Here is a 57,318-nt window from a genome sequence, read left to right as displayed (position 1 = left end):
AGGCATTACGCCATGCCGCAGACCTAGCAGAAAAGACGTTGAGACTTCAAAGCCAACTTGTTGAGGCCGTACCAAAAATTGACTTTGCTGATCGCGTTTCTGAAATCAGCAAGGGTATTTCCATTCCTAATTACGCTAAAGCGGTGGGGCTTGGCCCTATCAAGCTGTTTGAGTGGATGCGTAGCCAGGGGATTCTTATCACTGGTGGTCAGCGTCACAACTTACCAATGCAACGGTTTATAGACAGTGGATATTTCGCCGTTCGTCAAGGGACGTATGAAACCAATGGGGAGGTAAGGGCATCGTTTACAACGATGCTGACGGGCAAAGGAGAGCAGTGGTTAACGAAAAAACTGATCGCTGGTGGTGTATTGGGGGAGGTGCCAAATGCTGATGTTGAATAAAACAAAGGCAGCTCTGCAAAGCTGCCAATGTCAAAACACAAAACTGAAACACCCTCAGAATAGCACGCTGATCGATCAGGTCAACTCCGGATATACCCAGAGTTTCGTTACCCATTATTTGGGTATCGATGTGGAGAATCAATCGTCTGATTTTTCAGTACATCAGCCTTTTAACGCAGATGATCCAAAAATAAATTCGCATGGTGAAGGAAGGATGTCGCCATTAGTTTTTTCACATTGGACTAAAGATAACGAACGCATTACTAAGATAATCGCGAAACCTAAAACCAATAACACCAAGATAATTTTTTTCATTCTTTATCCTTTTGGCTCAAGGTCGCGCTGTTTCAGCTCTTTCCTGATGATGCGTTTTATCCAAGCCGCTAAGGATTCATCACCATCCTGCTGCTGCGCTGTTTCCATTAAGTCGCGTAACTCAGGGTCAAGGCGAAATTGGAATGGTGGATTGCCACGTCTTTCATTTTTGTGTGTTGACATGTTAAGTACACCGGATGTAGTGTGTTTATGTGTGATGACACATTACACGCACATGAATGAAAAGGCAACGCCTCGGAGTGCTGGAACACTACCGAGGCGTTTGAAGGGCGTCTCAATAATTACGACGACCAAGAGCTAGCGATGTATCGGGATACGTGCCACGACGCGGCCTTTGCTATCACTAGCGCTCTACGAGTTATAGGAAACCTCACACTGGAAGCCAGCGAAAGTGACGAGTACGACGATGCTGACGCAAAGCGGGATTTGTTGCTTATCGGCGCTGTATTACGTCATTTGCCGCGTATGGCTATGGCGCTTACATACAACGCTGATTACTCAGGGTTTGTAATGGATAAGCGCAAGGAGGCCACCAAATGATCAGCCAGGTAACGTTTAACTCATTGGTGAAGCGCGTAGAAGCGTTGGAGCTTGCCCTTACTGCGATACAGCAAAAAAGCAAAGTACCGGATGGTATGGCCCCGTTAACGACGCTGGCGGCTGAAATGGGGCTATCCACCAGCAAAGCGGAAGAGTTGGCTCGTAACAGTGGCGTGATGATTGTGAAGCAGGGCAACGGCCACATCGTGCATGAAGAAAAATTCCGTGAAGCGGCTCTGATCATTATCAAGGGGGCTAAACGTAAATACGGCAGTAAATACTGGTTCCATCCGCTGATCGGTAAGTTCCAGATGGTGGGGAGGCCACAGGCATGACGGCAGAGACAAAAGCACGAGAAGCCATGTCTGATGCGCTATTTTCCTGCCTGTATCGCTGGGTGAATGGTCATATTGTTGATCGGGATGATACGGCAATGGCCGCTATCCGCCACCCAGACGATGCAACCCGCTACGGGATGCTGGCGAAGACATTAAACCGGCTGGTGGATTCCAGCCAAACCACCTATGAGTGGCTATGTGATGAAGGACTGATAGCGACCGACACTAAAAAGCAGCGGGAAAACCGCATCAAGCTGGTGGGTGATGTGATTGGCCGTAATGAGCTGAAAAAACAGCTTTGTGATGATGCCCGGATAGCGCGAGTGTTTCCCGTTCCGTCAGATGATGAGGCTGTGTTATCTGCTGTGGATCGGTACGTGCTGGGGGATGGTACATCACTGCGTGATGAGGACGTGGAGAAGTTGGAAGCCCTCAACGACACCTATACGCACGTTCTGGCATTCGGCGATCACCACATAGCCAGTATGAGGGCCAACCCAGTGACGGGGGAAACTCATGCTTTCCAGACGCTGAACTCATTCAGAAATAACTTTCTTGATGTTCCCAGAGTGGCGGGGCGTCGTTTGGGGGAAGCGTGGTTACAGTGGCCCGGTCACTCTAAACGCTTGGCGGGGGTTGGGTTCTATCCTAATCCCAGTCTATGCCCTAAAAACGTCTATAACCTGTTCAGTGGGTTGGCTATCGAGCCTAAACCCGGTGACTGTATGCCATACCTTAACCATCTGCGTGATGTGATATGCGCAGGTAATGACGAGGCATATCGCTACCTGGTGGGATGGCTGGCGCACCTGTTCCAGAAACCGGAAGAAAAACCCTCGGTGGCCGTGGTGATGAAGTCGATTGAGGGAACGGGGAAAGGATCAATGGTACGCCCGATTATCGAAGCGTTGGGCATGTACGGTATTCAGGTAAACGGGCCGGGACAAATCGCGGGACGGTTTAACGGTACGATCGCCAATAAGCTGTTTATTTTCGTTGATGAGGCCGAGTTAACCGATTCACGAGCGGCGGACAGGCTTAAGGCGATAATCAGTGAGCCAACAATCAACTTGGAGCGTAAAGGCAAGGAACCCGAACCCATGCCTAACTATGCCCGTTTCATCTTTGCCAGTAATCATGATCGGGTTATCCGTGCTGGTATGCGGGAGCGACGTTATCTGGTGCTGGAGCCAGACGGCTCAAGGGCGCAGGACAGGGAGTATTTCAACCAGTTGTACCAGTGGATCAATAACGGCGGCGCAGGTCACTTGCTGGCGTATCTGCTGGGATATGACCTGTCTGTGTTTGATCCACGTCGCCCACCTGTAACGGCGGCGCTGGTGGATGAGAAGCTAGCCAGCCTTCCTCCTGCGTACCAGTATTTGTATCAGGAGTTGTGGGAGGGTAAGCCGTTTAACGATCAGGAGCGTATTTTTGCCCATGAGCTGGTGGGTAAATTTATGGTATGGGGTGAATCGCACGGCGAAGACCTGAAAGAAGCGGCTGCACGGTCAGCTATCGGCAAGGTAATGAACCGTATTGGTATGTCAGCGGTAGGACGTTCAGATCGCGGGCAGGGGAAATATTACGAAATACCGGCTGTCGAAGAGTTGCAGGAACGCTTTGCAGCGCTGATTGGCGAATCGGTTGAAATGGTTTTCCCTATATAACACATGCACGAGGAAATACCTGTACCACCTATACCAGTATGTCCAAATCCCGCACCAACAAAGGCTTTATAGGTGGTATAGGTTATTTACTGACCTGTACCAGACCTATACCACCTATACCAGTTAAGGGCGTAGAACGGTACAGGTTGGTTTAGGTGTGATTCTACGACCTGTACCAGCTACAAGCCGCGCCATTACTGGGTTTATCGCTAAGTGGTACAGGTGGTACAGCAAGACGCGCAAAATCTTAAATAGAAAACATATCCTAACGAGGATATTTTAATGAAAGACAGATTAGAAATCGTCTATTCTCAAGACAATATCCGTAAAATTTTGGAGCAAAGGGATGTTCGGTATCCCAGATGATGGACTGGGTTTGTAACTCATTCCATTAAATGCATTCAAGAGGTTGGTTGGGAGCTAAACAATCATAATGGTAATTTTCGGCATCAATTTTATGGTGGAGTAATGGCCGGCAGCAAAGAGGAACTAGATGTTTTTATTGAGGTATTGAAAAGGATAGTCGATTTTTTATGGCGAATTGATTTTGTTAAAAAATAAGGTGTGGTATGTTTAATGAAAAAGGATTAATTCTTATTTTGGAAGACGTAGACGCCAATATGGCAAAGAATAATATTCCTATTCGACATCGTTTACCTAGAGCACTTTTGGAGGTTAGTAAGAAACTAAATTTATCAATTTCGTTGTATCCAAATTTTTTATCAAATGGTTACGTGGATGAGCATAGTAAGTTTATTCATGAATGGTATAATAATAGATATGGCGATAGGCTGAAATATTCAGGGAGATTAGGCAGTTTTTATGTTTTATTAAAACATGATTTTTGGTTTTTTGATGTTCCTGTTTTTTTTGGTGAGTGTGCTTTTTATTTATGTCAAGACCTTTCTGACATAGGCGGTGGAAGTTCTTGCAACATATTGGCGACTTGTAAGGAAATGACGCAGTCATTTGCTGATTTGCTAACAGATGCGGAGATAAAATCGATACAGGATGTTTTCATTTTAGCGGTGAGTTTTCATATTTCGCTTGAAAGCATAAAATGTCGGGGCCTCATTATGGGGGATGCTGCTTTTGCTGATTTGAATGCAGCTAACGGGCATATAATTTCCCAAGTTGAGCATTATGGGCAAGCAAAATGGTCATACTCTCAGTTCATTGAGAAAATACTAAAGAGCCTCATTCACTTAAAAGGTGTTAATAATGTTAGGCGCTTTAATCATAGCTTATTAGAGTTGACACGTGAGTTTAACAAAGTTTATTCTGCTAACGTTCCTTTAGAACTTGTGGAGGAAATAAAAGCAAGCGCTAATGTTAGATATGATGAAGGTAAAGTTAAAAAAGAAGAAATATTTAGAATACAGAGCTGTGTTTTTCATTTTATTAATGAGGTTTCTGCCTCATTAAAATAGTCTTGTAAATTATTTTATCTAATGAAGTTTTTAGTGAGTAGAACTCATGTATAAATTGCCATTTAGTCGTTTAACCTAGTTGTGCGAAGTAGTCTGTGTGATGCAAAATATTTAGACGGATTAACACTTTTCATGCTGGTTTAACGCCCTGTTTAATACAGGTAAGGTGATCGTTGCTGTTTCAGAAAAGGTAAGCTTTGTGTCTTTTTTACTAAGTTTCTTCATATCGACGAAGTTATGTGCGAATGAGTGTTACATCTTGCTCTGTGTAAACTGGATAATTGAAAAATTGGGTGTATATTCTTTATATCATAGGAGCGTTACATGCCAAGCATGAACGGAGCAATAGGGAAAATTCGGTTTAACTAGCCTGCATGTGATGCATATGGATGGTTATCGTCGGGATCTTAAAGAAGAAGATTTTTTCTGGGATGATTTACATAGATTTATTATGCATACTCTGTCTGGCGAACAGCTTGTCACCAATCCTGAACAATGGTACTTCTTCCGACATATCTAGAGAGAGGCCGGCATTCCTTACCAAAACCTCCTTAGCCGATAATTTATAATATCATGATAAGTAAAGATAAATTTATAAAAACCAAAAGGTTACTTTTGACTGCCATTACAATTAATGTTTAGTCTACATCCTTGCGTTGCACCTTTTACACAAGATGTTAATTATTTGAAAAACAATGATTTTCATCGCTGGACTTATCACTATATTTTGATATTATTTGATTAATTCTTGGTACTGTATATAAGCACAGTCATTGCTTGTTTAATCATCTGACTAGGAGGCGCATTATGGGTTATTCTGCAATTGCGGTTGCCAATGCCTTCATTGAGAGGGCTAAACATTATGGTATCAATGATTTATCTCCAATGAAGCTTCAAAAACTGGTTTACTTTGCCCATGCTTGGCATCTCGCTTTAACTGGAAAGCCTTTGATTGATGAACCTGTTTGTGCTTGGCGTTATGGTCCAGTGGTACCATCTGTTTACAATGCGTTCAGAGGTTATGGTTCAGGCCATATTCCTACTCCGGCAGTTGCCTATGAATATAGTCAGGGTGTTCCATTCCCAATAATACCGACCGTTAATGATAAAGAAAGTGCTCATCTTATTGATGCTGTAATGAATACTTATGGTAATCAGAGCGCAATCTTTCTTTCTAACCTAACTCATCAGACTGGTTCTGCATGGGACGTAACCAAGGACGATCATAGGCAAGGGCAGATTAGTGGTTGTGTGATTCCAAATGAAGTCATCCGAAATACTACTCGTGTTCAGTTGGGAATGAATGTTGACAACTGATCCTCATTATAAAAAAATAAATTCTCAGCTTGAGCAAATGAAAATAAATGCTCAAGCTGATATTGATACTAAAAAAAATGATAAGACTTTTACTAAGGCTAATGATCTAACGTTAGAGGAAGAAACTGAACTTAAAGATAATGAAGATCCATCTACATACCTCAAGAAATATACCGAATATGCGGAAGCACTAGATAATATAAAAACAAGAAAAAGAAACGGTAAAATCCTTAAATGGAAAATTAAAAGTCAAAAGCAAGATGTTAAAATGAGACGTAAGTATGCTTCAAAAGCTTACAGTTTTGTATTTATGTGGTCTTGTTTTCTGTTTTTAGTGGTGTTTTTTGTTGGTTTTGGTGATGTTAAGATTGAAGCTAATGATTTTAAATTACATTCTAGTTTTAAAATTAGTGATACCACCCTTATTGCATTGATAAGCGGTGTTACAGTAAATATTGTCGCAGTTTTTGTTATCGTCATTCGCAATCTTTTTCCTATATCAAGAATTGATATAGACGAAATGGAAAAATTAGCCAAGAAAAATGTATCACCAGATGATAAAAGTGAGATAAGTAAATAATTTTTTTAGTTTTTATTAAAAATAATCTTTTTTAAGATGGTTATATTTCAAAATGACATTTCAATATATGTACATTTGCGATAGCCCCATAGAAGAGAGCTGCTCTCAACACAGAGATGTATTTTGTTAACTGCTTCCAAATCTGGAAGGCTAGCTTTAGCAGTGATAAAGCTAAACAGCTTTACCCGATGAAGGTGGAAACACGAATACCAGAACCGCTTTTACACCATCCTGAGATATACGCTTTAGAAGCATTATCAGTTCCATCAATCCCTCTTACTGCAAAGAAACATCTTCCCTGATTACCTTTTCCGTTCTGGCAAGTGCCGTAATCTGGCGTTCTACACAGGAACGATGAGCTCACTTTGTCCCTTAAATTGCAATATAAGTTTGTATTGTTGCATTTATTGCAATATATTTAACTGTATAAATAATCAGTTTAGGCCATCATATGAATCGTAAACCCAATACACAGGCTGTACTGCTTACACGGAAACAAGTGGAGGCACTACAACGTTTACGGGAGCAAGAGAGTAAGCGCTCTGAGCTTGGTATCACACCGTCAATCCATGAAGTTGCCCGCCGCCTGATGGACAAGGTGTTAAACAAAATAGTGGGGTAACGGCACAGCGCTTTTAGTTTGTTGGTTTTTTGGCAAATCGAGAGAGGCCATCAACGACCATCAACACGTTTCTACAGGAAAAGATATCCATGTTTAATTTTAAGCATCTTCTCGGTGGCTCCCAGGCAAATAGCTCAAACAGCAATGATGTTATTCAATCTGCTGATGAAAAAGAGCCGATTAAGGTTGCCCGTCCTAATCAACATAGCCGGGGGCATAACGTTGCGGTTTCTAATGAGGCTAAAGAAAACCCTATCCTTGCTATTCGTCTGCTGAAAGACACTGACCTGTCATCCAAGAAAATCAAGGCGAAGCTGGTATCTGCACCGCAGGGATTATCCGTATTTACCCAAAAATTTATGGAAGAGAACGATCCTAGCTGGGAATTTCAGGACGATGAGGAAAAGGCACGGACAGCGCTGACTTACTCTGTTCAGAACGGTGATAAAAACGGTTTTAGTTCGGCCCGTAACGCTGCCACAAAAGCGTTGAAGAAAATGGAAGAGCCCTTGACTGATGATGAGCTTCAGGCGCTGGCGGCACGCTCCACCCAAATGATAAATGACTCCGATCCTAACTCGATAGATAATCTGAATGCGCGCCGTAAGGCCGATGAAGAGTACAAAGAGACGCTGGCTCAAGCCGCCGCACGTCGCAATCAGCAATTCCGTGCAACGGGTGCAGTTTTGCCCGGAGACAGTCGGTTAGTCAGCGGTAAAGCCGCTAATCCAGTGAACGAAGCCGCAAAGATTAAATCTCAACTGGATGCAGGCTTACCGATCATTGATATGCCGCCTCGTTAATTGGGTGAATGCTTATGAGAACGTTCAGCCATTTAAATCTTGAGGTACAGAATAGCGACTTAGCCGCCAGAAGTGCATTAGGTCCCTATTCTCCGGTACGGCAGCGGAGTGGGGCTTTTGCTGGTGGTGAAGAGCCTCAAGCCGCTGAACAGGAGAGGCAACCGCAGCATTCCAACTCACATTGGATAGCGGTGAGTAAGGAAGCCAAGAGTAACCCCATATTCGCACTCAAGTTGATTAAACGGGGTAAGCCGTACCAGCAGGCTATCGATATTCTGTCAGTAAGCCATCGGCACCTCAGCCACTATACCAAACGTAAAATGATTACGGCTTATCCTGGCTGGGAATGCTTGGATACGGAAGATCGTAATATGGCGGCGTTTATTTACAGTTCACTGAATAACGATGCCAATGGATATCACGCTGGTTTTAACGCTGCGTTGGTGGCATTAGAGAAATACGTCGAGCCAGTCACCGTTGAAGATTTTATTTCAATAGCATCCCTGTAGTAGGTATCCAAATCTGCTCAACTGCTGGACTAAATATTTTTTTATATCGTAACCGGAATAAGGAACAGCCAAGAAGAACTGGTTTATCTACATGGGGCATTCGAATGCTATATGAGCAGGAGTGATAGTTAAGCAAGGAAAAAGTATATGCTCACCATATAATGTTCTGGTTGCTGCTTGCGTTCACTTAAATAGCGCATTACTGAGGCAATACTTCTATGTGCATTGACTTCCTCATCTACCTGTGTAGATTAACTTTGTGCATTGATGCCGAGCCAAGTACGCACAGGATGTCATTCCCCCGTAAGAGTAGAGCTATTTAGTACTCCATATGCTCGTTAGTATGAGGAACACGAAATGCCAAATTTATTAGAAAGTGATAAGTTGCTAAATGATTGGATTGACATTCTAAAAGATTACATCACCCATGTAATGGGTATAAATACATCAAAAATAAATCATGATGCTGACATGTGGTTGGCTAATAGGATGCACAGATTACCACGTATAAACCCTAGAAAAATATGGTTGTCAGATGTTTTCAAATGTCCTGAGGAACTAGAATTAGGTTGGTTGAATTTAAAAAATAAAATTGAAAGTGGAGACGATTTAGAACCCCATCTTAGTCGAGGGATAAACAGGTTAGATGACAAAGATGGGATGCTTTCTCATTGGGGGGTTAATCATTTTCATTTGGGAATAGAAAAGGACTTGAAACATCCAAACTTAGTTCAAGGAGGGAAGAGTATTTTATATGCTATTTTAGATGATGATAATTTTTACGCTATATCTATCTTGGGTCATGGTCATTGGGAAGATGTTAATTTATTGGATGTAACAAAAAGAAATTGGCCGAATATGATTTTTTTTAATCATTCTTTAAAAGAAATCTCTCCATCTTTTGATGATGATTTTTTGTTTAATTCTAGAAAAAATAACTTTAATACAGTAACTAGATTGAATGATGACTCTTTTTTTATTTCACATGGGGTTACTGTGGCTGGTACGAGTACTATGTCAGCATTTAAGGCTTGCCATGTCAGAAGAATATGGGGGGGTATTCAATTTCAGGTTGAAGAAATTTTATCGAAAGATAATTTATCTGAAAATAAACTAGATGCTTCTTTGATCCTAAATGAGGATAAATCTACTTTTAGTGTATATCTTCCTCAGCTAAATAGAAAAATTAATGTAGATGAAAAAATTACAATCCAAAATTTAATTAATAGTTTTAGATCTTGATAGGTGTGAGAACTCAAAAAATGAATGATGCTACAGAGACGAGGGTCAGTGGGTTTATTTTTATTAGTGAATTATTTGTGGTTGTGGTAATAAATAGAATAGTAGTTATTACGAATTATTCTTCCTTAGGTGGTTTTTTTACGATGATGTTGAATATGGCGAGTCTCAAGGTGTTACCAGCGAACTATAATGTGTTAAGAAACAAATTTCATTCGCTACCGCTCAGGCATTGACTAGTGTTACACGCAAAATTCAGGAAGCACAAAAAACTGTATTTCAACAGAATCTGGAGAACCCTACGCCTTTTACAATCAATTCTCTGGGGTCTGTAGGCGCTAGGAAAAATGATTTAAACGCCAGAGTATTTGTCCGCGATATCGCTGCTAGCTATTTAGAGCCATTTGAATTCGGTGGTGTTCATAAGCTGAATAGCCAAGCGTTGCTCAATCCCAAAAATATTAAGCTGAATAAACACGGTAACCTGACCCGTAACAAGATGTCGCAACTGAAAGCCAAGTCGGATGTGTTTATTGGTGATATCGGCGGCGTAAATGGTGTCTGGCAGCGCAGAAAGACGAAGAAGATAAAGAAAGGGAAAAAACGGCTGAAGCGATCACAAAATGGGTCTCGTCGTTCTCGACAGAAGATGCCAGCGCCAAAGTTGTTGATTCGTTTTGGTGACGCACTGCAAGTCAACCCAACACTAGGTTACATGGACAGGGCTGACACAATGGCAGCTGCATTGATGCCGGGCGAGTTGAGTCGAGCGATAGCAGAAGCGATGAGGACGGCGAAATGATGGCAACAAATGACAACGGTTATCATCTATAAAAAAATGGGTCCTTCCTGGCACTTTTGTAAAGCACGGGCATTGCGCGCCGTGTTCTTTCACTAGCTATCAACTTTTGAATTTGATTCACACTTTACACTTCACAGTTTTGTTGATGGATTGTTACAAGCCTTTGGTGGCAAGGCGTCGCGGGGAAGTGGAGCAGGATTTGATTTACAGTTTGATTCACACTTTTCATTAAAAAGTGTGAACCCTTCACAGTTTTTAGTGTGCACAAGTGTGAAGGGTTCACACTCTGCATGTCAGAGGGAATATTTTTATGTTGATGTCAGTAAGCCAGTACGCCGACCATGCCGGGATGAGTCGCCGGGCATTCTATAACTGGGAGAGCAAAGTGGGCTTTCCCCTGCGGGTTAGCGGTAAGGTTGATTCAGATGCCTGTGACGCTTATCTGTCTCGGTATCGTGACAGTCATGATCCGCGAGCACAGAACGCCAAGAGCAAACCTGTGCTGGCCAGAAAGAAAAAGGCAGGTAACGAGCTGGTGGAAATGAGCGTCGCTGAGATTAGGCAGCATCTGGCGAATTGTACTGGCCAGGCGGTTGGCATGGATGGGCATGAACGCGCTGCACTGTCTGCTAAGGCTGTAGGCCTCTATTTGAGTGAAGGGCCTGATAACCCGCCAATCACGTTTGGTGGCTACCGTCTGTCTATCGTCGAAACGCCAGCGTGTGAAATTGGGGAGATTATTGCTGGTGGAGCCTTTGGGCTATCTGATGCTGATGTGGTGTTTGAGTGCCGGGACTATACGCTGACGCTGATGAGTGATGAAACAGGGCCAATGGCGATACGTGAGGTAGTTCCTTCACTGCTTTATGTTCTGGCCGAAGATGCTTAGACAGGCATTAAGGTCTGCTTGCACCTTCGCTTTGCTGGCTATTCGTTATATCCAGTCATCAGAATTAAAAGCTATTATCTAGGATTAAAAGGATAAACAGCTATGATGAAACAAGAAAAAATTGAGGCAGTGATGGAAGAACTGGCTAAGCAGCAAGGGCATGGACTTAACGGGCAGGATCGTTTTGTTCTCCGCACTCGCATTGCGGCCACTTTGGCAGCTAAAGAGCGTCATCGCCAGCGGATGAACTCAGAGCCTTATGAGTGGAAGAGGCCATCTTCAAAACGCTGATAGTGTAAAATTCCAGCTATGCTGTTACTTGCTTTCTTTTCGATTGAGCCATGTGCTGATTAAAAACAGTGCCATTGAGCCAGCAAGATTAACAGCTAGTTCAGCATGCCGCGGCGAAGGCTTGACTGCCGCTCGACTTTTTCCATGGGCATCCCCTAGACGATTTCTCAATGTTCCTAAGCCATTTACCACAGCCGAGCATCCGCCTAAGATCTGCTTAAAAACACTCTCAGAATGTTGATCGCTTGATAGATTTAACTCATAAGATACCTGTTTATATAGCTCTGACATTTCGATATTTTTATTGTTATAAGGGACTTCCATTTCATCCAGTATATGTTTGCATACAGTCTCTAAAAGAGTTCTTGATGAGGTTATAGCCCCATCAGGATCTGTGTGTCGTCTTTCTAGTGCTTTCAGCCATACCGCATGAACACCATCCTCATTAAAGGATTTCAAAGCATCTGTGATGACTTCATCAGCCGGCACGCTATTTTTCCCTTCGAGATAATCTAGAAGGGGGCGGAATTCATCCCAAATATAGATGCGGCGTTCGGCATAGGTGGAGAATTTGAACTTAATGAACTGCCAGAATTGATCAAGGGATCTGCATTTTCGGACGAATTCTGGAACAAGTTGTTGATATTGTGGTTTCTCTAAAAAATATGAGCGTAAGACACCATAATCATCTGCTGGGGTACTGCCATTAGTTGCGGCATTCACCATAATCTTCTGAAGATATTCAGCTTTTTCGCTATCAGTGATCAAAGTATCGAGAATGGAGATCATGGAAACACCTTACTATATTAAAGAGTTGCCATATTACGGCGAGTCCGTTTATTCGTTCAATATTGTTCGGTAATGTTCACAGAGTGGTGTAGTCAATGGTGTAGTCAGTTTAAATAAAAAACGCCCGTCATTTCTGACGAGCGCCTTATAAAACAATGCGATACAAACTGTTATCAGTTCATGCCGTATTTTTTCAATTTCTTACGCAGAGTACCGCGGTTGATGCCCATCATCAGGGCAGCGCGGGTTTGATTACCGCGGGTGTATTGCATCACCATGTCCAACAGTGGCTGTTCAACTTCAGCCAGTACCAGCTCATAAAGGTCACTTACATCCTGACCGTTCAATTGAGCAAAATAGTTCTTCAGTGCCTGTTTAACCGAGTCGCGCAGGGGTTTTTGGGTTACCTGAGCCTGAGAGTTTACAGTGGAAACGGTCAGTACGTCAGAATTCACGCGTTGTTCGAACATAGTTCTGTCAGCTCTTTTTCTGTTTACGCAAGATTTTCAAAATATGCCTTCAACGCCTCCAGCTGCTCGCTGGCATCCTCAATGGCGTTGAATGTGCGCCTAAACTGGTCGTTTGGGGCATGCTCCTGGAGATACCAGGATACGTGCTTACGAGCGATACGAAATCCCTTGCCTGGACCATAAAAGTCGTGCAATTCCCGTATATGCTCGATCAACAAGCGCTTGACCTCTGCCAACGGCATTGGTGCCAGCAACTCCCCTGTGTCCAGATAATGCTGGATTTCCCGAAAGATCCAGGGTCTTCCCTGAGCGGCTCGTCCTATCATCAGGGCGTCAGCCCCGGTGTAGTCAAGAACCGCTCTGGCTTTATGCGGGTCTGTAATGTCGCCATTCGCAATAATAGGAATGGAAACGGCCTGCTTAACTGCCCGAATGCTGTCGTATTCCGCGGAACCATTGAACAGGCACGCACGGGTGCGTCCGTGAATGGTTAACGCCTGAATGCCACAGTCTTCAGCCAGTTTGGCAATTTCTACACAGTTACGATGCTCTGGTGCCCAACCGGTACGGATCTTCAGTGTCACCGGTACGTCTACCGCTTTCACCACCGAAGAGAGGATCTGTTTGACCAAATCCGGATACTGCAACAATGCAGATCCTGCCATCTTGCGGTTCACCTTCTTCGCCGGGCAGCCCATATTGATGTCAATGATTTGCGCGCCGGAATCAGCATTGATTCTCGCTGCCGCCGCCATCTCATCGGGGTCACAACCGGCAATCTGCACGGCTCTGATACCCGGTTCATCGCTATGGACCATTCGCAAACGCGACTTGTCTGAACGCCACACTTCCGGGTTGGAAGAAAGCATTTCAGACACGGTCATTCCAGCGCCCATCGCATGACAGAGTGCTCTAAATGGGCGATCGCTAATACCAGCCATTGGGGCTGCTATCAAGCGATTACTAAGCTGAAATTGTCCAATGTGCATAGACAAAAATTGACCATACTGTGCCTGCAAGGGCGCGTATATTACGCATTTTTTACGTCAGATGAAAGGCCAAACTTTGACCAATTTACGGCTATCGATCAATGAAAATGCAGTTCGTAGAAGCATATGAAAATATTATTCATATTTAACAGTATGTTATGTTTTTGTGCTGGTTTTTTGCTCGGTAAAATATTCATCTGCTTACAGAATTTTATCTGTAAGCGCGGTCATTTTGAGTGGAGATACCACAGCCTATCAAGGATTTATCAGTGAAATGCTTGGTTAATGCGGTAAAAAAGGGCGGTGATTGAGCAGAGGCTGGCCGACAGACGGTCAGACCAGCCTCGCTACGTGGCTTAATGGATGATGACGCGGCCATTAAGTGGCTGTATAGGGCGATTATTGGCGTGATGCATGACCGAGCGGAATTGGTTGATTTGTTCAGTAGAGGCGGTGACGGGGTGATCCAGCACCAGCCAGCGAATACCCTCTGAGCATGGCGGCGTGGTGAGCGACCCACTAAACCGATAGTAGTTTAATGACGTCGGTAACAGGCTCTGAATCGCGATTGGCGTGTGCACCTCCTCCGCCTGATTAACCTGAGCTGGAATCTGCTGCCATGTCATGGCTAACGGTAGATTGGCCTCTCCCTCCTGAAACATCAGCGCAATAACGGTAAGCGCGCCGCTTGCGTCTTTATAGACAAAATGGCTTTCCAGCGGAAACTGTTTACCGTCAATTTCATTCTCGCTCGGTGCGTGGAAGTGAAACTGCTGTAAGGAGAATGTCTCGTTATCCAACAGCAGTGTATTCCCCGGACCGACGTTAACCTGAACGGTATGTCCATTGTTGATGATTTGCTGTGTCCCTGGCAGGAAGGCTAGCTGTAAAGGATCGTGCTGGGCGTTCAGTGCCTGGCGGATATTGATGGGAGATTGGTTTTTACCGGTTTCACACAGCGAGAAGTCTGGGGACAGCTTTCCCCAATGCGCCGGATCGCCGTTGCCTTCGTAGCCCCAGTGCACCGGATCGGCCGCCAGTGCGGGAAAGCAGGCTGACAGCATCAATACGATAGAGAGTTTACCCTTCATTTTTCATCCCTTAAAAATAATGATACGGCATCGTTGAGCGCCGGGCGCAGGTGCGTCCGGTCACTTGCCGGCCAGAATAATACGCCAGCTTATCGGGAGAAATCATGAGGTATAACAAGAAGAAGCTCGCCCACCGTTGGTACACGGCGGGCGGAGCGGGGGAGAGATAACGTGATTAAGACGCGCGGCGTTGACCGGTAATGCGGCACCACTCTTCGCGTTCTGCCACCGGATCGAGCGTGAACTTGTCTGTGTAGGCTTCTGCGACGCCGTCGGCCTGCGTCGCCAGTACGCCGGACAGGCCGAGGTGGCCGCCCGCTTTAGGTAAATCGCTAATCAGCGGTGCCAGTTCGCGCAGCGGGCCAGCAAGGATGTTGGCGACAACGACATCGGCAGACAGGTCGGCAGGCTGGTCTTTCGGCAGATACAGTTCAAGACGCTCAGAAACGCCGTTACGCTGCGCATTGTCTCGGCTGGCCTGAATCGCCTGCGGGTCGATATCAATCCCGATGGCGCGTGCGGCACCCAGTTTCAGAGCGGCAATCGCCAGAATGCCGGAACCGCAGCCGAAATCGATGATGGTTTTCCCTTCCAGATCCAGTCCGTCGAGCCATTGCAGGCACAGCGCGGTCGTTGGGTGGGTACCGGTGCCAAACGCCAGACCGGGATCGAGCATGACGTTGACGGCGGTTGGGTCAGGAATGTCACGCCAGCTTGGGCAAATCCACAGACGTTTACCGAACTGCATCGGGTGGAAGTTATCCATCCATTCGCGTTCCCAGTCTTTGTCTTCCAGCTGTTCGATTTTGTGTTTAAAACCAACGCCTAGCAGCGGCTCTTGCTCCAGTATGGCGATAACGTCGTTCATGTCGGTTTCAGCATCGTACAGCGCAATCGCGTCGGTATCGCCCCACAGGCGGGTTTCGCCCGGCAGCGGTTCGAACACCGGGGTATCGTGGGTATCCTGAAACGTAACGGATACCGCACCGCTTTCTATCATGGCGTCACCCAGTTGTTCAGCAACATTTCCTGAGGTGTTTATTTTCAGTTGAATCCACGGCATAGCAGTCTCTATTACATTTAAAGTGAAGATGAAGCGGCAACTGGCGCTGGTGGATTATGACCAAAGCGGTTGCCAATAATAAACGCCATCAGGCTGAGTAACAGCGATGGCACAATCGGGTGATATCCGGCCAGTTGAAGATTGAAGCTGGCCAGTAAGGTATAGCAAATCGCCCCGCTGAACATAGCGCTAAGCGCACCTGCGGCATTCGCGCGTTCCCAGTACAGGCCCAGCACCAGCGGCCACAGGAACACAGCCTCCAGTCCGCCAAACGCCAGCAGGTTCAGCCAGATGATCATATCTGGCGGCCGTAAGGAAGCCAGTAGCACCAGCAGACCCAACAGTAGTGTGGTCATGCTGGACAGGATCTTGATGCGACGTTCGTTATGGATCTGCTGTGGACGTACGCTGAGATAGAGATCCTTGATGATCGTCGCGGAAGCCTGAAGCAGATGCGCATTAATGTTGGACATGATAGCGGCCATTGGCGCAGCGAGAAAGATCCCGGCGGCCAGTGGCGGTAGTACGGTGACCATCAGTGCCGGTAACACCTGATCGGGAATCGTCAGATTTGGCATCACGGCGCGGCCCAGCGCCCCAGCCAGATGCATGCCGAGCATCAGAATGCCAATGACGATGGTACCGATAATAATCCCGCGGTGTAGCGCTTTGCTGTCGCGATAAGAGATACAGCGAACGGCGGTGTTCGGCAGGCCAATAACACCGAAGCAGACCAGCACCCAGAATGAAGCCATAAACGGCATCGACAGAATACCGCCGCTGCCCTGCGGCGAGACCAGCATTGGGTCGATCTGTTGCAGTTTATCCACCGCGCTGTGTAAACCGCCAGCGGCATAGATTACGCCGACTAGCAGGATGACGGTGCCGATCAACATCACGATGCCCTGCATCGCATCATTCAGCACGCTGGCACGGAAACCGCCAAACGTGGTGTACAGCGCAATAGTAACGCCGAAAATCAGAAGGCCGATGTCGTAAGGGATGTTCGCTGCGGTTTCCAGCAGGCGTGCGCCGCCGATGAACTGGACAGCCATGGCACCGATAAACGCGACCAGCAGGCTGATGCTGGCGAACCACACCAACAGCGGGCTGTTATAGCGGGCGTATAGCATGTCATTCAGCGTGATGGCGTTGTAGCGCCGCGCCAGAATGGCGAATTTTTTCCCCAGAATGCCCAACGACAGCAGCATGGTAGGAAGCTGGATCATTGAAAGCAGTACCCAGCCCAGCCCGTATTTGTAGGCGGCACCCGGTCCGCCGATAAATGAGCTGGCGCTGACGTAAGTGCCGATCAGCGTCATTGCTAGCACAAACCCGCCCATTGAGCGGCCGCCGAGGAAATACTCGTTAAGAAAATTACCCGCCTGACGGCGACGGTACGCATAGACCGACAGCCCGAAAACCAGCAGCAGATAGCCAATCAGCGGCAATAAAATTTCAATTTGCATCGTCACTCTCCAGTGAGATATCGCGGAAAATGACGCGAACCATCAGCCAGCACAGCAGCGTAAACACGAGCGGCAGCAGCAGGCAGGCCATCTCAAACCAATGTGGAAGGCCGGTTATCCCTTGTATGTTGTCTGGCAAATAGGCGGCAAGCGCCCAGGCCACTAAATAAACCAGCGTCAGGCCAAAAGCCCAGCGGGCTTCTCTGTGCGCCTGAGGAAAGCGTGTATCCATGTTCTTCTCCACCGTAAATGGGAGGATTAGCCCGTCATTTTAGGGCATGAGTATTGTTATGATCGTCGTGATGACGAAAGCGGGAATTTTACGGCATGTGGGCCAATTGACTAGTAAGAATTACGCCATTGGCGTAAAAGCCCGCTATGGGGTACTCATCGTTTGGTGAAAAAACGGCTTTACCATTGGGGAATAAAAAGAGGGGGTTAGTGTGTCACTTTGCCGCTCTATTTCGGTCTGGTGAGCAACAGAGCAAGACGGAAATAAAATTTATCTCGCCACAAAATAATACTAAATGAGTATTTTTGCTTATTGATCTTGAGGTAATTAGCGAATGATGGACGTCACATCGCATAATTTTCTCAGGAGAAGGTTTACTATAGGGCTATTATTTATCACCTGCTATTCCTGAGCAGAATATTAGCGGTGCGCAAGGGAACATAATAATAACGCTAGCGTTATTGGCGCTGTTGTAGGTCGTGTTGCCGATGTTTTAGTGCTCAATATCTCAGTGTCTATGTTAAAGATGAACCAAAGGAGTCGTTATGTCAGTTTCAGCAAGAAATCAGCTTTCGGGTGTTGTGTCTTCCATTGTTGAGGGGGCGGTAAACAATGAAGTCGCATTGACTCTGGAAAGTGGAGATAAGTTAACGACGGTGATTACACGAGCCAGCTGTCAATCTATGGACCTAGCCGTTGGCAAGCCGGCGATTGCTCTGGTGAAAGCCCCCTGGGTTATTCTGGCATCCGCCGAATGTGGTTTGAATTTTTCTGCCCGCAATCAGTTTCACGGTAAGGTGAGTTCCGTTACGAAAGGCGCCGTCAACTCGACGGTACAACTGGTGACTGCGGGTGGATTGACGCTGACCTCAACCGTGACCAATGAGAGTCTGGAAGAGATGAACATTGATGTGGGCAACGAATTAATCGCGCTGGTTAAAGCGTCCAGTATTATTCTGGCTACCCGGAAATAATTGTCGGTTTCTGTCGCGAAATATAACGATCACTGCCGATAAACGACGGATATATACGGGTTTATCGGCCTATTTTTACCGCAGAATATTTTTTCCTTCGATGTGTCCCCGCGTAAAACGTATCTTATTTTTCGGGTTCAAATGACCACATCAGGTATCGCTGGAAATGTGATTGGGATGATTAATCCTCAATGGGATTATTTAAGAGATAGACATCGGCATAAATAACAAAGGCCAGCGTAAGCTGGCCTTTTGACTCGATTGCGAAGTGTTTACTGCAAGCCGAGTTTCTTCTCCAGATAGTGGATGTTCGTGCCACCTCTCTGGAAGTTTTCGTCGCTCATGATCTTCATCTGAAGTTCGATGTTGGTTTTAATACCATCGATAATCAGTTCAGCCAGCGCGTTCTTCATACGCGAAATCGCGATTTCGCGCGTTTCGCCGTAGGTGATCAGCTTGCCGATCATGGAATCGTAATACGGCGGTACGGTATAACCGGCGTAAATATGCGATTCCCAACGGACACCAAAGCCGCCCGGCGCGTGGAAACGCGTGATTTTACCCGGGCTTGGCAGGAACGTGTTCGGATCTTCCGCGTTGATACGGCATTCTACCGCATGGCCGCGAACCTTGACGTCTTTCTGCTTGATGGACAATGGCAGACCGGCAGCGATGCGCAACTGCTCTTTGATCAGATCCACGCCGGTAATCATTTCGGTGACCGGATGCTCTACCTGAATACGGGTGTTCATTTCAATGAAGTAGAACTCACCGTTTTCGTACAGGAACTCGAACGTACCCGCACCGCGATAGTTGATATCGATACAGGCTTTGGCGCAGCGATCGCCGATATTGCGACGCAGTTCGTCCGTAATGCCCGGTGCTGGTGCTTCTTCCACCACTTTCTGGTGGCGACGCTGCATGGAACAGTCACGCTCGGCCAGATAGACAGCGTGACCCTGACCATCGGCCAGAATCTGAATTTCCACGTGACGTGGGTTTTCCAGATATTTTTCCATGTAGACCATGTCGTTGTTGAAAGCCGCTTTGGCTTCCGCACGGGTCATGTTGATGGATTGTTCCAGCTCTTTGTCGCTGCGCACGACGCGCATACCACGACCACCGCCGCCGCCAGAGGCTTTGATGATGACCGGATAGCCAATGCGTTTTGCATGAACACGGTTAGCATCCATGTCGTCGGTCAGAGGGCCATCAGAACCTGGTACGGTTGGGACACCCGCTTTTTTCATGGCGGTGATGGCAGACACTTTGTCGCCCATCAGGCGAATGGTTTCTGCGCGCGGGCCGATGAAGATAAAGCCAGAGCGTTCAACCTGCTCGGCAAAATCCGCGTTTTCGGACAGGAAACCGTAGCCAGGGTGAATCGCGACGGCCCCGGTGATTTCCGCAGCGGAAATAATCGCAGGGATGTTCAGATAGCTTTTTGTTGACGGTGCTGGACCGATACACACGGTTTCGTCCGCCAGCAATACGTGTTTTAAATCGCGATCCGCACTGGAGTGAACGGCGACAGTTTTGATGCCCAGTTCTTTACAGGCACGCAAAATACGCAGCGCAATCTCTCCGCGGTTAGCGATAACGATTTTATCTAGCATGATAAGCCTCGTTATTCGATGACAACCAGTGGCTCGTCAAATTCAACCGGCTGACCGCTTTCAAGCAGAATGGCTTTCACCACGCCCGCTTTGTCGGCTTCGATCTGGTTCATCATTTTCATGGCTTCGACGATGCACAGGGTATCGCCAACATTGACTTGCTGACCCACTTCCACGAACGCTTTCGCGTCTGGGCTTGGGGTGCGATAGAAGGTTCCAACCATTGGAGAACGAACGATGTGTCCACTGATGGCAGCCGGTGCGGCGGCAGCTTCCACTGGCGCTGGTGCAACGGCGGCGGCCAGAGCAGGCTGTGGCTGCATCATTGGGGTCGCGTAGGCCTGTTGCATCATCGGGTAGTTAACTGCTGCTGGGGCACGACTGATACGTACTGATTCTTCACCTTCAGAAATTTCCAGTTCGGCGATGCCGGACTCTTCAACCAGTTCGATCAGTTTTTTGATTTTACGAATATCCATGGATGTGGTTCCGTACTCTTTTGTTTAATTGGAAGTTGACAGGCGTTTGACCGCCGTCTGTAAAGCATACTGATAACCATCTGCCCCCAGGCCACATATCACGCCTACCGCAACATCAGAAAGGTAGGAATGATGACGAAAAGGCTCACGTGCATGCACGTTGGACAGATGAATTTCGATAAACGGAATCGAGACCGCCAGCAGGGCATCACGCAGCGCAACGCTGGTGTGTGTGAATGCCGCCGGGTTAATCAGAATGAAGTCTGTGTTTCCTCTGGCCTGATGGATGGTATCGATCAGAACATGTTCCGCGTTGGATTGCAGATGGGAAAACTTCACGTTCAATGCCTGCGCCTGTGTTTCCAGTTCGCTGACAATGTCTGCTAGCGTCGTCTTACCGTATTTGTCGGGCTCTCGGGTTCCTAGCAGATTCAGGTTTGGACCGTTCAAGAGCAAAATGTGAAACTTTTCTGCCATTGTGCTGCTATCTCCCGCGATTGACCAAGATTGCCAAAACCGTGTCGCACAAAATAGCGCGAAGCTATTCGTTTGTCACCTTTCGTGATGCAAATTGTCCACCCGAGAAATTAAAGTCGTGCATTATAACTATATCGTGGCAATTCGCAGCTAAATACTGGTCTTATCTGCGGAGATATTCCTACACCAGGGCGTGAAACGGCGTCAGCTTTACGGCAGCCCACAGTCGGGTTTTCCTGTGCTAGCGCGGCGTTTAGCGCCACCACTGGCGAAATTTCTTATAACGGAGCAGCAGCAATATCAGTGCCGCCAGCGCATACAAAATGGGCTGTGGAGACAGCGTTTTAACTGACCAAAGATAGTGGATAGGCGCAAGAATGGCGACTAAATAGACAAAATTATGCAGTTTTTGCCATTGCGATCCCAACTTGCGCATCATCATCTGTGGCGAGGTCACTGCCAGCGCCAGCAAAATCAGCCAGCTTATGACACCTAGCGTCAAATAAGGACGGGATATCAGCTCCTTACCCAACAGCGCCAGATGATCCAGACCCAACTCCAACAGCGCATAGCTCACCAGATGTAACGTCGCCCAGAAAAAGCACCACAGCCCGAGGAGCCGACGACAGCGAATAAGCAGCGGCTGCTTGCCATAGCGCGCCAGTGGCGTGACCAACAGCGTCGCCAGCAGCAATTTCAGCGCCATTCTGCCGGTAAAGTGCTGGATATCCTTGGCCGGATCGGCGCTGAACCACCCTTGGTCAACCGACAATATCAGCCACAGCAGCGGCAGAAAACCAGCCAGATGGAGTAGCACTTTTAACCGGGTAATGTGTTGTAGCGTCAGTCTCATGCTGATGTGAATTCCTATCCTGACAAGGTGTTATTGGCTAGACGTCTTGTGTTATTAGCTAGGCGTTTTGTTTTATTCGCTAAAAGTTGTCGCGCAGATTCAAGCCGCGATACAGCGAAGCGACCTGTTCCGCATAGCCGTTGAACAACAGCGTGGGTTGACGCTCAACGTTAAGCAGGCCGCCTGAACCGATGACGCGTTCTGTTGCCTGCGACCAGCGCGGGTGATCCACATGGGGGTTAACGTTGGCGTAGAAGCCATATTCGTCTGGAGCCGCCAGGTTCCACGTGCAGGGTGGTTTCTCACGCGTGAATCGGATATGTACGATGGATTTGATGTTTTTGAAGCCGTATTTCCACGGCGTGACTAACCGGATGGGAGCACCATTCTGCGGCGGCAACGTTTTGCCGTAAACACCGACGGCCAGCAGCGCCAACGGGTTCATGGCTTCATCCAGCCGTAGCCCTTCTACATAGGGATAATCTAACCCGCCGCCCATGAAGCGATCTTTTTGTCCCGGCATCTGTTCCGGGTCGTAAAGCGTCTGAAACGCCACGTAGCGTGCGTTGCTGGTGGGTTCGGCGAATTTAATCAGTTTGGCCAGCTCAAAACCGACCCACGGAATCACCATCGACCACGCCTCAACGCAGCGAAAACGATAGATTCGCTCTTCCAACGGAAAGCGTTTGAGTAAATCGTCGATATCCAGCGTGAGGGGTTTGGCGACATCGCCGTCTATCTTGACGGTCCAGCCTTCGGTTTTTAACCCGCCAGCATTGGCTGCAGGATCGGCTTTATCGAGCCCGAACTCATAGAAGTTGTTATACCCCGTGACCTTATCTTCCGGCGTGAGCGGTAAATCGAGTTTCCAGTCTGCAGGTTGGCTAAACGTGAGCGGTTTACCCGGCGGCGCTTTGGGTTTATCAGCACCTTTAAACCAGGCCAGCAGGTCAGCCTGTGCAGAAAACGGCAGCGCGAGCGCCGCAGCGGAAATGCCCAGCGCTTTTAGTACGCGTCGGCGCTGATAGAAGAGGGATTCCGGGGTAACGTCGGCTTCCGTGGGTTTGCGATGTTTGTGCATGTGAACTCCCGCCAGTCATTATTATTGTTGACGCAAAGTGGCGTTTTTACTGTTTACCGTTCACTTAGTTATAGATGACTTGCGGTAAAAACCGCGACAGGAGAGATGAAATACTTTTTTGCAGGGTGTAACAGCCACCCGCGGCGCAGGTGGCTGGATCAACGAAAGGTGTTAGCTGATTTTCACCAGCGTGCGGCCAGTGACTTTATTTTCCAGCAGCGCAGCGGCAGTGGCAGGGACGTCTTCCAGCCCGATTTCCTGCGTGACTTGCTGGTAAAACGACTCTGGCAGGATGGTAGCCAGACGCTCCCATGCCTGCTGACGGCAAGCCAGCGGTGCCATAACGGAATCCACACCTTGCAGGCGAACATTACGTAAAATAAAAGGCATCACGGTAGTCGGCAGCGCAATGCCGCCAGCCAGACCACACGCCGCGACCGTCGCGTTGTAATCCATCTGCGCCAGCAGCGTCGCCAGTACGTTATCACCGACGGTATCCACCGCGCCGGCCCAGCGTTGTTTCTCCAGTGGGCGAGGGCTTCCGCTGAATTCGCTGCGATCCAGCACCTGTTTGGCACCCAGTTTCTTCAGGTAATCGGTGTTGTCAGCACGGCCGCTGACGGCGGTTACCTGATAGCCTAGCTCTGCAAGCAGGGCGACCGCAGTACTGCCTACGCCGCCGCTGGCACCAGTCACGATAATGTCGCCGCTTTCTGGCGTGATGCCGCCGTCCTCCAGCGCCATGACGCACAGCATCGCGGTGAAGCCCGCGGTACCCAGAATCATGGCCTTACGTGCATCCAGCGAAGCGGGCAGGGGAACCAGCCAATCGCTCTTTACGCGAGCCTGTTGCGCCAATCCGCCCCAGTGGTTTTCACCCACGCCCCAACCGGTCAGGATGACGGGCTGGCCGACGGTAAACCGATCGCTGTCGCTGTGGCGTACGGTGCCTGCAAAGTCGATCCCAGGAACCATCGGGAAGTTACGAATAATCTTGCCTTTGCCGGTAATGGCAAGCGCATCTTTATAGTTAATGCCGGACCAGTTGATATCGACAGTTACATCCCCGGTGGGAAGCTGCTCCGCGTCAATCTCGCGAATCTGAGCGTGGGTCAGTCCGTCTGACTGTTCAAGAACTAAAGCCTGCATGGGCTATCTCCTGTAGCAGGATGAAAATGGGGAAGTCATTAACGACTATATACCCGTCATACTTCAAGCTGCATGTGCATTGGCATCGCTTAGTTACCCAAATCACTTACTTGAGTAAGCTCATTGGGGTGCCCTCGCTTGCCGCCTTCCTGCAACTCGGATTATTTAGGGTATAGTTATTACAGGTACTATTTGTTAATAAAGTACTGTTTGTTAATGAAGGTACTATGTTGCTGACCTATGCGAACTGATAAAAAACAACAAACTCGCAGAAATGACACTTATTTGGAATAGGACGCAGGGATGGGATTTACGACCAGATTTTCGATACTTGTGGTATTGCTGACGGTTCTCGCCATTTTTCTTATGCTTTTCAGTAGCATATTTAGCCTCTGTTATTACAGCCAGCTGCGAACTGAGCAGCAGTTGCGTGAGGTTACGGCCAGTATCGATCAGGCGTTATTAGTGCAATCGCCTGAGAATATCCAATATTGGCTGCCGAGCATGATGAAAACGGCAGGCATTGTTGTGCTGGATATTCAGGATAACGATTCGACCCTCTATTCAATACAGCTCCCTGAGGCCGGCTGGGAACGCACGCACCTCTATCATGAGGTCGAATTTCCACTGATGCACCACCTGAACATGACGATAGCCATACGGTATGTCGATCCGCTGATTGGCTTACCGCGCTTTGTGGTGTCGATGCTATCGGTGCTGTTGGCTGCGGGTCTGATGCTTTTGATGCTGTACTTCTCCATCCGCTGGCTGCGCCGTCAGGCTGCGGGACAGGAAGAATTGGAAGAACGCGCGCAGCGTATTCTCAAGGGCGAACGTGAATCGGTTATGCAGGGGTCGGTACGTGAATGGCCGGTCAACACCAGCGGGGCGCTCGATCAACTGCTGTCTGATTTAGTGGAGGCGCGGGAGGAGCGCGGGCGAGTTGATACCTTAATTCGCGCGTTCGCCGCACAGGATGCCGAAACCGGGCTGAGTAATCGTCTGTTTTTTGATAACCAACTGACCACGCAGTTGGAGGATGGCGAAGAAGTGGGGACGCACGGCGTCGTCATGATGATCCGCGTACCCGATTTTGAAACTTTGCAGGAAACGCACGGTTATAGCAGTGCGCTTCAGGAATACCGTTTCACGCTGGTCAATCTGCTGTCGACGTTTGTCATGCGCTATCCCTCCGCGCTGCTGGCGCGTTATTTCAGCAGCGATTTCACCGTATTACTCCCTCATAGCACGCTAAAAGAAGCCAATGCGATTGCCACGCAGCTGGTGAAGTCCATCGATATTCTCCCTGCCTGCCAGTTGATCGATCGGGAAGAAGTGCTCCACATTGGTATCTGTGCCTATCGCGGCGGGCAAAGCGCCGAGCAGGTGATGGAAAGTGTGGAAGACGCGACGCGAAATGCGGTGTTGCAGGGCGGTAACAGCTGGTGCGTGTTTGACAGACAAGTGCCAGAGAAGGGGCGCGGCAGCGTGAAATGGCGCACCTTGCTGGAACAGACGTTGGCGCGTGGCGGTCCGAGGCTGTATCAGAAACCCGCGGTCACCAAAGAGGGCGTGGTACATCATCGCGAAATGATGAGCCGGATCTACGATGGGGAACAGGAACTGCTCGCCGCGGAGTATATGCCGCTGGTTCAACAACTGGGGCTGGCAGCCAGCTATGATCGACAGCTTGTGGCGCGAATTATTGATTTGTCCGCGAACTGGCCGGGGGAAACACTGGCTTTGCCGGTAAGTGTGGACTCACTTTTGCAGAAGCCTTTCCTGCGTTGGCTGAAAGAAGTCTTACTACAATGTCCGAAAACGCAGCGGCAGCGCATTTTATTTGAACTTGCAGAGGCAGATGTTTGTCAATATATCGGCCGCCTGCGCCCGGTTCTCACTGTGATCCTGGGATTAGGCTGTCGTCTGGCGGTAACGCAGGCGGGTTTAACGCTGGTCAGTACGACATATATCAAGTCACTCCCCGTGGAGATCATCAAGCTTCATCCCGGTTTGGTGCGCAGTCTTGAACGTCGTCCGGAAAATCAGCTGTTTGTACAAAGCCTGACCGAAGCCTGTAAAGGCACGCAAACGCGAGTGTTTGCCGCTGGCGTGCGGACCAAAGAGGAGTGGCGAATGCTGTTGGGCAAGGGGGTCTATGGTGGGCAAGGGGATTTTTTTGCCGCATCAGTCCTTGTAACGGATGAGCTGAAAAAATATTCATCGCGGCATCGCGTTTAATATAAACGTCCTGTTCAAATTGACGTAGAATGAGGCGGTTGTTAAATCGGTTAGTGTGTGCTTACGATAGCGGCAATCCGATTAAATGTTAGATTTTATGTCCTGTGTTAGCGCAATTCTGTCGGGGAGACAGTGGTAAGATGCCTTGCCGCCTGAGGAGAAGGCATTTTGTGCCTTCTCTCTGACGCCGACGTGCGCAACGCAGACTCATTTTTCACCGAAGCAGAGCATTTTCGTGCCTTGTCGCTGCTTCGTGTGGTTGGTAAAGTAGGCGGATTTATTTTTCGCCCCCAGCTTGCAGGATTATCCTTTAGTTATGTTTAAGAAATTTCGTGGCATGTTTTCCAACGACTTGTCCATCGACCTGGGTACCGCCAATACCCTGATTTATGTTAAAGGGCAGGGCATCATACTGAATGAACCCTCTGTGGTTGCGATTCGTCAGGATCGTGCTGGTTCCCAAAAAAGCGTGGCGGCAGTAGGCCACGACGCTAAGCAGATGCTGGGCAGAACGCCTGGGAATATCGTGGCGATTCGCCCGATGAAAGACGGCGTTATTGCTGACTTCCAGGTCACGGAAAAAATGTTGCAGCACTTCATCAAACAAGTGCATAGCGACAGCTTTATGCGTCCGAGCCCACGCGTGCTGGTGTGTGTTCCGGTGGGAGCAACACAGGTTGAGCGTCGTGCGATTCGCGAATCTGCACTGGGTGCGGGTGCCCGTGAAGTGTTCCTGATCGAAGAGCCGATGGCGGCAGCGATCGGTGCTGGCATGCCGGTATCCGAAGCGACGGGCTCCATGGTCGTGGATATCGGTGGTGGTACCACGGAAGTGGCGGTGATCTCGCTGAACGGCGTGGTGTACTCCTCTTCTGTCCGTATTGGCGGTGACCGCTTTGATGAAGCGATCATCAACTACGTTCGTCGTAACTATGGTTCACTGATCGGTGAAGCAACGGCGGAACGTATCAAGCATGAAATCGGCTCCGCTTATCCGGGCGACGAAGTGCTTGAGATTGAAGTACGTGGCCGTAACCTTGCTGAAGGTGTGCCGCGTGGATTTACGCTGAATTCCAACGAAATTCTGGAAGCGCTGCAAGAGCCGTTGACGGGTATCGTCAGCGCGGTTATGGCGGCGTTGGAACAGTGCCCACCGGAACTGGCCTCTGATATTTCCGAGCGCGGTATGGTGTTAACTGGCGGTGGCGCACTGCTGCGTAACCTGGATCGCTTGCTGATGGAAGAGACTGGTATTCCGGTCGTGGTGGCTGAAGATCCACTGACCTGTGTTGCCCGTGGCGGCGGCAAGGCGCTGGAAATGATCGACATGCACGGTGGCGATTTGTTCAGCGAGGAGTAATCCTGTCTGGAAAAGGGGGGACCGGATGGATGAACGCCTGCGTTTTTCATCTCTCGTGGTTACCCCTTTTTTATTTGCCTGAGCGAATGAAATCCGCCCTACGGGGCTGCCGCTTTGTGACGTTAAAAATCGCCAGGAGCGATTTGAGGTTGCTGTCGAGGAATACGCAAATTTTATGAAGCCGCTTTTTAGCAGGGGACCTTCCCTGCAATTACGACTTTTTCTTGCTGTCGTTACCGCGATTGTCGTGATCGTTGCGGACAGTCGGCTCGGTTCGTTCGTCAAAATCAGAACGTACATGGATACCGCCGTCAGCCCATTTTATTTTCTGGCAAATGGGCCCCGTCAGGTTCTGGACAACATGTCCGCCTCACTGGCGACCCGTGAGCAATTAGGCCTTGAAAATACTGCGCTGCGTCAGGAGCTGTTGATGAAAAACAGCGACCTGTTGATGTTAGGTCAGCTCAAGCAGGAAAATGCGCGGTTACGTGAACTGCTCGGCTCGCCACTGCGTCAGGATGAGCAGAAGATGGTGACGCAGGTGATGTCTGCCGGAACCGACCCCTACAGCGATCAGGTAGTGATTGATAAAGGTCAGACGAACGGCGTGTATGAAGGGCAACCGGTCATCAGCGATAAAGGCGTGGTGGGTCAGGTTGTGGCGGTTGGGCAGTTTACCAGCCGGGTTTTGTTGATTTGTGATGTTTCCCACGCGCTGCCCATTCAGGTGCTGCGCAACGATATCCGCGTGATTGCTGCCGGTAATGGCTGCGCCGACGATCTGCAACTGGAGCATTTGCCTAATAATACCGATATTCGCGTCGGTGACGTGCTGGTCACATCGGGGCTGGGCGGACGTTTCCCTGAAGGGTATCCGGTCGCGGTTGTGTCATCGGTCAAAGCTGATACACAGCGCGCCTATACGATTATTCAGGCACGCCCGACGGCGGGGCTACAGCGCCTGCGCTATCTGTTGTTACTGTGGGGCGTGGAGAACAACTCCAATACCTCGTTGCCGCCAGCGGAGGTCCATCGGGTTGCCAATGAGCGACTGATGCAGATGATGCCGCAGGTGTTACCGTCGCCTGACGACATGGGGCCTCCGTTGCCTCCTGATACCGCTGCGCCCACCGCCGAGCCGCAGAGAGGCCGCCAATGAACCGTTATCGCAGGCATGGCAACTGGATTATCTGGCTTTCTTTTCTGATCGCCATGGTCTTGCAGATTATGCCGTGGCCGGATGAAATCTACATGTTTCGCCCCTCCTGGCTGACGCTATTCCTGATTTACTGGGTGATGGCATTGCCACATCGGGTGAATGTCGGCACAGGATTTATATTAGGTCTGATTATGGACCTGATTCTTGGGTCTACACTGGGAGTACGGGCGCTGGCGTTGAGCATTATTGCTTATCTGGTCGCCTTTAAATTCCAACTGTTCCGAAATATGGCGTTATGGCAGCAGGCATTAATCGTCATGCTATTGTCGCTGCTGATGGACCTCACGGTATTCTGGGCAGAATTTTTAGTTATTAATGTCTCTTTCCGACCAGAAACATTCTGGAATAGCGTCGTGGATGGCGTACTCTGGCCGTGGCTGTTCCTCCTGATGCGTAAAATTCGTCGTCAGTTTACTGTGCAATAAGGTGATTCATGACCCAGCTTTATCTGGCCTCCGCTTCTCCCCGCCGTCGTGAACTGCTCACGCAGCTCGATATTCCTTTTGCTGTACTGAACGTCGCGGTGGAAGAGCAGCGGTTACCGGAGGAAGCAGCGGAAGTCTATGTGCGGCGTCTGGCGCATGAAAAAGCGGCGGCGGGTGTCGCGGCTGCACCGCTCGATTTGCCGGTTCTGGGGGCGGACACCATCGTGGTGCTGAACGGCCAGGTGTTGGAAAAACCGCAAGATGAAGCCCACGCGGCAGAGATGTTGAGTCAACTGTCCGGGAAACCACATCAGGTGATGACGGCCGTCGCGCTGGCAGATAAAGACGATATATTGAGTTGTCTGGTGATCACCGACGTCGTCTTCCGCCCGCTCTCGCAGCAGGATATCGAACGGTATATCGCCAGCGGCGAGCCGATGGATAAAGCTGGGGCTTACGGTATTCAGGGCAAAGGTGGATGCTTTGTCCGGTCGCTTAACGGGAGCTATTACGCGGTGGTTGGGCTGCCGCTGGTAGAAACCCATGAGCTATTCAGTAATTTTGCTGCGTTGCGGAGTGCAAGAGGAAAACATGACTGCTGAGTTACTGGTAAACGTTACACCTTCAGAAACGCGCGTTGCCTATATCGACGGCGGTATTTTGCAGGAAATCCACATTGAGCGTGATGCGAAGCGCGGCATTGTCGGCAACATTTATAAAGGCCGCGTGAGCCGCGTTCTGCCGGGCATGCAGGCGGCGTTCGTGGATATCGGCCTGGATAAAGCGGCATTCCTGCACGCATCCGATATTATGCCGCACACCGAATGTGTTGCTGGTGACGAACAGAAGAATTTTCACGTCCGTGATATCGCCGAACTGGTGCGTCAGGGGCAGGATCTCATGGTGCAGGTGGTCAAAGATCCACTGGGAACCAAAGGTGCACGACTGACGACCGATATTACACTGCCATCGCGCTATCTGGTGTTTATGCCCGGCGCATCGCATGTTGGCGTGTCACAGCGGATTGAGAGCGAAGCGGAACGCGAGCGTTTAAAGAAAACGGTCGCCGAGTATTGTGACGATGACGGTGGTTTCATCATTCGTACCGCAGCGGAAGGGATCGGTGAAGAAGAGCTCTCGCAGGATGCGGCGTTCCTGAAGCGTCTGTGGGGCAAGGTGATGGAGCGCAAAAAGCGCAACCAGACCAAATGCAAGCTCTACGGTGAAGTTGCGCTCGCCCAGCGAATTTTGCGTGATTTCGCCGGTGCGGCGTTGGATCGCATTCGGATTGACTCCCGACTGACGTATGAAGCACTGCTGGAATTTACCTCCGAATATATCCCGGAGATGACCCGCAAACTCGAACACTATGCGGGTAAACAGCCTATTTTTGACCTGTTTGACGTAGAAAATGAGATCCAGCGTTCGCTGGACAGAAAGGTCGAACTGAAGTCCGGCGGCTATTTGATCATCGATCAGACTGAAGCGATGACGACCATCGACATCAACACGGGGGCGTTTGTCGGCCACCGCAATCTGGATGAGACCATTTTCAATACCAACACGGAAGCCACGCAGGCGATTGCGCGGCAGCTGCGCCTGCGTAACCTCGGCGGCATCATCATTATCGACTTCATCGATATGAATAACGACGATCACCGTCGGCGGGTACTGCATTCGCTGGAGCAGGCGCTCAGTAAAGATCGGGTCAAAACCAGTATTAACGGCTTCTCTCAACTAGGATTAGTGGAGATGACGCGTAAACGCACGCGTGAGAGTATCGAGCACGTGCTCTGCCATGAATGCCCGACCTGTCATGGCCGCGGCACCGTGAAGACGGTAGAAAGCGTCTGCTATGAAATCATGCGTGAAATCGTGCGTGTCCACCACGCTTATGACACCGATCGTTTCCTGGTTTATGCTTCACCGGCCGTTGGGGAAGCGCTGAAAAGTGAAGAGTCGCACGCGTTAGCTGAGGTCGAAATTTTCGTCGGCAAGCAGGTCAAAGTACAAATCGAACCCCTGTATAGCCAGGAGCAGTTTGACGTCGTCATGATGTAAATTCGTACGCTCGTCGTCGGCGACGAAAGAAGGAGATATTAGTGAGGCGACTGCCCGGAATTGTAGTCATCACGGGTGCCACTCTTGTCGTGATGGTTGCGCTGTTAGTTAGCGGCTTAAGACTGGTGCTGCCGCAGCTCGATCATTTCCGGCCACAGCTGGTGGCTTGGGCGCAGTCTGCGGCGGGTGTCCCGTTAGAAATCGGCTCGATGACGGGGCGCTGGGAGTCCTTTGGCCCCACGCTGGAAATTGAAAAGCTTCGCACGTCTCTGCCGGAATCAGACTGGCAGGTTGATCGCATTACGCTGGCATTGGATGTGTGGCAGTCACTGTTACACGGGCGCTGGCAGTTCCGCGATCTCACGTTTCACCAGTTAAAGCTCGATATTAATAGCCCTTTTACTGGGCAGCAGCAGGACAGCAAACTGATGGAATCAGGAAAGGTCAGCGACCTTTTCCTGCGCCAGTTTGACCACTTTGACCTGCGTGATAGCCACATTACCTTTCTTACCCCTTCCGGCTCCCGCGCGGAGCTAAGCATCCCACAGCTGACCTGGCTGAATTCCGACAAACGTCATCGTGCGGAAGGGTTGATCAGCTTGTCGAGTTTTAACGGCCAGCACGGCGTGGTGCAAATGCGCATGGACTTGCACGATGAGCAGGGGCTGCTCAGCAACGGCACCTTCTATCTGCAGGCTGATAACATCGATATGAAGCCTTGGCTCAGCCGCTGGATGAAAAATAATACCGGGTTGGAAAGCGCCGATTTTAGCCTGGCGGCCTGGCTGAACGTCCGTGATGGCGGCATCCACAGTGGAGACGTGTTCCTTAATCAGGGGACGGCCAACTGGGGTGACGGTCCTGATGCACATCGTCTGAATGTGGATGACATGACGCTACATGTTAGCCGTCAGGAAAATGGCTGGCAGGTGGATGTGCCTGAATTGAATCTGGCAACGGATGGCACTGCCTGGCCGAAAGGGCGGCTCTCAGCCCTCTGGCTGCCAAAAAATGAACACATGCTGGGGCCCGATCGGCAGGAAGAGCTGCGTGTTCGTGCCAGCAATCTGGAGCTGGAGCGGGTAAGCACGCTGTTGCCGCTGCTGTCCAGTACAACGCCAGCGTTGAAAGAACGTTGGGCAGAACTGCAACCGACGGGCACATTGAATACGGTTGCCGTCGATATCCCTCTGCAACAGCCGGAGAGAAGCCGCTTTCAGGCCAACTGGCAGGACGTGAGCTGGAAACAGTGGAAATTGCTGCCGGGAGTCGATCATTTTTCTGGTTCTGCCCGTGGCAGCGCCGAGCGTGGTCAGGTCAGCGTCGAATTAAAACAGAGCACGCTACCCTATGTTGATATGTTCCGCGCGCCGCTGGAAATCCAGCAGGCCAGCGGCACGATTGACTGGCGTAATGACACACAGGGTTTGGCGCTTTGGAGTCATGGGCTGGATGTGCAGGCGAAATCGCTATGGGCGAACGGTGATTTCCGTTACGAACAGCCAGTCAAACAGGAGCCGAAGCTGGATATTCTGGCGGGTATCCGCTTGACCGACGCGGCGGATGCCTGGCGTTATTATCCTGAACAGTTTATGGGCACTGAGCTGGTGGACTATCTGAGCGGCGCGCTGAAAGGCGGTCGTGTCGATAACGCGACGCTGATTTTTGCCGGTAATCCGCAGCACTTCCCGTATACGCACAACGAAGGCCAATTCGAAGTCTGGGTTCCGGTGAAAGAGGCGACCTTCGAGTTTCAGCCGGGCTGGCCTGCGCTGACGCCACTGGATATTAATCTGGATTTCGCCAACAACGGTCTATGGATGTTTGCGCCACAAACCTGGTTGGGCAAGGTGGAAGGCAAGAATATTAGCGCGGTCATTCCCGATTATGAAAAAGAGATGCTGCTCATTGATGGCGAGCTGGAAGGTCCGGGGCCTGAAGTGGGGAACTATTTTAATCAGACGCCGCTGAAATCCTCGTTGGGTACGGCGCTGGATGAGCTGAAAATTGGCGGGCCGGTGAAAGGCTCGCTGCATCTGGATATTCCGCTTGTCGGTGATGATGTTCACGCCAGTGGTGACATTGTGCTGAACAATAACAGCCTGTACATCAAACCGTTGAATACCACGATTAAGAATCTCACGGGTAAGTTCCGCTATGAAAACGGCAACTTACGCAGTGACACGCTTCAGGCGAATTGGATGAATCAGCCGATGGCGGTCAACTTTACAACAGAAGAACAAGCGAAGGCCTTTCTGGTGAATGTGGGCTTGCAGGGCGACTGGCAGCCTGCGCTCTTGCCCGGCTTGCCAGCATCGGCAAGCAAGGCGTTGTCCGGCACGGCAGGCTGGAAGAGTACGGTTGCCGTCAATCTCCCGCATACCGGCAAGACAACCTATGAGGTTGATGTTCAAGCTGATTTAAATAAAGTGAGTAGTCACTTACCTAACCCACTAAATAAACCGGCTGGTGAGAGCCTGCCGCTGGAGGTCAAAGCTAGCGGTGATCTGAATGGTTTCGCTATGCAGGGACGGCTGGGCAAGGATAACCGCTTCAATAGTCAATGGCTGCTGAAAGGCGACACCGTGACGCTGGCGCGGGCAAGCTGGCAGAATGCGGCAACGGCGGCGCCTGCATTACCCGATGATTCCTCGCTGGTGCTCGATCTTCCGTCGCTGGATGCGGAAAGTTGGCTGGGGCTCCTGCCATCACTGCGTGCCTCGGCATCGGCGGAAGGGAGAAAGGCACAGAGTTCCCTTCGTTTCCCAGAAGCGGTGACCTTGCGTACGCCTGAACTGCAACTGTTGGGGCAGCAGTGGCACGATCTGGAAATTACGCGCAAAAATACGCTTGCTGGCAGTGAAGTGAAGGCAAAGGGGCGTGAAATTGACGGAACGGTTGAGATACCCAATCGTGGTATGTGGCGCAGCGACATCAATTATCTCTACTACAATCCTCAGTGGAAAGGGAATGAAGCGACTAACCCGGTGGCGTTAGCAGAGAAAAAATCGCCGTTGAACGACCCGAGTATCAGCTTTGAAGACTGGCCGTCGCTGGCGGTTAATTGTCGCCAGTGCTGGATTATCGGGCAGAATATGGGGCGTATTCAGGGAACGCTGCTGCCAGAAAAGGAAAAGTTAACGCTGACGGACGGCATCATTGATACCGGTAAGGCTCGTCTGACGGTAAACGGCACCTGGCAGGAAAATGCCGAAGGCGTACGGACCGCGCTAAAAGGCCGCCTGACCGGGGATAGTCTGGAGCAGAATGCTAACTGGTTCGGCGTTGATTCACCGCTGAAGGCCGGTTCTTTCGATGTGGATTACGATTTGTACTGGCGCGGAACGCCTTGGGCACCGGATATTGCCAGCCTGAGCGGAATATTGCACACGCGCATTGGTAAAGGTGAAATTGCCGAAGTGGGTGCGGGTCAGGCGGGTCAACTGCTGCGTTTATTGAGCTTCGATGCGCTGATGCGTAAGCTGCGGTTTGATTTTAGTGATACGTTTGGCCGTGGATTTTACTTCGACTCGATTCGCAGCACCGCATGGATTAAAGACGGCGTGTTGCATACTGATGATATGCTGATCGACGGTCTGGAGGCGGATATCGCGATGAAAGGCGATCTCGACCTCGCTAAGCGACAGGTCAATATGGAAGCGGTTATCGCCCCGGAAATTTCTGCGACGGTGGGCGTGGCGACCGCATTTGCCGTCAATCCGGTTATAGGGGCCGCGGTGTTTGCTGCCAGTAAAGTGCTGGCACCGCTATGGAACAAGATTTCGCTGATTCGCTACCAGATTTCCGGTAGCCTCGATCAGCCAAAGATTCAGGAAGTGCTGCGTGAGCCGAACAAGAAGAAAGGCGAATAATGCCGTTAGGGCAGCGCAGTGTACTCAGCCGATTATCTGATAAAGAGTGAAAAACTATGAGCCTTTCGTTTGTCAGTGAGCAGTTACTCACCGCCAATAAATTGAATCTTGACGATCTCGCCGCTGTGCTGGGGTCGCTTAATGAGCGTCGTCTGGACTATGCCGATCTCTATTTCCAGTCCAGCTACCATGAATCCTGGGTACTGGAAGATCGCATCATTAAAGACGGTTCTTACAATATCGATCAGGGCGTGGGTATCCGTGCGATTGACGGTGAAAAGACCGGGTTTGCTTATGCCGATCAGATCACGCTGAACGCATTGCATCAGAGTGCACAGGCAGCACGCAGCATTGTGCGGGAACAGGGGACAGGCACGGCGCGCACGCTGGGTGAAGTGTCGCATCGGGCGCTCTATCCAACGTTGAATCCACTGGATAGCCTGACGCGTGAGGACAAAATTGCGCTGTTGCAACGTGCAGATACGGTCGCGCGTGCCGCAGATGCACGCGTGCAGGAAGTGTCAGCCAGTCTGACTGGTGTCTATGAGTTGGTGCTGGTAGCGGCAACAGACGGTACGCTGGCGGCGGATGTGCGTCCGCTGGTTCGCCTGTCGATCAGCGTGCTGGTCGAAGCTGAAGGCAAGCGTGAGCGCGGTTCCAGCGGTGGCGGCATGCGTGGCGGCTATGACTATTTCTGGGAAGTGGCGGACGGTGAAGCGCGCGTTGATGCGTGGGCGAAAGAAGCCGTGCGTATGGCGCTAGTTAACCTGTCGGCGGTGGCTGCACCTGCAGGGCCAATGCCGGTGGTGTTGGGCGCAGGCTGGCCGGGCGTGTTGCTGCATGAAGCGGTGGGTCACGGTCTGGAAGGCGATTTTAACCGTCGCGGCACGTCAGTATTCAGCGGACAGATGGGGAAACTCGTTGCGTCAGAGCTGTGCACGGTGGTGGATGATGGTACGTTGAGCGGACGCCGTGGCTCCCTCTCAATGGACGATGAGGGCGTTCCAGGGCAGTACAACGTCCTGATCGAAAACGGTATTCTGAAAGGCTACATGCAAGACAAGCTGAATGCTCGTCTGATGGGTGTTGCGCCGACGGGCAACGGTCGCCGCGAGTCTTATGCCCATCTGCCGATGCCGCGTATGACGAACACCTACATGCTGGCCGGGAAATCCACGCCGGAAGAGATTATCTCTAGCGTCGAATACGGCCTGTATGCGCCAAACTTTGGCGGCGGTCAGGTCGATATCACTTCTGGCAAGTTCGTCTTCTCGACGTCCGAAGCGTACCTGATCGAAAAAGGTCGTATCACCACGCCAGTCAAAGGTGCCACGCTGATTGGCTCCGGTATCGAAGCGATGCAGCAGATTTCAATGGTCGGCAACGATCTGGCGCTGGATAAAGGCGTCGGCGTGTGCGGTAAAGAAGGGCAAAGCCTGCCTGTCGGCGTTGGCCAACCTACGTTGAAGTTGGAAAGCCTGACCGTCGGCGGCACGGCGTAATTTGCTCTGAATCCTGAGTTCCTTTAAGACCGCGCTTTATTAGCGCGGTTTTTTTCAGGGGTTGCTATGTAACGGAACACACAATCAGGAAACCGCTGCAATAATCGATTTGAGCTGCCTGATGTGTATTTCATCTCGCTGTACCAAGACATCTTCCTTAATCTTGAGAACAATGCCTTTTAATAGGTCTGTTGTACTGGAGATGTTTGTCGTGGTTTTTAGTACGTCAATGTCTGTCGCGACATGCCTTCCTTTAAGAGAAAGACGTTTCTCGGATTTTCCTTTTGCCAAATCACTTTGCAGAAAACGCGGGATATCTTGTGCCGCTGCGCGATCGGCTGCCAGCGTGTGAAGATAGTATTTCATCAGCGTGGGAATAAAATCGGGTTCCCCACCTAATTCGCAGCTTGCCAGATTTAAGATATCTATCATGTGCGCAGGGACTCTGCTTTCTAGCGCCTTACGCTGTACATCCCGCGCTTTCTTAATCATGGGCGTAGATTGATGGGGGATGATGGCAACATTCCCGCAGCGATTGCAAACGCCAACCAAAACCTGTCTCACCACGCCGCTGTTATCGCTGAATGGGACGTCTCTAAGCTGAAACGTCGCAGTTTCAAGTGACTGGCATGTGTTACAGAGAGCGGACTGTGTATCGCCGACTTTGAAAATTTTCATGTCATCGCCTCAATGGTGGACGCTAATAAAGACACAATTTGGCTCGGCAAAATACCATTTGATATACCACGATATTCCCCGATGGCGGCAACGGATGATATGAACATCAATATGCGCTGCAAAATGATGGGGTGAAGAAGAGTAGAATGTACCCGAAGATTGATAAATAATATCAATGAGTTCTGTTATTGATGCTTGCCCGGTTGCCAGCAAATTCTTCGTACTGATATTTCCTCTGGCTTCATGCAACACAGTACCCGATTGCAAACAGACGATAAGCTGCTTTTTGGCATCCTTGAACCCCATCCCTTCACCTATATTGTACGAATTTATTCGTACCTTATCCATGTGATTTTACTTTCCTGAACGAAGGAAAGAGATATAACGTACGGATGGCGGGATGGGGATGTGTTTTGTATGAAAGAGGAAGGCGTCTCGCATTTTCCTCTTTGCAAATCCTACTTTTTTTCCTTGCCATGATCCTGTCGGTAACCCTGATATGTCAGGGCGACATTTTTGAAGTATTCCGTCATGTAGTTAATACAGACCTGTACTTTTAGCGGCAGGTTGTCTTTGCGGGTGTAGAGCGCATAGACCGGACGCGGGTCGGAGTGGTAGCGGTTAAATAAGATCTCAATTTCGCCGCGATTGATTTCGTCCACGACCCACATAAGTGGAACGTAGGCGATGCCCGCACCGGCCTTGAGCCAGCGTACCAGCGTTTGCGGATCGTTAGTGACAAAGCGCCCTTGTGGTGTGACGCGGGTTGAAATGCCTTCCGGGGCGATCAGCTCAAATTCGCTGTCAGGGCGTACGCTGTATTCCAGCCAGGAAAAATTCACCATATCTGCTGGTTTATCCGGCGTGCCGTGCTGTGCCAGATAGCTTTTGGCGGCACAGATCACCATCGGCATCGAGCCTAATCGTTTTGAGAACAGGCTGGAATCCTGCAATGCGCCGACGCGGATAACGATATCCAGCCCGTCGGCAATCAGGTCGGGAGCGGGGATTCCTGTGACCAGATTAACGGACAAGCCGGGATATTCCTTCAGCATCGCGGCAGTCATGGTGGACAACACATTCTGCGCCATCGTAGAAGAACTGCCGATGCGTAGTGTGCCGATCGGCGTATTGTTGAAAGCGTAGAGCTGCTCATGGACCTCATGCGCCTCATGCAGCATGCGGCGACATCCGTGATAGTAAATTTTCCCCGCTTCCGTCAGCCCAATGCTGCGCGTACTGCGGTTCAGCAGCTTAATCTGTAGTTCATCTTCAAGCTTGGTGACGGTCTGGCTGACGGCGGATACGCTCATCTGTAACTGGCGGGCGGCCGCGGTAAAAGAACCAAATTCCACCACGCGGGCAAACACCGACATACTCTTTAGTCTTTCCATTATTCACTCTGGCTTAAAAGTGATTTAGATCACACTATGTAGATAAGGTGATAATAAGCATCCATAATATAGCCTATCCGGTGATGCCGGGTGGAGCATTGTCCGCCATCGCTCAAGTGGCAGCGTTACTTACAGGTGAACGCGAACAGATATCGTCTTTGCGGCTATACATGATTATTCACCGCTCAAGGCTACCCAATGATTGTGTTTATTTACCCAATGTAGATCGTACGCTGATTTCCCATCGCTAGTCAGCCCCTGCTGGCATCGCTATTCATCAGTTTAACGCTATCTCATTCGCTGGCAGCCAGCCTGCGGGATGAAGCGCTTTTGTCTATGCTGAACGTCAGTATCAGACAACATAATTTACCATCCGGTAGCGAACCTGCGAGCTATCGCTACCTAATAGAAAAAAAGGAAAAGAGGATGAGTTCACTCCCGGTTATGGTGCTGTTCGGGCTGTCATTCCCCCCCGTATTTTTTGTCCTGCTGGTGTCATTGACTCTGTTTTTTGTCGTGAACCGCCTGCTGCAACCGACGGGTATCTATGACTTCGTCTGGCATCCGGCGCTGTTTAACAGTGCGCTGTTCTGCTGTTTGTTCTATTTACTCTTCCGTTACGGTCTGTGAGGCGTCTGTGAAAGCTTTCTTTTTAACCTTACTTAGACAGCAGGCCGTGCTGATCAAAAAAATGAGCCGCGTAGCGATTACGCTGGTGATTGTGCTGTGCGCGATTGTCGCCATTTTCCGCGTCTGGGCGTTTTATACCGAATCGCCCTGGACGCGCGATGCCAAATTTACGGCGGATGTTGTCGCGATTGCACCGGATGTCAGTGGGTTGTTGAGCGATGTTCGCGTCACGGACAATCAACTGGTGAACAAAGGGGATGTGCTGTTTGTTATCGATCAGCCGCGCTACCATCAGGCTGTCGCGCAGGCGGAAGCGGATGTCGCCTACTATCAGGCACTGGTAACGGAAAAACGTCGGGAATCAGGGCGTCGGGCGCGACTGGGCATCAGTGCGATGTCGCAGGAAAATATCGATCAGTCCAGTAATGCCCTGGAAACCGCCACGCATCAGCTTGCTAAAGCGCAGGCGGTATTGTCACTGGCGCAACTGGAGCTGGAACGCACCGTGGTACGCGCCCCTGCTGACGGTTGGGTGACCAACCTGCATGTGCAGAGCGGTGAGTTCATCGAACGCGGCAATACGGCGGTAGCGCTTGTGAAGAAGGATTCGTTCTACCTGCTGGCGTACATGGAAGAAACCAAGCTTGAAGGGGTTCGCCGCGGCTATCGTGCAGAAATCACGCCGTTGGGCAGCGAAAAGATATTTTACGGTACGGTGGATAGCGTAGCGGCTGGCGTGAATAACAGCAGCAGCAGCGCGAACAATAAAGGCCTCGCTAACGTGGATTCTAATCTGGAGTGGGTACGTCTGGCGCAGCGTGTGCCGGTAAAAATTCGCCTCGATCGCCAAATGGGCGACCTCTATCCAGCTGGCACGACGGCAACGGTAGTGATCACGGGTGAGCAGGTCAACAATGACAAAAAACCGTCGCCGCTTATTCGTCTCCTGTATCGCCTGCGTGAGTTTGGTTAAGTGAGGCGATGATGAAAACTCCGTCGTTGACAGGCCCCGTGTTCTTTACGACACCGAAGTTTGCGCGCTTGCGTTTTGCTTTCAAACTGAGCTTTGCGATCGTGCTGTCCCTATTTCTGGGGTTCCATCTCCAGTTGGAAACCCCGCGCTGGTCGGTGCTGACGGCGGCGATTGTCGCTGCTGGCCCGGCATTTGCCGCAGGCGGTGAGCCGTTTTCCGGCGCGATTCGCCATCGTGGCATGCTGCGTGTCGTCGGCACGTTTATCGGCTGTATCGGCGCACTTATCATCATTATTGCCACCGTTCGCGCACCAGTTGTGATGCTGATGCTGTGCTGTATTTGGGCTGGCCTCTGCACCTGGGTTTCCTCACTGGTTAAGGTTGAAAATGCCTATGTGTTCGGGCTGGCAGGCTATACCACGCTGATTATTATTGTATCGACGCAGGGAACGCCGCTGCTGACGCCGCAGTTTGCCGTGGAGCGCTGTAGCGAGATTGTATTGGGTATCGTCTGCGCCATTCTGGCGGATTTACTGTTCTCGCCGCGTTCGATCAAGCAGGACGTTGACCGCAGCATGGGTGAGCTTCTGGTGGATCAATATCGGTTATTGCAACTCAGCATGAGCGGGGCGGAGAAAGAAACCATCGACGCGGCATGGCACGCGCTGGTGCGTAAAACGACCGCGCTAAGCGGCATGCGCAGCAGCCTGATGCTGGAATCCTCGCGCTGGCAGAACAGTAATCGCCGCTTAACGTCGCTGCATACGCAATCACTCACGATGATTACCCAGGCGTGTGAAACCTACCTGATTTTGCAAGATGCTCCGACCTCTATAAAAAGCAGCCTGAAACTGGTGTTGGATCAGCCCGTTGAGTCATTCCGCGATGTGCATTGCCGTGTGAAAGCATTGCGTCATCTGATTGCGGCTGATAGCCGCGATGTGCCGCCTACGCTGGTCAGTTGGGTAGGCGCTGCGACGCGCTATCTGCTATTGGCGAAAGGGGTGCAGACCAACGGACGTATCACGACGATTGAAGCCGATGTGCTGAACAGCGAGGTGGAAATTAAAGCGCCGTCAGCAGAAACCCATCATGCCATGATCAACGGCTTACGTACCGGCGTGGCGACGGCGCTGGGCTGCCTGTTCTGGCTGAGCACCGGCTGGACCTCTGGCAGCGTGTGTATGGTGATGATTGCGGTGGTGACGTCGCTTGCCATGCGCTTACCGAATCCGCAGATGATGGCGAAGGATTTTCTTTTCGGGACGATCTACGCGCTGCCGCTGGGGGCGCTGATGTTCATGTTTATTATGCCGTCAACGCAGCAAAGTATGCTGCTGCTGTGCCTGAGCCTGGGGGCGATGGCTTTCTTTCTCGGGCTTGAAGTACAAAAACGTCGGCTTGGTTCGCTGGGCGCATTAGCCAGTACGATCAATATCCTGGTGTTGGACAACCCGATGATGTTCCACATCAGCCAATTTCTGGACAGCGCGATCGGGCAGATCATCGGTTGTTTTCTGGCGTTGATGGTGATCCTGTTGATCCGGGATAACACCAAGGCGCATACGGGGAGAACGCTGCTGAACCGTTTTGTGTATGGCGCGGTTTCAGCGCTGACGACCAACACGACGCGGCGCAAGGAAAACCACCTGCCTGCGCTGTATCAACAGTTGTTCCTGCTGCTTAACCGCTTCCCTGACGATATTGCCAAGTATCGTCTCGCACTGTGGCTGATCATCATGCACCAGCGTCTGAGAACGCTGGATATTCCACAAAACGCGGCACTCTCTGCCTTTCATCGCCAGATTCGGGCGACGGCGGAGCAGGTGATTTTGGCCCGGCGTGACACCACGCGCAGCCGCTATTTCACGCAGCTGTTAGGCGAGCTTGAACGCTATCAGCAGATGCTGACGGAAAAGCAGCTCCCCACGAGCGTCACTGCGCCGGTGGGACGATTGACCGGTATCCTACGTGATTATCAGCATGCGCTGAGTAACTAAGCTCAGTAGACAAGGCAGAGTGACAACCCTCACGATTAATCCGAGAGTACCGCAGTCTGCGTTCATCACTTCTATACTGAATTATCTATAGCTTCCCTCGTAACGTCATGGGATATGACCATTTTCAGGAGGTAACACGATGTCAGGACAAAATTTGCAGGATCATGAACTGTTCAAAACGGGCTACTTTGCGGCGGGAAAATGGCAGCAAGGCTCATCCACCTTCGAGGTAGTGAATCCGGCGACGGGTGAGACTATTGCCAGCGTAGCACAAGCGGGGAAGAAAGAGACGCAGGCGGCGATTGACGCTGCCTATGCCGCCTTTCCTGCCTGGAAGCGTAAAACCGCGAAGGAACGTTCTGAAATTCTGTATCGCTGGTACGAGCTGATTCTGGAGAATAAGCGCTATCTGGCGGAGCTGATGACTGCTGAACAGGGCAAGCCAGTGCAGGAGGCAGAAGGTGAAGTCGTCTATGCGGCGAGTTTCATTCAGTGGTTTGCTGAGCAGGGCAAGCGGGCTAACGGTGAGATTATTCCATCTGCGAAACCCGGATCGAAGATTTATGCCACGCGTGAACCCGTTGGCGTCGTTGTTGCCATTACACCGTGGAATTTCCCGCTGGCGATGCTGACACGTAAGCTGGGGCCAGCGCTGGCCGCAGGGTGTACTGGCGTCATCAAACCCGCTAATAACACGCCGCTGTCTGCATTTGCGCTGCTGGCACTGGCGCAGCAGGCGGGTGTGCCGGATGGAGTACTTAACGGCGTGGCGGGCGATACGCAGGCGATCAGCGATACCGTCATGGCAAGCGATAAAGTGCGCAAAATTTCTTTCACCGGCTCAACGACGGTAGGGAAAACGCTGGTGCGTAACGCGGCTGACACCATGAAGAAAGTGTCGATGGAACTGGGTGGGAACGCACCTTATATCGTGTTTGACGATGCGGATATTCAGGCTGCAGTAAAAGGTGCGATTGCTAACCGTTTCCGTAACGCAGGTCAGGTTTGTGTCAGTGCCAACCGGTTTTATATTCAGGATGGTGTCTACGATGAGTTTGTCTCTCTGCTCGCGGAAGAAGTGAAAAAGCTTAAGGTCGGTAACGGCATGGATGACGGCGTTGTACTGGGGCCGTTAATTGATGATGCGGCTGTCGAGAAGGTAGAGAAGCACGTCAATGATGCGGTGGAAAAAGGCGGTAAGGCACTGGTCGGTGGTCAACGGCACAAGCTGGGTCACAGCTTCTTTGAGCCGACGGTGATTGTTGATGCCAATGAAGCGATGTTGCTTGCGCAGGAAGAAACGTTTGGTCCGGTCGCTCCGTGTTTCCGCTTCAAAACGGAAGAAGAGGTGATTGAGCGTGCGAATAATACGCCATTTGGCTTGGCAGCCTACTTCTACAGCCAGAATTTGCAGCGTGTGTTCCGCGTGGCAGAAGCACTTGAGAGCGGCATGGTGGGTATTAACGAATGCGCGGTTTCAACCGAACTGGCGCCATTTGGCGGTGTGAAAGAGTCAGGATTAGGTCGCGAAGGCTCGGTTCTGGGACTGGATGAGTTTCTGGAAGTAAAAACCTGGCATCTGGGCGGATTGTAATGTGACGGAAGATGGCGGTCTGAAGTGGTAGTCATGCGTCCGAAGCCAGTCATGTGCGAGATGAGTGAGTCATACTCCTCATCCCGCTCTTGCCATTAGTCTGTGGTTTCAGCCAGTTCGCGCAGATACTGGAAGATCTGGCGGGCGGATTTCGGCGGTTTATTCGCCGCTTTCTCTTTCTGCGCGTTGCGCACCAGAGAACGCAACTGCTGGCGGTCGGCATGGGGATACAGTGCCAGAATATCGGGAACCACGTCGTCACCCTCTTCAATCAGACGGTCACGCAGCTGTTCCAGTTTGTGGAATAACGCCACCTGCTGGTTATGACGGTTGTTCAGCTTATCCAGCGCAGTTTGGATTGGTTCTGGATCGCGAGCGCGCAGCATTTTACCAATCAGTTGGAGCTGACGGCGTCGGCCTTCTTTCTTGATCCGTTGCGCCAGTTCCACGGCTGCACGCAGATCGTCATCCAGCGGGATCTTTTCCAGGGCGTTTTTACCCAGATCGACCAGTTCCGCACCGAGATCTTTCAGCGCTTCGGCATCGCGCTTTATTTCGCTTTTGCTGACCCAGATAATTTCATCATCTTCGTCGTCTTCTTGATTATCCGGGACGTCATTCAGCCAGTCTTCGTACTTTTGCTTCATGGTTGGCTCCTAAAAAGTGTCCAGGAGCAATGTCTAACGCTACGCGTAGGGGCTCCGGGATGGTGAACAGCGTGCCCACCAGAAAAAAAGAGGCTGATACTAACAGGTTTGGGCTTTGTGCGAAATTGTCCGTAGATCCTGTTAGACTAGAAAGCATTATGCTACACCATTTTATGTTCCTCATTCTTCACGTTACCTACGTGTTGGCTGCGTGAAGTATAGAGAGTATACGCCCCTTTTGTGCTCGTTGCGGGGATGATGATGGTGAGCTTTCTTCCACTCATTATGGCAGAACAATGACGATAACTACTCAGGTTGCAGAGCAGCGTAAAGCGCTGGAGCTCGCGGTTGCTCAGGCGCTGGAACTGGCGCGTGCCGGTTCTGATGCGGCAGAAGTCGCGGTGACAAAAACGACAGGCATTAGCGTCAGTACCCGCTATGGTGACGTTGAAAATGTTGAATTCAATAGCGATGGTGCGCTGGGCATCACGGTTTATCATCAACAGCGTAAAGGCAGCGCATCGTCTACCGATCTCAGCCCGGATGCGATAGCGCGCACCGTACAAGCCGCGCTGGATATTGCGCGCTATACCTCTGTCGATCCTTTTGCTGGCCCGGCGGATCGCGATCTTCTGGCGTTTGACGCGCCGGATCTGGATCTGTTCCATCCGACCGAACTGGATGCGGATCGCGGCATCGAGTTAGCCGCTCGCGCAGAACAGGCCGCATTACAGGCTGACAAGCGTATCACCAACACCGAAGGCGGCAGTTTTAACAGTCATTATGGCGTTAAGGTGTTCGGCAATAGCCACGGCCTTCTGAAAAGCTACTGCTCCAGCCGTCATTCCATGTCCAGCTGCGTGATTGCCGAAGTGAATGGCGATATGGAGCGGGATTATGCCTATACCGTTGGCCGTGCGCTGGATGATTTGCTTAGCCCTGAATGGGTGGGCGAAGAGTGCGCGCGCCGCACGTTATCCCGTCTGTCACCGCGTAAACTGCCCACGATGCAGGCGCCGGTAATGTTCTCTGCCGAAGTAGCGACAGGCCTGTTTGGCCATTTGGTTGGCGCTATCAGCGGCGGCAGCGTTTACCGTAAATCGACCTTTCTGCTGGACAAACTGGGTCAGCAGATTCTGCCGGAGTGGCTGACGATTGAGGAACAGCCGCACTTGCTCAAAGGGCTGGCTTCTACGCCGTTCGACAGCGAAGGCGTACGGACTCAGGCGCGCGAAATTGTGAAAGCAGGGGTGTTGCAGACCTGGCTGATGACGAGCTACTCCGCACGTAAATTGGGAATGAAGAGCACCGGTCATGCGGGTGGTATTCATAACTGGCGGATTGCGGGACAGGGCCTGGATTTCAACGGCATGCTGAAGCAGATGGGCAAAGGCCTGCTGGTGACCGAATTGATGGGGCAGGGCGTGAGCGGTGTGACGGGGGATTATTCCCGCGGGGCATCCGGCTTCTGGGTCGAAAACGGCGAAATTCAGTATCCGGTCAGTGAGATTACGATCGCGGGTAACCTGAAAGACATGCTGCGCAATATTGTGACGGTGGGGAACGATATCGAAACCCGAAGCAATATCCAGTGTGGTTCCGTGTTGTTGCCTGACATGAAGATCGCTGGGGAATAATGGCGCCGCGCGTTGGGGATGGAGTCCCGGCTTTAGCTGTGCCGTTGTGTTCTATCGTGGAATGTATCACGGTACGGGCCTGATCTTTCAGGCGTACCGTGATGTGATGCCTGTCTTCCTGCTAAAATGAAATGCACTAAATAGCAGATTTACGCGCGCGATGTGGCAATTAGCTATAAATGCGGTGCTTGTGTAAATACTGTTCTCCCCATTACTTTGATTTGTTATTTTTTAAAACGATTGTTTAGAGCCTGCATTATTTCGTAATGAACGGTAACGGCTTTAAGTCCGCCTGATTATTTCTCTCAGTTTGAATTTATATGGCCATGATGAACTCGCTAATATCGGCTGGGTAATATCTGGACGGGCTTTACCGTGGGGGCTGTAAACAGCGCAGGAGCGAAATTAACGTGTTGTTTCTTCATAAGGATATGGATTATGTCAGGAAAGACAGCTGTTCCCCAACCTCCCATCAAACCGGTCATTGGCAATTTGGCTGATGTGGATCCCCGTAATAGCATCGACAGTTTAATGAAATTAGCAAAAACATACGGCCCATTCTTTAAAATGCGAATTTTTAGCGATGAGTTTTATGTTGCCTCCTCTCAGGAACTCGTGAACGAGCTGAGTGATGAAAGTCTCTTTGAGAAAAAGTTAAGTGCAGAATTACTCGAATTACGTTATCTAGGCGGTGATGGACTTTTTACGGCTCATACTCATGAGCCGAATTGGGGTAAGGCGCATCGAATTTTGATGCCAGCATTAGGCCCGCTCGGTGTTCGCTCGATGTTCGATAAGATGCTGGATATTTCAGAGCAGATGTTTTTGCGTTGGGAGCGTTTTGGCCCCGATGTCGATATTGATGTTGCTGATAATATGACCCGGTTAACGCTGGATACGATCGCTCTCTGTGGGTTCGATTATCGCTTCAATAGCTTCTACCGTGATGATTTGTTGCCTTTCGTGAAAGCAATAGTCGGTTCGCTTAAAGAGGCCGGTTTACGTGTACGCCGACCTGGAATCGTGAATAAATTGATGATTCCTAGCACTCGCCAATACCGGACAGATAAAGCGCTGATGTATTCAGTGGTAGAGCAACTGATCGCGGCGAGAAAAATGGATCCGAAGGCGAGTGAAAAAAACGATCTGCTCAATCGCATGTTGAATGGCGTCGATCCGCAAACCGGGGAAAAACTGTCTGATGAGAATATTGCTCATCAGATGTTGACGTTTTTGGTTGCGGGCCATGAAACCACCAGCGGTATGCTTTCTTTCACTGTTTATTTTTTGTTGAAAAATCCAAACGTTCTGAATAAAGCGCGGGCTATCGTTGATGAGGTTCTTGGGGATGAAATACCCCGTATTGAGCACCTTGCTCAGCTACGCTATCTGGAACAGATACTGATGGAAAGTTTGCGTATGTGGCCTACTGCCGGGGGCCACGTCGTGAGTCCCACACAGGATACGATATTGGCGGGTAAATACCCCCTTACGCCAAAAGATTCGATCGTCATCCTTCAACCGCAGCTTCATCGTGATGTCAAAGCGTGGGGGGATGATGCCAATCTGTTCAAACCAGAGCGATTCGGACCAGATAATGCAGAGAATTTGCTGCCAAATTCCTGGCAGCCCTTTGGCTCCGGCAAACGCGCCTGCATTGGAAGAATGTTTGCTATGCAGGAAGCACAGCTTGTACTGGCAATGATGTTGCAGCGTTTTGATTTTGAACTGAGTGATCCTTCCTATGAGCTGAAGATTGTCGAACATCTGACGATTAAACCCGATAACTTGAAAATCCGCATTCGGGTGCGTAAACCGTCAAAAACGCTGGCACGAGGTGTCACGCCCAAAGAGACCTCAAACAAGATGGCCGTGATGCCTGTGGCCAAGGCACAGCACCATCAGGATCTTATCCCCTTATTGGTGCTGCATGGCGGCAATACCGGATCTTCAGAAGCATTCGCTAACCGTATCGCGGCTGATGCACAGAGATACGGTTTTGCCTCTACGCTCGCAGCGCTGGATGATTATGCTGAGAAATTACCGCAAACCGGTGCACTCATTGTTATCACTGCCTCTTATGAAGGGATGCCGCCGAACAATGCACGCCATTTTGTCCCTTGGGTTGAGGGGCTGGCGGATGATGCACTGTCAGGGCTGAAATTCAGCGTATTTGGTTGTGGTAACTTACAATGGGTGCGCACCTATCAGGCGATACCCAAGCGAGTGGATCTCGCACTTGAACATGCAGGGGGGCAGCGTATCCATGAGCGGGGCGTTGCCGATTCTGGTGGGGATTTTTTCGGCAATTTTGACGACTGGTACACCAAACTCTGGCCTGCGCTGACAACGGCATTCGGTAGACAGGGAGCCGTGGCTGAGGACGCAGCGGAACTCGAACTGGAATTTGTTCATACCGATCGCGTCAGTACATTACAGATTCCCGATATGGGACGTGGGGTTGTGGTTGAAAATCGAGAACTTGTCGACATGACATCACCTTTCGCACGTTCAAAAAGGCATATTGAAATCAGGTTGCCGGAAGGGATGGCATACCGAGCGGGAGATTATCTTGCCGTATTGCCGAGAAACTCAGATGATCAGATAGATCGCGTATTACGGCGTTTTGGTCTGTCACCCGATATGATGCTTGTCATTAATCAAGCTCCCGATGTCACGGGGTTGCCGATTGGACAACCCATTAGCTGTGCAGAGTTGTTGGGAAACTATGTTGAGCTGTCGCAACCGGCTACGCGGGCACAGGTCGCGGCATTGGCGGCGGCAACACGCTGCCCGCCGGAAAAAATGGAACTTGAAAAACTGGCCACGGAGCATTACGAGAATGACGTGCTGGTACCGCGTTTGAGCGTGCTGGATCTACTTTATCGCTTCCAATCTTGTCCGACTGATTTTCGCCGCTACCTTACAATGCTGCCATCTATTAAAGCACGGCAGTACTCAATATCATCATCGCCAGCATGGAAACCGGACCACGTTACGCTTACTGTCGCGGTCGTCGATTCGCCAGCGTTATCCGGTATAGGCCGTTACAAAGGCGTCGCCTCCAACTACCTTGCTTCTCTGAAACCTGACGATCGTATCGCCATTGTGGTACGCCCTTCTAGCCCGTTTTTCCATCTACCGGATGATCCTTCGATACCGATTATTTTGATCGGTGCAGGTTCAGGGATAGCGCCATTTCGTGGTTTTCTACAGGAACGTGCATTGCAGCAGGCGGCCGGAGTAAGGGTTGGTCCGGCGCTATTGTTTTTTGGCACAGGCCATCCCGATGTCGATTATCTCTATCGCGATGAGCTTGCTGCTTGGGAGAAAAGTCATATTGTGACGGTGTTGCCCGCATTTTCCCATCAGCCTGATGGGGAGGTTACCTTCGTTCAGCATCGCGTTTGGGCTGACAGGGAGCGTATTAAGACGCTCTTTTGCAACGGTGGTTCTCTCTTTGTTTGCGGGGATGGTTTGCGGATGGTCCCTGAGGTACGAGACATGCTGCTCCGTATTTACCGCGAAGCGACAGGGAGTAACGAAACGGATGCCATGCTCTGGGCTGATAAACTTGAGCGGGAGCAAGGGAGGTATGTGGTTGATATGTTCATCTGAGGTAAACTGTGGTAATGGGGAGAATCCCGTTTCCGAACGACCATATTTCGCTGAAGTAGAAAGTATTTAGCAGGAGCCGCCGTCAGCATTGTCCGACGGCGGTTACGCTATGCCGGTATTGGCATCACACCTCGCTAATTTAGCGGTGGTACTCGCCCGCGGCTTCAGGCTGATAGAGTAGTTCCAATACTTCAATTCGCGTTTCTTCACCGTTTGGCAACTGCCAGGTGATAGCATTTCCCACATGCATTCCCAATAGTGCCGCGCCCAGCGGAGCCATCACCGACAGCGGTTCTTGGCTGTCCTTCACCGCGGCCGGATAAACCAGCGTGCGGATGTGCTCTTCGTTGGTATTCAGATCGCGGAAACGCACCCGACTATTCATGGTGACGACATGTGAGGGAATCGATGCTGAAGGCAGAATTTCCGCTCGATCCAGTTCCTCATTCAACGCCTGTGCGATATCGCTGTCCGCAAAGGCGGGCTGCTCCAATAACATATCCAGACGTTCTGCATCCAATTCACTGATTGTCAGGTTAGGTTTCGTCATACTCCTCTCCAGTTGGTATTTTTAGATGATATAAAAATAACCCCCGCGCCCAAAGGAGCAGGGGGTATAAGAAAATATTATGATTTATGTAGGTAGATAGTAGGAGGTTCGGAAGGGAAAGTGAAGCGATCCTTGTCACGAAGGCTGGCAGATACTCGTCATACTTCAAGCTGCTTGTGTGTTGGCTTCCCTTAAATACTCGGTCCGTCGTGGGCCTCGCCCTAAAGGGTCAACGCTGAGCGTTGTTCAAACGCTAACGTTTTGTCACGCAACTCGAATTATTTAGGGTATACCCTGCTAAGAAAATCGCTAGTCTTCGTCGAACCCGGCTTCGAACAGCCCGATGACGGCGGCAAGCGCCTGTGCTTCATCCGGGCCAGTGGCTTCCACCTCGATGAGTCGCCCTTTGGCGGAGTCCAGCATCAGCATGGCAATCACGCTGCTGGCTTCGGCTTCGGTGCCGCTGTCATTGCGCAGTATCACTTCTGCATCAAAGCTCTGCACCAGCTCGAACAGCTTCATGGCTGGGCGAGCGTGCATGCCCAGCTTGTTTTTGATTTCAACCGTTTGCCGGACTGTCATGGGTTACCTGGCTGTACTGGTTTGCCGACTATTACGAGGGTTTACGCTTTTCCAGCGTACGATGGCGCGACTGGACGTTCTTACCGCGTGAGCGGAAGTAGTCTGCTAACTGCTCGGCGACGTAGACGGAACGGTGTTTACCGCCGGTACAGCCAATGGCGACAGTCAGATAGCTGCGGTTATTGGTTTCCAGCATCGGCAGCCACAGTTCCAGATAGCTACGGGTCTGGTAGATGAAATTGTGCACTTCGGTATGCCTGTCGAGGAAGGACGCAACGGGCTTATCCAGACCTGTCATCGGGCGCAGTTTCGGATCCCAGTGCGGGTTCGGCAGGAAACGTACGTCAAAGACGTAATCCGCATCGATGGGAATACCGTGCTTGAAGCCGAACGATTCGAACACCATCGTAAGTTCACGTTCTCGCTTGCCGAGCAGTCGGGTACGCAGCATCTCAGCCAGTTCATGCACCGACATCTCTGAGGTATCGATAATCAGGTCAGCGCGTGAGCGCAGCGGCTCCAGCAGATCGCTTTCTTCATCAATGGCGCTTTCCAGCGACAGATTCTTGCTGGAGAGCGGATGCAGGCGACGAGTATCGCTATAGCGGCGGATCAACGTATTGCGATCGGCATCCAGAAACAGCAATTGAGGCGAGAAGCTAGGTGGCAGTTGCTCCATGGCATGCTCGAAGATCTCTGGCGACTCCGGCATATTACGCACATCAATGCTGACTGCTGCGGAAATGTTACGTGCCGCAAGCGTATTAGCCAGCTCCGGCAGTAGAACCACTGGCAGGTTATCTACGCAGTAGAACCCCATATCTTCCAGTGCGCGCAGGGCGACAGATTTCCCTGAACCTGAGCGACCACTGACAATCATCAGCACCATCTGACGACTCCCCTCTGGCAACGTGATGGCGAATTCTCATTGCCACTGTTTTTATAAAGTGATGTATAGCTAAAAAAATGACGGCTTCGCGCATGGATTGCAAGCATTCTCTGAACGTGACGCGAGTCACCCGCCATCGTGAGCATGACGATCGTCCGGCTTAACCGGCTTCCGTCATAATCTGGTACAGCTCTTCATCGCTTTGCGCCGCACGCAGGCGCCGGCAAACCGTTTTATCCGCCAGCCGCTTGGCAACAAGCGACAGGGTATGCAAATGGGTTTTACATTGTTCCGCCGGAACCAGCAAGGCAAAAAGCAGATCAACGGCCTGATTATCAATAGCATCGAAAGCAATAGGTTGCTCTAACTGGATGAAAACACCGATGGCGCCCAGTGCATTATCGTCCTCCAGCTTGCCATGAGGAATGGCAATGCCGCCGCCGATTCCCGTGCTGCCCATCCGCTCCCGGGTCAGGATGGCATCAAAGATAATCTGCGAAGGAATGTTAAGCTGCCTAGCGGCCAGCTCGCTGATAATTTCCAATGCCCGTTTCTTACTCTGGCAGTGGACGGTGCTTCGGGTGCACTCAGGACGTAATACGGTGCTGAGTTGCAATACGGGATCGTGGTTCATTTTATTTTCACTTAACGACGCTTTCACTTCTGGTGATCCCGACCCACCCGATGGATGGGCCGAGTTTGTTCCTTTGCCAAACGGCAAAGGAGAAAATTAGTGCTGCTTGAGTTTATCTTTATGCTTATTGAGCTGTCTTGCCAGTTTATCAATCAATAAATCTATCGCGGCGTACATATCTTCCGCTTCTGAGGTTGCATGCAGCTCGCCACCATTAACGTGGAGCGTGGCCTCGGCAATTTGCTGAACTTTTTCCACTCTCAATACCACATTGACCTGATTAATCCGGTCAAAATACTGCTCTAATTTGGCAAACTTGCCATTCACAAAATCACGCAGCGGTTCAGTGATCTCGATGTGGTGTCCGGTAATATTGAGCTGCATAGTGTCTTCCTTCTCTGTTGAGATCAAATCAGTTGTTTACGCTGATTTGATGGTGGGATAGATAAAGACTCTCGGTATTTTGCCACGGTACGGCGCGCCACGATGATGCCCTGATCGGAGAGCAGCGCCGTAAGCTTGCTGTCGCTTAGTGGTTTGACGGGGTTTTCCGCCGCAATAAGCTTCTTCACCAGCGCGCGAATGGCCGTTGACGAGGCTTCTCCGCCGCTATCGGTATTCACATGGCTGGAGAAGAAATATTTTAGTTCAAAAATGCCGCGCGGACTGTGCAGGAACTTCTGTGTCGTGACGCGTGAGATGGTGGATTCATGCATATCCACCGCCTGAGCGATGTCTGCCAGTACCATGGGCTTCATGAATTCTTCACCCTGCTCGAAGAAATCCTGCTGCTGTTCGACGATGCAACGGGTTACTTTCAGCAGCGTGTCATTGCGACTTTCCAGGCTCTTGATGAGCCAGCGCGCCTCTTGCAGGTTGCTGCGGATAAATTGCCCGTCGCTGTCGTTGCGTGCGCTGTTGCCCAGCGCCGCATACTGCTGGTTAATCTGCAGGCGGGGAATGCTGTCGGTGTTCAGTTCAACGGCCCAAATGCCTTGAACTTTTCGTACCAGCACGTCAGGGATCACGTATTCGGATTCGCCGGTGTTGATCGACTGCCCCGGACGTGGATCGAGCGATTGGATCAACGCCAGTGCTTCTTTCAGCACCTCTTCTTTTAAACGAGTCACGCGGATCAGGCTGCGGAAATCATGATTGGCTAACAGATCGAGGTGATCGCTGACGATCAGGCGAGCTTCGGCCAGACGTGGGGTGCTATCGGCGAATTGGGAAAGCTGTACCAGCATACAATCACGCAGATCGCGGGCAGCGACGCCAACGGGATCAAAGCGTTGTACGCGTTTGAGTACAGCTTCGACTTCTTCCAAGGTCACGTCGTCATCGCCGATGCTGTCAAGAATGTCCTCTAGCGGCACGGTCAGGTAGCCGGTGTTGTCGACGGCATCAACGATAGAGGTCGCGATGGCCGCGTCGGTATCTGAAAACGGCGTCAGCTCAACCTGCCACATCAGGTAATCCTGAAGCGTTTGCGTGGTTTCACCTTGATAAATCGGCAGTTCTTCATCGCGATAGTCGGTGCCAGTGCCCGATGGCGTGCCTGCGGAGTAGATCTCATCCCAGGTGGCATCGATCGGTAATTCTTCCGGCATGTCCCTTTGTTCAAGGGCTTCACCGGTATCCAGCGAATCGCTGTCTGCCTTTTCAAATGACTCGATTTCGTCGTGCTGATCCGTTTGTTCGAGCAACGGATTGCTTTCCAGCGCCTGCTGAATTTCCTGTTGCAATTCAAGCGTGGACAGTTGCAACAGGCGGATGGCCTGTTGGAGCTGTGGGGTCATGGCCAGTTGCTGGCTAAGCCTGAGTTGCAAACCTTGCTTCATAAATCGCGCTAACGTCCCATAAGTACTGCAAAGATAAAATATTACCCTATCAGAGTCGGAAGCCTTCGCCCAGATAGACGCGCTTCACCTGTTCATCGGCCAGAATATCGGTCGGCGAACCGTGGGCGATCAGGTTGCCCTGACTCACGATGTAGGCTCGTTCACAGACATCGAGCGTTTCGCGGACGTTATGATCGGTAATCAACACGCCAAGTCCGCTGTCACGCAGATGCTCAATGATTTTTTTAATATCCAGTACGGAGATCGGGTCTACGCCCGCAAACGGTTCATCCAATAGGATGAACTTCGGATTCGCCGCCAGCGCACGCGCAATCTCTACGCGGCGTCTTTCCCCACCGGACAGCGATTGTCCCAGACTATCGCGCAAATGAATAATATGGAATTCTTCCATTAACTCATTGGCACGATCTTCTTGCTGCTCGGTCGTCAGATCTTTACGGATCTGTAACACGGCCATCAGGTTGTCATAGACGCTTAAGCGACGAAAAATAGAGGCTTCCTGCGGCAGGTAGCCGATGCCGCGCAGTGCACGTTCATGCAAAGGGAGCAGGCTGATGTCGTCGTCGTCAATGACAATACGCCCTTCATCACGCGGGACGATACCCACAACCATGTAGAACGTTGTCGTTTTGCCTGCACCGTTCGGCCCGAGCAGGCCGACGATTTCACCGGAATTGACGGTCAGGCTGACATTTTCGACGACCTTACGGCCTTTGTACGCCTTGGCCAGATTTTCTGCGGTTAATGTTGCCATAACTTACTCAGTGACCCGTGGTTGCGGTTGTTGAGAACGAGAAGGCTGGCTCTTGTTCTCTTTATCTTGAAGCTGAGAGGGAACCAATACCGTCGTTACGCGCTTTCCTTTTTCGCTGGTCGCTTCCATCTGCTGCTGTTTCACCAGATAAGTGATGCGATCGCCTTTGACATTGCTATCCTGCTGTTCCAGATAGGCATTGCCTGTCAGCACCAGAAGGTCTTTGGCCAGCTCGTAGCGGATTTTCTGCGCGTGACCTTTCACCGGTTTGCCGTTGTCCTGCATCTGATAGAACGTCACAGGGTTACCGTAGCCTTCTACCACTTCACTGCCTTGCGTGCCTTGTGGGCGTGTCACGACGACCTTGTCGGCTTTTACTTCAATCGTCCCTTGTTTCACGACAACATTGCCGGTGAACGTCACCGTATTGCCCTGCATGTCCAGAGATTGCTGTGCTGAATCAATGCGAATAGGTTGGTTGCTATCGCCAGTGACGGCAAAGGCGGAAACGCTGACGGCAAACAGCGAGCTGGCGATCAGGGTGTTACGCATCAGGTTATTGGTTTTGGATTTCATAAGAGGTTTTTACCTTTTCGATCAACTCGGCCGTTTTATTACGCAGGTTTCCGCGCATTTTCATTCCGCTTGAGGTAAAGCTGGTCCCGTACAGGGTGACTTCATCATCGGATGAAACGTCCTGCGTCACCAGATTCACCTGGGCATTATTCGTTGTGATGCGCTGAAGCTGTGCGTCTTTCGTCAGGCTATTCACCTCGACGTGGCCGTACAGATAGAGCATCTTGTCTTTTGTCAGCTTGGCGCGGTCGGCGCGTACTGACCAGGTTGCCGTCCCCTGTTCGTTGAACAGCGTGGCAACGGGGGCGGTAAACCAACTCAACTGCTCGTCGTTGAAATACTCCGCTTTTTCCGAAATCAGTCGGTAACTCAGCTTACCCGCAGGGCTGTATACCTGGGTGTTGGTCTTTTCGCTGGTATAAACCGGCACGGCGGGGTCGTTTGCATCCGGTGCCGCTACCGTGTCGTCATCCGCAATATTCCAGCCGATAAGGATAAGCACCAACAGGGCCAGAAAAGCGGTGAGCCAACGTTTGGTTTTACTCATATTGACAACCCTTTGGCATGCTCCAGCTTGTCCTGCGAGAACAGAATCAAATCACACAGCTCACGTACTGCGCCACGCCCTCCCGCAATGCGGGTGACATAATCTGCGCGTGGTAACAACAGCGGGTGGGCGTCAGCCACGGCGACGCTCAACCCGACCTGTGCCATCACCGGCCAGTCGATCATATCGTCGCCGATATACGCGACCTGATTTGCCGTTACTGATAGTTTATCCAACAGATCGTTGAAGGCCAAAACCTTATCCGATTGCCCCTGATAAAGATGGTTAATGCCCAGTGTTTTACACCGATCTTCCAGCAGTTTTGCCGAGCGTCCGGTGATGATGGCAACCTCAATGCCAGATGTCAGCAAGCAGCGAATGCCATAGCCGTCGCGGACGTTAAAGGCTTTCAGCTCTTCGCCGTGGTTGCCCATATAAATCAGACCATCGGACATCACGCCGTCAACGTCGCAGATTAACAGGCGAACTTCACGGGCTTTATCCAGTACCTGTTGATCGACAGGCCCATAGCAGGTATCGGTTTGCGCCCTGACTTCACTCATTCACAATT

General features: G+C 50.6%; 54 protein-coding genes and 1 pseudogene (1 of these 55 cut by a window edge). 27 read left to right on the top strand and 28 right to left on the bottom strand.

Annotated features, from left to right (window positions below; translation table 11 throughout):
* On the top strand, window positions 1-404 hold the 3' portion of the coding sequence (locus AB8809_RS22105) for a phage antirepressor KilAC domain-containing protein (protein WP_349856790.1). It extends 307 nt beyond the left edge of the window; only the last 404 of its 711 coding nucleotides appear in the window; its start codon lies beyond the left edge, outside the window; its stop codon occupies window positions 402-404.
* Window positions 405-722: 318 nt separating this feature from the next.
* On the opposite strand, the gene AB8809_RS22100 is transcribed toward AB8809_RS22105, so the two are convergent.
* Window positions 723-902, bottom strand: coding sequence for a hypothetical protein (locus tag AB8809_RS22100; RefSeq protein ID WP_349856789.1), 180 nt, complete (start codon window positions 900-902; stop codon window positions 723-725).
* Between the two features lie 374 nt (window positions 903-1,276).
* On the opposite strand from AB8809_RS22100, the gene AB8809_RS22095 reads away from it, so the two are divergent.
* The 11 genes and pseudogenes from AB8809_RS22095 (at window position 1,277) to AB8809_RS22045 (ending at window position 11,770) form a co-directional block, all read left to right on the top strand.
* On the top strand, window positions 1,277-1,615 hold the full coding sequence (locus tag AB8809_RS22095) for a hypothetical protein (RefSeq protein ID WP_349856788.1): 339 nt from the start codon (window positions 1,277-1,279) through the stop codon (window positions 1,613-1,615).
* A complete protein-coding gene (locus tag AB8809_RS22090; RefSeq protein WP_349856787.1) occupies window positions 1,612-3,288 on the top strand; it encodes a primase-helicase family protein in 1,677 nt (558 codons plus the stop codon). Before AB8809_RS22095 ends, AB8809_RS22090 begins: the two co-directional genes overlap by 4 nt.
* A gap of 569 nt (window positions 3,289-3,857) precedes the next feature.
* On the top strand, window positions 3,858-4,718 hold the full coding sequence (locus tag AB8809_RS22085) for a hypothetical protein (RefSeq protein ID WP_349856786.1): 861 nt from the start codon (window positions 3,858-3,860) through the stop codon (window positions 4,716-4,718).
* Between the two features lie 807 nt (window positions 4,719-5,525).
* On the top strand, window positions 5,526-6,035 hold the full coding sequence (locus AB8809_RS22080) for a type II toxin-antitoxin system antitoxin SocA domain-containing protein (RefSeq protein WP_349856785.1): 510 nt from the start codon (window positions 5,526-5,528) through the stop codon (window positions 6,033-6,035).
* On the top strand, window positions 6,022-6,615 hold the full coding sequence (locus AB8809_RS22075) for a hypothetical protein (RefSeq protein WP_349856784.1): 594 nt from the start codon (window positions 6,022-6,024) through the stop codon (window positions 6,613-6,615). Before AB8809_RS22080 ends, AB8809_RS22075 begins: the two co-directional genes overlap by 14 nt.
* A 711-nt stretch (window positions 6,616-7,326) precedes the next feature.
* A complete protein-coding gene (locus AB8809_RS22070) occupies window positions 7,327-8,040 on the top strand; it encodes a hypothetical protein (RefSeq protein WP_349856783.1) in 714 nt (237 codons plus the stop codon).
* Between the two features lie 14 nt (window positions 8,041-8,054).
* Complete coding sequence (locus AB8809_RS22065) at window positions 8,055-8,549, top strand: hypothetical protein (RefSeq protein ID WP_349856782.1); 495 nt, start codon at window positions 8,055-8,057, stop codon at window positions 8,547-8,549.
* Window positions 8,550-8,906: 357 nt separating this feature from the next.
* Entirely contained in the window at window positions 8,907-9,791 is an 885-nt protein-coding gene (locus AB8809_RS22060; RefSeq protein WP_349856781.1) for a hypothetical protein, read from the top strand.
* A gap of 155 nt (window positions 9,792-9,946) precedes the next feature.
* Window positions 9,947-10,590: pseudogene (locus AB8809_RS22055) on the top strand (hypothetical protein).
* Between the two features lie 310 nt (window positions 10,591-10,900).
* Complete coding sequence (locus AB8809_RS22050) at window positions 10,901-11,479, top strand: hypothetical protein (protein WP_349856780.1); 579 nt, start codon at window positions 10,901-10,903, stop codon at window positions 11,477-11,479.
* A gap of 102 nt (window positions 11,480-11,581) precedes the next feature.
* On the top strand, window positions 11,582-11,770 hold the full coding sequence (locus AB8809_RS22045) for a hypothetical protein (protein ID WP_349856779.1): 189 nt from the start codon (window positions 11,582-11,584) through the stop codon (window positions 11,768-11,770).
* 24 nt (window positions 11,771-11,794) lie between these two features.
* Here the strand turns inward: AB8809_RS22045 and AB8809_RS22040 are convergent, their stop codons facing one another.
* The 7 genes from AB8809_RS22040 to AB8809_RS22010 form a co-directional block, all read right to left on the bottom strand.
* Window positions 11,795-12,559 (bottom strand): abortive infection family protein, encoded by a 765-nt coding sequence (locus tag AB8809_RS22040; RefSeq protein ID WP_349856778.1) that lies wholly within the window; start codon window positions 12,557-12,559, stop codon window positions 11,795-11,797.
* Window positions 12,560-12,732: 173 nt separating this feature from the next.
* Window positions 12,733-13,029: a DNA-binding transcriptional regulator Fis gene (gene fis, locus AB8809_RS22035; protein ID WP_005975342.1), complete on the bottom strand. Its 297-nt coding sequence runs from the start codon at window positions 13,027-13,029 to the stop codon at window positions 12,733-12,735.
* Between the two features lie 23 nt (window positions 13,030-13,052).
* Window positions 13,053-14,018 carry a tRNA dihydrouridine synthase DusB gene (gene dusB, locus AB8809_RS22030; protein WP_040038093.1) on the bottom strand — a complete coding sequence of 322 codons (966 nt, stop codon included), beginning with the start codon at window positions 14,016-14,018 and terminating at the stop codon, window positions 13,053-13,055.
* A gap of 356 nt (window positions 14,019-14,374) precedes the next feature.
* Window positions 14,375-15,109, bottom strand: a complete 735-nt coding sequence (locus AB8809_RS22025; protein WP_349856777.1) for a carbonic anhydrase — start codon at window positions 15,107-15,109, stop codon at window positions 14,375-14,377.
* 175 nt (window positions 15,110-15,284) lie between these two features.
* The gene (gene prmA, locus AB8809_RS22020) at window positions 15,285-16,172 is read right to left on the bottom strand and encodes a 50S ribosomal protein L11 methyltransferase (RefSeq protein WP_205947228.1); all 888 of its coding nucleotides are present in this window, start codon (window positions 16,170-16,172) and stop codon (window positions 15,285-15,287) included.
* A gap of 17 nt (window positions 16,173-16,189) precedes the next feature.
* Window positions 16,190-17,641 carry a sodium/pantothenate symporter gene (panF, locus tag AB8809_RS22015; RefSeq protein WP_012772965.1) on the bottom strand — a complete coding sequence of 484 codons (1,452 nt, stop codon included), beginning with the start codon at window positions 17,639-17,641 and terminating at the stop codon, window positions 16,190-16,192.
* Complete coding sequence (locus AB8809_RS22010) at window positions 17,631-17,873, bottom strand: YhdT family protein (protein WP_349856776.1); 243 nt, start codon at window positions 17,871-17,873, stop codon at window positions 17,631-17,633. Before AB8809_RS22010 ends, panF begins: the two co-directional genes overlap by 11 nt.
* Before the next feature lie 545 nt (window positions 17,874-18,418).
* Here AB8809_RS22010 and AB8809_RS22005 point away from each other — a divergent pair.
* Window positions 18,419-18,847: a molybdopterin-binding protein gene (locus AB8809_RS22005; RefSeq protein WP_012772967.1), complete on the top strand. Its 429-nt coding sequence runs from the start codon at window positions 18,419-18,421 to the stop codon at window positions 18,845-18,847.
* A gap of 272 nt (window positions 18,848-19,119) precedes the next feature.
* Here AB8809_RS22005 and accC read toward each other — a convergent pair whose 3' ends face one another.
* The 6 genes from accC to AB8809_RS21975 all read right to left on the bottom strand — a co-directional run bounded on the left by accC (window position 19,120) and on the right by AB8809_RS21975 (window position 24,502).
* A complete protein-coding gene (gene accC / locus AB8809_RS22000; RefSeq protein WP_012772968.1) occupies window positions 19,120-20,463 on the bottom strand; it encodes an acetyl-CoA carboxylase biotin carboxylase subunit in 1,344 nt (447 codons plus the stop codon).
* An 11-nt stretch (window positions 20,464-20,474) separates the two neighbouring features.
* Complete coding sequence (accB, locus tag AB8809_RS21995) at window positions 20,475-20,942, bottom strand: acetyl-CoA carboxylase biotin carboxyl carrier protein (RefSeq protein ID WP_012772969.1); 468 nt, start codon at window positions 20,940-20,942, stop codon at window positions 20,475-20,477.
* A 24-nt stretch (window positions 20,943-20,966) separates the two neighbouring features.
* On the bottom strand, window positions 20,967-21,419 hold the full coding sequence (gene aroQ / locus AB8809_RS21990; RefSeq protein ID WP_012772970.1) for a type II 3-dehydroquinate dehydratase: 453 nt from the start codon (window positions 21,417-21,419) through the stop codon (window positions 20,967-20,969).
* A gap of 253 nt (window positions 21,420-21,672) precedes the next feature.
* Window positions 21,673-22,272 (bottom strand): protein-methionine-sulfoxide reductase heme-binding subunit MsrQ, encoded by a 600-nt coding sequence (msrQ, locus tag AB8809_RS21985; RefSeq protein ID WP_194431449.1) that lies wholly within the window; start codon window positions 22,270-22,272, stop codon window positions 21,673-21,675.
* Between the two features lie 79 nt (window positions 22,273-22,351).
* Window positions 22,352-23,353, bottom strand: coding sequence for a protein-methionine-sulfoxide reductase catalytic subunit MsrP (gene msrP / locus AB8809_RS21980; protein WP_349856775.1), 1,002 nt, complete (start codon window positions 23,351-23,353; stop codon window positions 22,352-22,354).
* A gap of 171 nt (window positions 23,354-23,524) precedes the next feature.
* Window positions 23,525-24,502 carry an MDR family oxidoreductase gene (locus AB8809_RS21975; RefSeq protein ID WP_349856774.1) on the bottom strand — a complete coding sequence of 326 codons (978 nt, stop codon included), beginning with the start codon at window positions 24,500-24,502 and terminating at the stop codon, window positions 23,525-23,527.
* 303 nt (window positions 24,503-24,805) lie between these two features.
* Here AB8809_RS21975 and csrD point away from each other — a divergent pair, with 303 nt between their 5' ends.
* The 8 genes from csrD (at window position 24,806) to tldD (ending at window position 37,182) form a co-directional block, all read left to right on the top strand.
* On the top strand, window positions 24,806-26,743 hold the full coding sequence (gene csrD / locus AB8809_RS21970; protein ID WP_349856773.1) for an RNase E specificity factor CsrD: 1,938 nt from the start codon (window positions 24,806-24,808) through the stop codon (window positions 26,741-26,743).
* A 316-nt stretch (window positions 26,744-27,059) separates the two neighbouring features.
* A complete protein-coding gene (mreB, locus tag AB8809_RS21965) occupies window positions 27,060-28,103 on the top strand; it encodes a rod shape-determining protein MreB (protein ID WP_010300322.1) in 1,044 nt (347 codons plus the stop codon).
* 175 nt (window positions 28,104-28,278) lie between these two features.
* Window positions 28,279-29,262, top strand: a complete 984-nt coding sequence (gene mreC / locus AB8809_RS21960) for a rod shape-determining protein MreC (RefSeq protein WP_181848312.1) — start codon at window positions 28,279-28,281, stop codon at window positions 29,260-29,262.
* Entirely contained in the window at window positions 29,259-29,747 is a 489-nt protein-coding gene (gene mreD / locus AB8809_RS21955) for a rod shape-determining protein MreD (RefSeq protein WP_012772977.1), read from the top strand. Before mreC ends, mreD begins: the two co-directional genes overlap by 4 nt.
* An 8-nt stretch (window positions 29,748-29,755) precedes the next feature.
* Window positions 29,756-30,349: a nucleoside triphosphate pyrophosphatase gene (locus AB8809_RS21950; RefSeq protein WP_012772978.1), complete on the top strand. Its 594-nt coding sequence runs from the start codon at window positions 29,756-29,758 to the stop codon at window positions 30,347-30,349.
* Window positions 30,339-31,808 (top strand): ribonuclease G, encoded by a 1,470-nt coding sequence (gene rng, locus AB8809_RS21945; protein WP_012772979.1) that lies wholly within the window; start codon window positions 30,339-30,341, stop codon window positions 31,806-31,808. Before AB8809_RS21950 ends, rng begins: the two co-directional genes overlap by 11 nt.
* A 41-nt stretch (window positions 31,809-31,849) precedes the next feature.
* On the top strand, window positions 31,850-35,680 hold the full coding sequence (gene yhdP, locus AB8809_RS21940) for an AsmA2 domain-containing protein YhdP (RefSeq protein ID WP_349856772.1): 3,831 nt from the start codon (window positions 31,850-31,852) through the stop codon (window positions 35,678-35,680).
* Window positions 35,681-35,736: 56 nt separating this feature from the next.
* On the top strand, window positions 35,737-37,182 hold the full coding sequence (tldD, locus tag AB8809_RS21935; RefSeq protein WP_012772981.1) for a metalloprotease TldD: 1,446 nt from the start codon (window positions 35,737-35,739) through the stop codon (window positions 37,180-37,182).
* Between the two features lie 84 nt (window positions 37,183-37,266).
* Here the strand turns inward: tldD and AB8809_RS21930 are convergent, their stop codons facing one another.
* The 3 genes from AB8809_RS21930 to aaeR all read right to left on the bottom strand — a co-directional run bounded on the left by AB8809_RS21930 (window position 37,267) and on the right by aaeR (window position 39,254).
* A complete protein-coding gene (locus AB8809_RS21930; RefSeq protein WP_012772982.1) occupies window positions 37,267-37,860 on the bottom strand; it encodes a hypothetical protein in 594 nt (197 codons plus the stop codon).
* A 9-nt stretch (window positions 37,861-37,869) separates the two neighbouring features.
* Complete coding sequence (locus AB8809_RS21925; protein WP_349856771.1) at window positions 37,870-38,208, bottom strand: hypothetical protein; 339 nt, start codon at window positions 38,206-38,208, stop codon at window positions 37,870-37,872.
* 110 nt (window positions 38,209-38,318) lie between these two features.
* The gene (gene aaeR / locus AB8809_RS21920; protein WP_349856770.1) at window positions 38,319-39,254 is read right to left on the bottom strand and encodes an HTH-type transcriptional activator AaeR; all 936 of its coding nucleotides are present in this window, start codon (window positions 39,252-39,254) and stop codon (window positions 38,319-38,321) included.
* Between the two features lie 426 nt (window positions 39,255-39,680).
* Between aaeR and aaeX the strand changes: the two genes are divergently transcribed.
* From aaeX to AB8809_RS21900, 4 genes are all read left to right on the top strand, one after another.
* A complete protein-coding gene (aaeX, locus tag AB8809_RS21915) occupies window positions 39,681-39,884 on the top strand; it encodes a p-hydroxybenzoic acid efflux pump operon protein AaeX (RefSeq protein WP_005975424.1) in 204 nt (67 codons plus the stop codon).
* Window positions 39,885-39,891: 7 nt separating this feature from the next.
* On the top strand, window positions 39,892-40,857 hold the full coding sequence (gene aaeA / locus AB8809_RS21910) for a p-hydroxybenzoic acid efflux pump subunit AaeA (protein WP_349856769.1): 966 nt from the start codon (window positions 39,892-39,894) through the stop codon (window positions 40,855-40,857).
* Window positions 40,858-40,868: 11 nt separating this feature from the next.
* Entirely contained in the window at window positions 40,869-42,857 is a 1,989-nt protein-coding gene (aaeB, locus tag AB8809_RS21905) for a p-hydroxybenzoic acid efflux pump subunit AaeB (RefSeq protein ID WP_349856801.1), read from the top strand.
* Between the two features lie 139 nt (window positions 42,858-42,996).
* Window positions 42,997-44,451: an NAD-dependent succinate-semialdehyde dehydrogenase gene (locus AB8809_RS21900; RefSeq protein ID WP_349856768.1), complete on the top strand. Its 1,455-nt coding sequence runs from the start codon at window positions 42,997-42,999 to the stop codon at window positions 44,449-44,451.
* A gap of 95 nt (window positions 44,452-44,546) precedes the next feature.
* Here the strand turns inward: AB8809_RS21900 and yjgA are convergent, their stop codons facing one another.
* The gene (gene yjgA, locus AB8809_RS21895) at window positions 44,547-45,098 is read right to left on the bottom strand and encodes a ribosome biogenesis factor YjgA (RefSeq protein WP_012772989.1); all 552 of its coding nucleotides are present in this window, start codon (window positions 45,096-45,098) and stop codon (window positions 44,547-44,549) included.
* Between the two features lie 296 nt (window positions 45,099-45,394).
* Here yjgA and pmbA point away from each other — a divergent pair, with 296 nt between their 5' ends.
* Together pmbA and AB8809_RS21885 are read left to right on the top strand one after the other, a co-directional pair.
* Window positions 45,395-46,735: a metalloprotease PmbA gene (gene pmbA, locus AB8809_RS21890; RefSeq protein ID WP_012772990.1), complete on the top strand. Its 1,341-nt coding sequence runs from the start codon at window positions 45,395-45,397 to the stop codon at window positions 46,733-46,735.
* A gap of 375 nt (window positions 46,736-47,110) precedes the next feature.
* Window positions 47,111-50,353 carry a cytochrome P450 gene (locus tag AB8809_RS21885; protein WP_349856767.1) on the top strand — a complete coding sequence of 1,081 codons (3,243 nt, stop codon included), beginning with the start codon at window positions 47,111-47,113 and terminating at the stop codon, window positions 50,351-50,353.
* A gap of 139 nt (window positions 50,354-50,492) precedes the next feature.
* On the opposite strand, the gene rnk is transcribed toward AB8809_RS21885, so the two are convergent.
* The 10 genes from rnk to kdsC all read right to left on the bottom strand — a co-directional run bounded on the left by rnk (window position 50,493) and on the right by kdsC (window position 57,310).
* Entirely contained in the window at window positions 50,493-50,903 is a 411-nt protein-coding gene (gene rnk / locus AB8809_RS21880) for a nucleoside diphosphate kinase regulator (RefSeq protein WP_012772992.1), read from the bottom strand.
* 309 nt (window positions 50,904-51,212) lie between these two features.
* The gene (gene npr / locus AB8809_RS21875) at window positions 51,213-51,485 is read right to left on the bottom strand and encodes a PTS phosphocarrier protein NPr (protein WP_012772993.1); all 273 of its coding nucleotides are present in this window, start codon (window positions 51,483-51,485) and stop codon (window positions 51,213-51,215) included.
* A gap of 31 nt (window positions 51,486-51,516) precedes the next feature.
* A complete protein-coding gene (gene rapZ / locus AB8809_RS21870; RefSeq protein WP_010296630.1) occupies window positions 51,517-52,374 on the bottom strand; it encodes an RNase adapter RapZ in 858 nt (285 codons plus the stop codon).
* Between the two features lie 160 nt (window positions 52,375-52,534).
* Window positions 52,535-53,008 carry a PTS IIA-like nitrogen regulatory protein PtsN gene (ptsN, locus tag AB8809_RS21865; protein WP_039279069.1) on the bottom strand — a complete coding sequence of 158 codons (474 nt, stop codon included), beginning with the start codon at window positions 53,006-53,008 and terminating at the stop codon, window positions 52,535-52,537.
* A gap of 96 nt (window positions 53,009-53,104) precedes the next feature.
* Window positions 53,105-53,392, bottom strand: coding sequence for a ribosome hibernation promoting factor (hpf, locus tag AB8809_RS21860; protein ID WP_011091920.1), 288 nt, complete (start codon window positions 53,390-53,392; stop codon window positions 53,105-53,107).
* Between the two features lie 23 nt (window positions 53,393-53,415).
* Window positions 53,416-54,849: an RNA polymerase factor sigma-54 gene (gene rpoN / locus AB8809_RS21855; RefSeq protein ID WP_349856766.1), complete on the bottom strand. Its 1,434-nt coding sequence runs from the start codon at window positions 54,847-54,849 to the stop codon at window positions 53,416-53,418.
* A 49-nt stretch (window positions 54,850-54,898) separates the two neighbouring features.
* Window positions 54,899-55,624, bottom strand: coding sequence for an LPS export ABC transporter ATP-binding protein (lptB, locus tag AB8809_RS21850; protein ID WP_010296638.1), 726 nt, complete (start codon window positions 55,622-55,624; stop codon window positions 54,899-54,901).
* 3 nt (window positions 55,625-55,627) lie between these two features.
* Window positions 55,628-56,200: a lipopolysaccharide ABC transporter substrate-binding protein LptA gene (gene lptA, locus AB8809_RS21845; RefSeq protein WP_012772997.1), complete on the bottom strand. Its 573-nt coding sequence runs from the start codon at window positions 56,198-56,200 to the stop codon at window positions 55,628-55,630.
* The gene (gene lptC / locus AB8809_RS21840) at window positions 56,181-56,747 is read right to left on the bottom strand and encodes an LPS export ABC transporter periplasmic protein LptC (RefSeq protein WP_012772998.1); all 567 of its coding nucleotides are present in this window, start codon (window positions 56,745-56,747) and stop codon (window positions 56,181-56,183) included. Before lptC ends, lptA begins: the two co-directional genes overlap by 20 nt.
* Window positions 56,744-57,310 carry a 3-deoxy-manno-octulosonate-8-phosphatase KdsC gene (gene kdsC / locus AB8809_RS21835; RefSeq protein WP_012772999.1) on the bottom strand — a complete coding sequence of 189 codons (567 nt, stop codon included), beginning with the start codon at window positions 57,308-57,310 and terminating at the stop codon, window positions 56,744-56,746. The genes lptC and kdsC overlap by 4 nt, the downstream gene beginning before the upstream one ends.
* Between the last annotated feature and the right edge of the window lie 8 nt (window positions 57,311-57,318).

The sequence above is a fragment of the Pectobacterium aroidearum genome (assembly GCF_041228105.1).
Lineage (GTDB): Bacteria > Pseudomonadota > Gammaproteobacteria > Enterobacterales > Enterobacteriaceae > Pectobacterium > Pectobacterium aroidearum.
The sequence above is the reverse complement of the archived record's forward strand: the minus strand, read 5'-3'. Positions and strand labels throughout refer to the sequence as shown.

What these genes read in the sequence shown, in the direction of transcription:
- AB8809_RS22050 (WP_349856780.1), top strand. Translation starts at nt 10,901, where the DNA reads ATGTTGATGTCAGTAAGCCAGTACGCCGACCATGCCGGGATGAGTCGC.
- accB (WP_012772969.1), bottom strand. Translation starts at nt 20,942, where the DNA reads ATGGATATTCGTAAAATCAAAAAACTGATCGAACTGGTTGAAGAGTCC.
- AB8809_RS22060 (WP_349856781.1), top strand. Translation starts at nt 8,907, where the DNA reads ATGCCAAATTTATTAGAAAGTGATAAGTTGCTAAATGATTGGATTGAC.
- aaeR (WP_349856770.1), bottom strand. Translation starts at nt 39,254, where the DNA reads ATGGAAAGACTAAAGAGTATGTCGGTGTTTGCCCGCGTGGTGGAATTT.
- csrD (WP_349856773.1), top strand. Translation starts at nt 24,806, where the DNA reads ATGGGATTTACGACCAGATTTTCGATACTTGTGGTATTGCTGACGGTT.
- mreC (WP_181848312.1), top strand. Translation starts at nt 28,279, where the DNA reads ATGAAGCCGCTTTTTAGCAGGGGACCTTCCCTGCAATTACGACTTTTT.
- rpoN (WP_349856766.1), bottom strand. Translation starts at nt 54,849, where the DNA reads ATGAAGCAAGGTTTGCAACTCAGGCTTAGCCAGCAACTGGCCATGACC.
- rapZ (WP_010296630.1), bottom strand. Translation starts at nt 52,374, where the DNA reads ATGGTGCTGATGATTGTCAGTGGTCGCTCAGGTTCAGGGAAATCTGTC.
- hpf (WP_011091920.1), bottom strand. Translation starts at nt 53,392, where the DNA reads ATGCAGCTCAATATTACCGGACACCACATCGAGATCACTGAACCGCTG.
- fis (WP_005975342.1), bottom strand. Translation starts at nt 13,029, where the DNA reads ATGTTCGAACAACGCGTGAATTCTGACGTACTGACCGTTTCCACTGTA.
- AB8809_RS22065 (WP_349856782.1), top strand. Translation starts at nt 8,055, where the DNA reads ATGAGAACGTTCAGCCATTTAAATCTTGAGGTACAGAATAGCGACTTA.
- accC (WP_012772968.1), bottom strand. Translation starts at nt 20,463, where the DNA reads ATGCTAGATAAAATCGTTATCGCTAACCGCGGAGAGATTGCGCTGCGT.
- AB8809_RS21930 (WP_012772982.1), bottom strand. Translation starts at nt 37,860, where the DNA reads ATGAAAATTTTCAAAGTCGGCGATACACAGTCCGCTCTCTGTAACACA.
- lptC (WP_012772998.1), bottom strand. Translation starts at nt 56,747, where the DNA reads ATGAGTAAAACCAAACGTTGGCTCACCGCTTTTCTGGCCCTGTTGGTG.
- kdsC (WP_012772999.1), bottom strand. Translation starts at nt 57,310, where the DNA reads ATGAGTGAAGTCAGGGCGCAAACCGATACCTGCTATGGGCCTGTCGAT.
- AB8809_RS22100 (WP_349856789.1), bottom strand. Translation starts at nt 902, where the DNA reads ATGTCAACACACAAAAATGAAAGACGTGGCAATCCACCATTCCAATTT.
- AB8809_RS21950 (WP_012772978.1), top strand. Translation starts at nt 29,756, where the DNA reads ATGACCCAGCTTTATCTGGCCTCCGCTTCTCCCCGCCGTCGTGAACTG.
- mreB (WP_010300322.1), top strand. Translation starts at nt 27,060, where the DNA reads ATGTTTAAGAAATTTCGTGGCATGTTTTCCAACGACTTGTCCATCGAC.
- AB8809_RS22070 (WP_349856783.1), top strand. Translation starts at nt 7,327, where the DNA reads ATGTTTAATTTTAAGCATCTTCTCGGTGGCTCCCAGGCAAATAGCTCA.
- rnk (WP_012772992.1), bottom strand. Translation starts at nt 50,903, where the DNA reads ATGACGAAACCTAACCTGACAATCAGTGAATTGGATGCAGAACGTCTG.
- msrQ (WP_194431449.1), bottom strand. Translation starts at nt 22,272, where the DNA reads ATGAGACTGACGCTACAACACATTACCCGGTTAAAAGTGCTACTCCAT.
- aaeB (WP_349856801.1), top strand. Translation starts at nt 40,869, where the DNA reads ATGAAAACTCCGTCGTTGACAGGCCCCGTGTTCTTTACGACACCGAAG.
- rng (WP_012772979.1), top strand. Translation starts at nt 30,339, where the DNA reads ATGACTGCTGAGTTACTGGTAAACGTTACACCTTCAGAAACGCGCGTT.
- AB8809_RS21975 (WP_349856774.1), bottom strand. Translation starts at nt 24,502, where the DNA reads ATGCAGGCTTTAGTTCTTGAACAGTCAGACGGACTGACCCACGCTCAG.
- AB8809_RS22085 (WP_349856786.1), top strand. Translation starts at nt 3,858, where the DNA reads ATGTTTAATGAAAAAGGATTAATTCTTATTTTGGAAGACGTAGACGCC.
- pmbA (WP_012772990.1), top strand. Translation starts at nt 45,395, where the DNA reads ATGACGATAACTACTCAGGTTGCAGAGCAGCGTAAAGCGCTGGAGCTC.
- ptsN (WP_039279069.1), bottom strand. Translation starts at nt 53,008, where the DNA reads ATGAACCACGATCCCGTATTGCAACTCAGCACCGTATTACGTCCTGAG.
- AB8809_RS22005 (WP_012772967.1), top strand. Translation starts at nt 18,419, where the DNA reads ATGTCAGTTTCAGCAAGAAATCAGCTTTCGGGTGTTGTGTCTTCCATT.
- dusB (WP_040038093.1), bottom strand. Translation starts at nt 14,018, where the DNA reads ATGCACATTGGACAATTTCAGCTTAGTAATCGCTTGATAGCAGCCCCA.
- npr (WP_012772993.1), bottom strand. Translation starts at nt 51,485, where the DNA reads ATGACAGTCCGGCAAACGGTTGAAATCAAAAACAAGCTGGGCATGCAC.
- aaeX (WP_005975424.1), top strand. Translation starts at nt 39,681, where the DNA reads ATGAGTTCACTCCCGGTTATGGTGCTGTTCGGGCTGTCATTCCCCCCC.
- panF (WP_012772965.1), bottom strand. Translation starts at nt 17,641, where the DNA reads ATGCAAATTGAAATTTTATTGCCGCTGATTGGCTATCTGCTGCTGGTT.
- AB8809_RS22095 (WP_349856788.1), top strand. Translation starts at nt 1,277, where the DNA reads ATGATCAGCCAGGTAACGTTTAACTCATTGGTGAAGCGCGTAGAAGCG.
- AB8809_RS22010 (WP_349856776.1), bottom strand. Translation starts at nt 17,873, where the DNA reads ATGGATACACGCTTTCCTCAGGCGCACAGAGAAGCCCGCTGGGCTTTT.
- AB8809_RS22025 (WP_349856777.1), bottom strand. Translation starts at nt 15,109, where the DNA reads ATGAAGGGTAAACTCTCTATCGTATTGATGCTGTCAGCCTGCTTTCCC.
- AB8809_RS21925 (WP_349856771.1), bottom strand. Translation starts at nt 38,208, where the DNA reads ATGGATAAGGTACGAATAAATTCGTACAATATAGGTGAAGGGATGGGG.
- lptA (WP_012772997.1), bottom strand. Translation starts at nt 56,200, where the DNA reads ATGAAATCCAAAACCAATAACCTGATGCGTAACACCCTGATCGCCAGC.
- AB8809_RS21900 (WP_349856768.1), top strand. Translation starts at nt 42,997, where the DNA reads ATGTCAGGACAAAATTTGCAGGATCATGAACTGTTCAAAACGGGCTAC.
- AB8809_RS22075 (WP_349856784.1), top strand. Translation starts at nt 6,022, where the DNA reads ATGTTGACAACTGATCCTCATTATAAAAAAATAAATTCTCAGCTTGAG.
- AB8809_RS22080 (WP_349856785.1), top strand. Translation starts at nt 5,526, where the DNA reads ATGGGTTATTCTGCAATTGCGGTTGCCAATGCCTTCATTGAGAGGGCT.
- msrP (WP_349856775.1), bottom strand. Translation starts at nt 23,353, where the DNA reads ATGCACAAACATCGCAAACCCACGGAAGCCGACGTTACCCCGGAATCC.
- mreD (WP_012772977.1), top strand. Translation starts at nt 29,259, where the DNA reads ATGAACCGTTATCGCAGGCATGGCAACTGGATTATCTGGCTTTCTTTT.
- tldD (WP_012772981.1), top strand. Translation starts at nt 35,737, where the DNA reads ATGAGCCTTTCGTTTGTCAGTGAGCAGTTACTCACCGCCAATAAATTG.
- prmA (WP_205947228.1), bottom strand. Translation starts at nt 16,172, where the DNA reads ATGCCGTGGATTCAACTGAAAATAAACACCTCAGGAAATGTTGCTGAA.
- aroQ (WP_012772970.1), bottom strand. Translation starts at nt 21,419, where the DNA reads ATGGCAGAAAAGTTTCACATTTTGCTCTTGAACGGTCCAAACCTGAAT.
- yjgA (WP_012772989.1), bottom strand. Translation starts at nt 45,098, where the DNA reads ATGAAGCAAAAGTACGAAGACTGGCTGAATGACGTCCCGGATAATCAA.
- lptB (WP_010296638.1), bottom strand. Translation starts at nt 55,624, where the DNA reads ATGGCAACATTAACCGCAGAAAATCTGGCCAAGGCGTACAAAGGCCGT.
- AB8809_RS22090 (WP_349856787.1), top strand. Translation starts at nt 1,612, where the DNA reads ATGACGGCAGAGACAAAAGCACGAGAAGCCATGTCTGATGCGCTATTT.
- AB8809_RS22045 (WP_349856779.1), top strand. Translation starts at nt 11,582, where the DNA reads ATGATGAAACAAGAAAAAATTGAGGCAGTGATGGAAGAACTGGCTAAG.
- AB8809_RS22040 (WP_349856778.1), bottom strand. Translation starts at nt 12,559, where the DNA reads ATGATCTCCATTCTCGATACTTTGATCACTGATAGCGAAAAAGCTGAA.